At 37.6% G+C, this 40,634-nt stretch carries 53 protein-coding genes; 27 read left to right on the top strand and 26 right to left on the bottom strand.

The window, feature by feature from the left end; genetic code table 11:
• From G532_RS0105660 to yjfP, 3 genes are all read right to left on the bottom strand, one after another.
• A partial coding sequence (locus G532_RS0105660; protein WP_027963924.1) for a transposase occupies positions 1 to 217 on the bottom strand: 217 nt, incomplete at its 3' end.
• A 297-nt stretch (positions 218 to 514) separates the two neighbouring features.
• Positions 515 to 826 carry a metal-sulfur cluster assembly factor gene (locus G532_RS0105655; RefSeq protein ID WP_027963923.1) on the bottom strand — a complete coding sequence of 104 codons (312 nt, stop codon included), beginning with the start codon at positions 824 to 826 and terminating at the stop codon, positions 515 to 517.
• Positions 827 to 900: 74 nt separating this feature from the next.
• Positions 901 to 1,665 (bottom strand): esterase, encoded by a 765-nt coding sequence (yjfP, locus tag G532_RS0105650; RefSeq protein WP_035512603.1) that lies wholly within the window; start codon positions 1,663 to 1,665, stop codon positions 901 to 903.
• 193 nt (positions 1,666 to 1,858) lie between these two features.
• On the opposite strand from yjfP, the gene G532_RS0105645 reads away from it, so the two are divergent.
• The 7 genes from G532_RS0105645 (at position 1,859) to dat (ending at position 7,667) form a co-directional block, all read left to right on the top strand.
• Entirely contained in the window at positions 1,859 to 2,698 is an 840-nt protein-coding gene (locus G532_RS0105645; protein WP_027963921.1) for a Cof-type HAD-IIB family hydrolase, read from the top strand.
• A gap of 225 nt (positions 2,699 to 2,923) precedes the next feature.
• The gene (locus tag G532_RS0105635) at positions 2,924 to 3,109 is read left to right on the top strand and encodes a DUF3813 family protein (protein ID WP_027963920.1); all 186 of its coding nucleotides are present in this window, start codon (positions 2,924 to 2,926) and stop codon (positions 3,107 to 3,109) included.
• Between the two features lie 159 nt (positions 3,110 to 3,268).
• Positions 3,269 to 4,195 carry a phosphate/phosphite/phosphonate ABC transporter substrate-binding protein gene (locus G532_RS0105630; RefSeq protein WP_027963919.1) on the top strand — a complete coding sequence of 309 codons (927 nt, stop codon included), beginning with the start codon at positions 3,269 to 3,271 and terminating at the stop codon, positions 4,193 to 4,195.
• Between the two features lie 104 nt (positions 4,196 to 4,299).
• Complete coding sequence (phnC, locus tag G532_RS0105625; RefSeq protein ID WP_027963918.1) at positions 4,300 to 5,091, top strand: phosphonate ABC transporter ATP-binding protein; 792 nt, start codon at positions 4,300 to 4,302, stop codon at positions 5,089 to 5,091.
• Positions 5,072 to 5,893 (top strand): phosphonate ABC transporter, permease protein PhnE, encoded by an 822-nt coding sequence (gene phnE / locus G532_RS0105620; RefSeq protein WP_027963917.1) that lies wholly within the window; start codon positions 5,072 to 5,074, stop codon positions 5,891 to 5,893. Before phnC ends, phnE (G532_RS0105620) begins: the two co-directional genes overlap by 20 nt.
• The gene (phnE, locus tag G532_RS0105615; RefSeq protein WP_027963916.1) at positions 5,893 to 6,690 is read left to right on the top strand and encodes a phosphonate ABC transporter, permease protein PhnE; all 798 of its coding nucleotides are present in this window, start codon (positions 5,893 to 5,895) and stop codon (positions 6,688 to 6,690) included. Before phnE (G532_RS0105620) ends, phnE (G532_RS0105615) begins: the two co-directional genes overlap by 1 nt.
• A 122-nt stretch (positions 6,691 to 6,812) precedes the next feature.
• A complete protein-coding gene (gene dat, locus G532_RS0105610) occupies positions 6,813 to 7,667 on the top strand; it encodes a D-amino-acid transaminase (protein ID WP_027963915.1) in 855 nt (284 codons plus the stop codon).
• A 283-nt stretch (positions 7,668 to 7,950) separates the two neighbouring features.
• Here the strand turns inward: dat and G532_RS14840 are convergent, their stop codons facing one another.
• Positions 7,951 to 8,400 carry a hypothetical protein gene (locus tag G532_RS14840; RefSeq protein WP_051189072.1) on the bottom strand — a complete coding sequence of 150 codons (450 nt, stop codon included), beginning with the start codon at positions 8,398 to 8,400 and terminating at the stop codon, positions 7,951 to 7,953.
• A gap of 110 nt (positions 8,401 to 8,510) precedes the next feature.
• On the opposite strand from G532_RS14840, the gene G532_RS0105600 reads away from it, so the two are divergent.
• Positions 8,511 to 8,774 carry a NifU N-terminal domain-containing protein gene (locus G532_RS0105600; RefSeq protein ID WP_027963914.1) on the top strand — a complete coding sequence of 88 codons (264 nt, stop codon included), beginning with the start codon at positions 8,511 to 8,513 and terminating at the stop codon, positions 8,772 to 8,774.
• Between the two features lie 96 nt (positions 8,775 to 8,870).
• Here G532_RS0105600 and G532_RS0105595 read toward each other — a convergent pair whose 3' ends face one another.
• Both G532_RS0105595 and G532_RS0105590 read right to left on the bottom strand, forming a co-directional pair.
• The gene (locus tag G532_RS0105595) at positions 8,871 to 9,827 is read right to left on the bottom strand and encodes a BsuPI-related putative proteinase inhibitor (protein WP_027963913.1); all 957 of its coding nucleotides are present in this window, start codon (positions 9,825 to 9,827) and stop codon (positions 8,871 to 8,873) included.
• Between the two features lie 57 nt (positions 9,828 to 9,884).
• The gene (locus tag G532_RS0105590) at positions 9,885 to 10,739 is read right to left on the bottom strand and encodes a YitT family protein (RefSeq protein ID WP_027963912.1); all 855 of its coding nucleotides are present in this window, start codon (positions 10,737 to 10,739) and stop codon (positions 9,885 to 9,887) included.
• 93 nt (positions 10,740 to 10,832) lie between these two features.
• On the opposite strand from G532_RS0105590, the gene G532_RS0105585 reads away from it, so the two are divergent.
• A complete protein-coding gene (locus tag G532_RS0105585; RefSeq protein WP_027963911.1) occupies positions 10,833 to 11,693 on the top strand; it encodes a DegV family protein in 861 nt (286 codons plus the stop codon).
• 68 nt (positions 11,694 to 11,761) lie between these two features.
• Here G532_RS0105585 and G532_RS0105580 read toward each other — a convergent pair whose 3' ends face one another.
• Both G532_RS0105580 and G532_RS0105575 read right to left on the bottom strand, forming a co-directional pair.
• Entirely contained in the window at positions 11,762 to 13,132 is a 1,371-nt protein-coding gene (locus G532_RS0105580; protein ID WP_027963910.1) for an alpha-amylase family protein, read from the bottom strand.
• 80 nt (positions 13,133 to 13,212) lie between these two features.
• Positions 13,213 to 13,602, bottom strand: coding sequence for a YisL family protein (locus G532_RS0105575; RefSeq protein ID WP_051189071.1), 390 nt, complete (start codon positions 13,600 to 13,602; stop codon positions 13,213 to 13,215).
• A 165-nt stretch (positions 13,603 to 13,767) separates the two neighbouring features.
• Here G532_RS0105575 and G532_RS0105570 point away from each other — a divergent pair, with 165 nt between their 5' ends.
• The 3 genes from G532_RS0105570 (at position 13,768) to G532_RS0105560 (ending at position 16,635) form a co-directional block, all read left to right on the top strand.
• A complete protein-coding gene (locus G532_RS0105570; RefSeq protein WP_027963908.1) occupies positions 13,768 to 14,955 on the top strand; it encodes an ornithine--oxo-acid transaminase in 1,188 nt (395 codons plus the stop codon).
• Between the two features lie 175 nt (positions 14,956 to 15,130).
• A complete protein-coding gene (locus tag G532_RS0105565) occupies positions 15,131 to 16,114 on the top strand; it encodes a glutathione S-transferase family protein (RefSeq protein WP_027963907.1) in 984 nt (327 codons plus the stop codon).
• Between the two features lie 20 nt (positions 16,115 to 16,134).
• Positions 16,135 to 16,635: a GNAT family N-acetyltransferase gene (locus G532_RS0105560; RefSeq protein WP_027963906.1), complete on the top strand. Its 501-nt coding sequence runs from the start codon at positions 16,135 to 16,137 to the stop codon at positions 16,633 to 16,635.
• Positions 16,636 to 16,677: 42 nt separating this feature from the next.
• Here G532_RS0105560 and G532_RS0105555 read toward each other — a convergent pair whose 3' ends face one another.
• The 8 genes from G532_RS0105555 to G532_RS0105520 form a co-directional block, all read right to left on the bottom strand.
• Positions 16,678 to 17,394, bottom strand: coding sequence for a hypothetical protein (locus G532_RS0105555; RefSeq protein ID WP_156882545.1), 717 nt, complete (start codon positions 17,392 to 17,394; stop codon positions 16,678 to 16,680).
• Positions 17,394 to 18,263 carry an ATP-binding cassette domain-containing protein gene (locus G532_RS0105550; protein WP_027963904.1) on the bottom strand — a complete coding sequence of 290 codons (870 nt, stop codon included), beginning with the start codon at positions 18,261 to 18,263 and terminating at the stop codon, positions 17,394 to 17,396. The genes G532_RS0105555 and G532_RS0105550 overlap by 1 nt, the downstream gene beginning before the upstream one ends.
• Complete coding sequence (locus tag G532_RS0105545) at positions 18,256 to 18,627, bottom strand: GntR family transcriptional regulator (protein ID WP_027963903.1); 372 nt, start codon at positions 18,625 to 18,627, stop codon at positions 18,256 to 18,258. The genes G532_RS0105550 and G532_RS0105545 overlap by 8 nt, the downstream gene beginning before the upstream one ends.
• A 205-nt stretch (positions 18,628 to 18,832) precedes the next feature.
• Positions 18,833 to 19,078, bottom strand: coding sequence for a hypothetical protein (locus G532_RS0105540; RefSeq protein WP_027963902.1), 246 nt, complete (start codon positions 19,076 to 19,078; stop codon positions 18,833 to 18,835).
• Positions 19,079 to 19,117: 39 nt separating this feature from the next.
• Positions 19,118 to 19,381 (bottom strand): hypothetical protein, encoded by a 264-nt coding sequence (locus tag G532_RS0105535; RefSeq protein ID WP_027963901.1) that lies wholly within the window; start codon positions 19,379 to 19,381, stop codon positions 19,118 to 19,120.
• Positions 19,382 to 19,386: 5 nt separating this feature from the next.
• Positions 19,387 to 19,902, bottom strand: coding sequence for a GDYXXLXY domain-containing protein (locus G532_RS0105530; RefSeq protein ID WP_027963900.1), 516 nt, complete (start codon positions 19,900 to 19,902; stop codon positions 19,387 to 19,389).
• Positions 19,899 to 21,098, bottom strand: a complete 1,200-nt coding sequence (locus tag G532_RS0105525) for a DUF2157 domain-containing protein (RefSeq protein WP_027963899.1) — start codon at positions 21,096 to 21,098, stop codon at positions 19,899 to 19,901. Before G532_RS0105525 ends, G532_RS0105530 begins: the two co-directional genes overlap by 4 nt.
• A 4-nt stretch (positions 21,099 to 21,102) precedes the next feature.
• Positions 21,103 to 22,269 carry a DUF418 domain-containing protein gene (locus G532_RS0105520; RefSeq protein ID WP_027963898.1) on the bottom strand — a complete coding sequence of 389 codons (1,167 nt, stop codon included), beginning with the start codon at positions 22,267 to 22,269 and terminating at the stop codon, positions 21,103 to 21,105.
• 112 nt (positions 22,270 to 22,381) lie between these two features.
• On the opposite strand from G532_RS0105520, the gene G532_RS0105515 reads away from it, so the two are divergent.
• From G532_RS0105515 to G532_RS0105490, 6 genes are read left to right on the top strand one after another with little or no spacing between them, the layout of a single operon-like run.
• The gene (locus tag G532_RS0105515) at positions 22,382 to 22,603 is read left to right on the top strand and encodes a spore germination protein (protein WP_027963897.1); all 222 of its coding nucleotides are present in this window, start codon (positions 22,382 to 22,384) and stop codon (positions 22,601 to 22,603) included.
• On the top strand, positions 22,594 to 22,803 hold the full coding sequence (locus G532_RS0105510; protein ID WP_027963896.1) for a spore germination protein GerPB: 210 nt from the start codon (positions 22,594 to 22,596) through the stop codon (positions 22,801 to 22,803). The genes G532_RS0105515 and G532_RS0105510 overlap by 10 nt, the downstream gene beginning before the upstream one ends.
• Positions 22,804 to 22,823: 20 nt before the next feature.
• The gene (gene gerPC / locus G532_RS15605) at positions 22,824 to 23,402 is read left to right on the top strand and encodes a spore germination protein GerPC (protein ID WP_027963895.1); all 579 of its coding nucleotides are present in this window, start codon (positions 22,824 to 22,826) and stop codon (positions 23,400 to 23,402) included.
• A complete protein-coding gene (locus G532_RS0105500; RefSeq protein WP_027963894.1) occupies positions 23,383 to 23,565 on the top strand; it encodes a hypothetical protein in 183 nt (60 codons plus the stop codon). The genes gerPC and G532_RS0105500 overlap by 20 nt, the downstream gene beginning before the upstream one ends.
• A gap of 22 nt (positions 23,566 to 23,587) precedes the next feature.
• Complete coding sequence (locus G532_RS0105495; protein WP_027963893.1) at positions 23,588 to 23,953, top strand: spore germination protein GerPE; 366 nt, start codon at positions 23,588 to 23,590, stop codon at positions 23,951 to 23,953.
• A gap of 8 nt (positions 23,954 to 23,961) precedes the next feature.
• On the top strand, positions 23,962 to 24,180 hold the full coding sequence (locus tag G532_RS0105490; protein WP_027963892.1) for a spore germination protein: 219 nt from the start codon (positions 23,962 to 23,964) through the stop codon (positions 24,178 to 24,180).
• 49 nt (positions 24,181 to 24,229) lie between these two features.
• Here G532_RS0105490 and G532_RS14830 read toward each other — a convergent pair whose 3' ends face one another.
• From G532_RS14830 to G532_RS14825, 4 genes are all read right to left on the bottom strand, one after another.
• Positions 24,230 to 24,493, bottom strand: a complete 264-nt coding sequence (locus G532_RS14830) for a DUF4190 domain-containing protein (protein ID WP_051189070.1) — start codon at positions 24,491 to 24,493, stop codon at positions 24,230 to 24,232.
• Between the two features lie 402 nt (positions 24,494 to 24,895).
• Complete coding sequence (gene addA / locus G532_RS0105480) at positions 24,896 to 28,633, bottom strand: helicase-exonuclease AddAB subunit AddA (RefSeq protein WP_027963891.1); 3,738 nt, start codon at positions 28,631 to 28,633, stop codon at positions 24,896 to 24,898.
• Positions 28,634 to 32,131, bottom strand: coding sequence for a helicase-exonuclease AddAB subunit AddB (addB, locus tag G532_RS0105475; RefSeq protein WP_027963890.1), 3,498 nt, complete (start codon positions 32,129 to 32,131; stop codon positions 28,634 to 28,636).
• Between the two features lie 15 nt (positions 32,132 to 32,146).
• A complete protein-coding gene (locus G532_RS14825; RefSeq protein WP_035512601.1) occupies positions 32,147 to 32,794 on the bottom strand; it encodes a TVP38/TMEM64 family protein in 648 nt (215 codons plus the stop codon).
• Positions 32,795 to 32,953: 159 nt separating this feature from the next.
• On the opposite strand from G532_RS14825, the gene G532_RS0105465 reads away from it, so the two are divergent.
• The 3 genes from G532_RS0105465 to G532_RS0105455 are packed head-to-tail and all read left to right on the top strand — an operon-like array spanning position 32,954 to position 34,104.
• Positions 32,954 to 33,343 (top strand): YhjD family protein, encoded by a 390-nt coding sequence (locus G532_RS0105465; RefSeq protein WP_027963889.1) that lies wholly within the window; start codon positions 32,954 to 32,956, stop codon positions 33,341 to 33,343.
• A 22-nt stretch (positions 33,344 to 33,365) separates the two neighbouring features.
• Positions 33,366 to 33,713, top strand: coding sequence for a hypothetical protein (locus G532_RS0105460; protein WP_027963888.1), 348 nt, complete (start codon positions 33,366 to 33,368; stop codon positions 33,711 to 33,713).
• Position 33,714: 1 nt separating this feature from the next.
• Positions 33,715 to 34,104 carry a VOC family protein gene (locus G532_RS0105455; protein ID WP_027963887.1) on the top strand — a complete coding sequence of 130 codons (390 nt, stop codon included), beginning with the start codon at positions 33,715 to 33,717 and terminating at the stop codon, positions 34,102 to 34,104.
• Positions 34,105 to 34,189: 85 nt separating this feature from the next.
• Here the strand turns inward: G532_RS0105455 and G532_RS0105450 are convergent, their stop codons facing one another.
• Positions 34,190 to 34,369, bottom strand: coding sequence for a hypothetical protein (locus tag G532_RS0105450; protein WP_027963886.1), 180 nt, complete (start codon positions 34,367 to 34,369; stop codon positions 34,190 to 34,192).
• 286 nt (positions 34,370 to 34,655) lie between these two features.
• Between G532_RS0105450 and G532_RS0105445 the strand changes: the two genes are divergently transcribed.
• Genes G532_RS0105445 through G532_RS0105435 form a run of 3 tightly spaced genes read left to right on the top strand, consistent with a single transcriptional unit; the run spans position 34,656 to position 35,964 of the window.
• Positions 34,656 to 35,039 (top strand): hotdog family protein, encoded by a 384-nt coding sequence (locus G532_RS0105445; RefSeq protein ID WP_027963885.1) that lies wholly within the window; start codon positions 34,656 to 34,658, stop codon positions 35,037 to 35,039.
• 41 nt (positions 35,040 to 35,080) lie between these two features.
• Positions 35,081 to 35,329, top strand: coding sequence for a hypothetical protein (locus G532_RS0105440; protein ID WP_027963884.1), 249 nt, complete (start codon positions 35,081 to 35,083; stop codon positions 35,327 to 35,329).
• Between the two features lie 38 nt (positions 35,330 to 35,367).
• The gene (locus tag G532_RS0105435; RefSeq protein WP_027963883.1) at positions 35,368 to 35,964 is read left to right on the top strand and encodes a hypothetical protein; all 597 of its coding nucleotides are present in this window, start codon (positions 35,368 to 35,370) and stop codon (positions 35,962 to 35,964) included.
• A gap of 267 nt (positions 35,965 to 36,231) precedes the next feature.
• On the opposite strand, the gene G532_RS0105425 is transcribed toward G532_RS0105435, so the two are convergent.
• The 3 genes from G532_RS0105425 to G532_RS0105415 are packed head-to-tail and all read right to left on the bottom strand — an operon-like array spanning position 36,232 to position 38,870.
• Positions 36,232 to 36,573 (bottom strand): ASCH domain-containing protein, encoded by a 342-nt coding sequence (locus G532_RS0105425; RefSeq protein WP_027963881.1) that lies wholly within the window; start codon positions 36,571 to 36,573, stop codon positions 36,232 to 36,234.
• Positions 36,574 to 36,593: 20 nt separating this feature from the next.
• On the bottom strand, positions 36,594 to 38,012 hold the full coding sequence (locus G532_RS0105420; RefSeq protein ID WP_027963880.1) for a serine hydrolase domain-containing protein: 1,419 nt from the start codon (positions 38,010 to 38,012) through the stop codon (positions 36,594 to 36,596).
• Positions 38,013 to 38,036: 24 nt separating this feature from the next.
• Positions 38,037 to 38,870: a gamma-glutamylcyclotransferase family protein gene (locus G532_RS0105415; protein ID WP_035512600.1), complete on the bottom strand. Its 834-nt coding sequence runs from the start codon at positions 38,868 to 38,870 to the stop codon at positions 38,037 to 38,039.
• Positions 38,871 to 39,043: 173 nt separating this feature from the next.
• On the opposite strand from G532_RS0105415, the gene G532_RS0105410 reads away from it, so the two are divergent.
• Both G532_RS0105410 and G532_RS0105405 read left to right on the top strand, forming a co-directional pair.
• Positions 39,044 to 39,244, top strand: a complete 201-nt coding sequence (locus G532_RS0105410) for a hypothetical protein (RefSeq protein WP_027963878.1) — start codon at positions 39,044 to 39,046, stop codon at positions 39,242 to 39,244.
• Positions 39,245 to 39,267: 23 nt separating this feature from the next.
• Complete coding sequence (locus G532_RS0105405) at positions 39,268 to 39,561, top strand: hypothetical protein (protein ID WP_027963877.1); 294 nt, start codon at positions 39,268 to 39,270, stop codon at positions 39,559 to 39,561.
• A gap of 15 nt (positions 39,562 to 39,576) precedes the next feature.
• On the opposite strand, the gene G532_RS16015 is transcribed toward G532_RS0105405, so the two are convergent.
• Positions 39,577 to 39,735, bottom strand: a complete 159-nt coding sequence (locus G532_RS16015) for a hypothetical protein (protein ID WP_156882541.1) — start codon at positions 39,733 to 39,735, stop codon at positions 39,577 to 39,579.
• Positions 39,736 to 39,848: 113 nt separating this feature from the next.
• Here G532_RS16015 and G532_RS0105395 point away from each other — a divergent pair, with 113 nt between their 5' ends.
• Positions 39,849 to 40,106, top strand: a complete 258-nt coding sequence (locus G532_RS0105395) for a hypothetical protein (protein ID WP_027963876.1) — start codon at positions 39,849 to 39,851, stop codon at positions 40,104 to 40,106.
• Positions 40,107 to 40,172: 66 nt separating this feature from the next.
• Here G532_RS0105395 and G532_RS0105390 read toward each other — a convergent pair whose 3' ends face one another.
• Positions 40,173 to 40,547 carry a hypothetical protein gene (locus G532_RS0105390; RefSeq protein ID WP_027963875.1) on the bottom strand — a complete coding sequence of 125 codons (375 nt, stop codon included), beginning with the start codon at positions 40,545 to 40,547 and terminating at the stop codon, positions 40,173 to 40,175.
• Between the last annotated feature and the right edge of the window lie 87 nt (positions 40,548 to 40,634).

Raw genomic sequence — 40,634 nt, 5'->3', positions numbered from 1 at the left:
AACCTGTGACATAGTCCCGGGAATAGTAGCCATTGCGGTAATCTTGTCGGTCCATGTGTCGTTCATATTTCGTTGTTTGTACGTATTGATCTCGCTCCATCTCCATGTAAGCGTTCATCATAATGACGATATATGATTTCGATACGGCTCCGAGATTCGACTCCATCAGCTCTGCTTTCAATTCCTCGTAATCTACGTTAATATGAAGTTGGGTCATCATCAATTCCTCCTGTTATGTTTTTACGGTGAAAACATTGTAACATAAGGATTGATGAGACCCTTTTCTTTTTACACAATTATATGGACTTAATCGAAAAAAAGAAAGATTCGTGGATATCCAAGGATTTATACTGAGTTTCGTGGATAAATGATTGACTTTTCCGGATAAAAATAAATTCTCATGGATAAGGCACATGATTTATGGATATAGTGCAACATTTATGGATGTAAACCTGAAAGCACATAATAAAAATCCTACCCGGTAATATTAGCCGAGTAGGATTTTTTCGTTTATTTAGTCTGGAATACCAAGTGCAATTTTCGCATATCGTGACATGCGATCTTTTGTCCAAGGCGGATTCCATACAATATTTACTTCTACATCATCTACTTCAGGTAGTTCTGATAAAGCATCTTTTACATCTTGTTCAATAGTAGCGGCTAACGGGCAACCCATCGCAGTTAATGTCATAGTAACTGTTGCAACGCCTGCATCATCTAAATCTATGCCGTAAACTAAACCAAGGTTCACGATATCAATCCCTAGTTCCGGATCAATTACGTTCTCCATCGCACCCCAGAGATTTTCTTCTAATTCTTTATCCATTGATAGTTCCTCCTTCAAAGGTTCTCTCCCTTATTATAAACATGTTTTATAATAATTTTAAAGTATAAAAAGCTCTAAACATATGCAATCATCCAGTTACGTAACTGTAACATCGCATCCCTGCTAACTTTATGATCACGATTCGCTTCACGTACAAACGTAACTTGTTCCTTCGCTCCAGTTTCAGATAAGGATTGATATAGTTCTTCCGCATGAGCGTAAGGAACAACGGGATCACGGTCACCATGCCATATAAAGAGCGGACGGTCAGCTAATTTCTCTAATTGATTAGAAAAGTCGATCATCTTCAGTCCAGCCAATTGGGCATCAATATCCTGTTGAGAAAGGGGAATTTCAATCCCTTGCTCTTCCATTCCTTTTAGCAAATTCTTCGCCATGTCTTCCAGTTTAGCAGATCCCATCATAATTGCTGAAGCGTTAATCCAATCATATTGGGTTAGTGCAGCTGCGGTAGTAATGCCACCCATACTTGTACCTGCAACAGCTAAACGATTTTTCTCTAACAAAGCTGCTTCATTTAACCATTCGTACAGCTTTGGTAAGTCTTGTAAATTTTGATTTACGATTTTCCAGAAATCAAATTGTACTTGATTGTCAGAAACGTCTCCTCGTCTTTCTCCATGGTGAAGAGAGTCCGGTAAAACGACACGATACCCTTGTTCAGCTAATAAATAAGCGATCGAAAGATTTTGTTCTTTTGCACTAGTAAAACCATGAAAATATATCACCACTGGTAATGGAGCAGCTTGTTGTTCCTGGTCATGTATAACTAAAGCTGGTATATGTTCAATTATGTTTCTTTCAATAACAATTGACATTCATTTTGCCTCCTAAACACTTTATTACAATAATAAATTATCTTAAGCCAATTAGCAATTTACAAAATCCTAACAGTGTAGTCATGACAAAAAAATAAACTGGTGGTATAATTGTATAATATGATTTTTTTTAAAACAATAAATAATGCAAACATATACTATACAAATGAGACGTTAACAATGAGGTGAAAAGATGGAGAAACATTTAATTGCATTAGATTTAGACGGAACATTACTAAACGATGAGAAAATCGTATCAGAACGAACGCTTGAAACGATAAAAGCAGCAAGGGAAGCTGGTCATGTTGTTGCAATTGCAACTGGTAGACCATTTCGTGTTAGTAAACAATTTTATTATCAAATGGATTTGGATACACCAATCGTAAATATGAATGGTGCTTTGATCCATCACCCTCGTATCGGTGATTGGGATCATATGCATACTCCTTTACCACGTGATGTGGCACACGATATATTTGATACTTGTTATGATGTGGGAGTTCAAAATATTTTAGCAGAGATTATGGATGAAGTTTATATAGAATATGAAAACAATCATGCTATTACAGATTTCTTTAAAGTAGGACTAAATGCTCCACCTGTGATCGGAAATTTAAAGCAAAAAGTTGAGAAGGATCCTTCTTCTGTTTTAATTCACCCTTATGATGACCGAGTGAATCAAATTAGAGAAGTATTAACAGAGCGACACGCTTCTATTATCGATCACCGGAAATGGGGCGCACCGTTTCACGTAATTGAAGTAATCCGTTCAGATCTTCATAAAGCAATTGGTGTGCGTAAGATTGCCGAAGAATACGGCATTCCCAAAAACAGAATAATCGCTTTTGGTGACGAAGATAATGACTTTGAGATGATTGATTATGCCGGTATAGGTGTTGCTATGGGGAATGGTATTGATGAACTCAAAACGATGGCTAATCAAATCACCCTCTCCAATTATGAAGATGGAGTTGCACAATTCTTAGAAGAATACCTAAATTTAAAAACACCTATATTAACTCCAAAAAATTAAATAAGAAACATTTACCATTATAGAACGCTTATAATGTAACAAACTAACCTTGAACGTGCTTTGCATGTTCAGGGTTTTTATTTTGCTTTTAAGGAGGAAACGATCGATGAATCATAAGCAAACGAAACGTGATGATCAGAAGTCGAACAAAAAATCTCCCGCTTTTCGCGATGCTGAGCGAAAAAAGAAAGAGCAAGAAAAATATTCTAAAGGAGGATTTTAAACATGGAAAATAAATTCCTAAATCAAGCAAAACAAGCTATGCAGAGTCTACCCGGAATGAACCAGCAAGATAAAGAAAAAGAATTAGAAACGATTCACCAATGTATTCAATCTGCATATGAGCAATGTTCTCCAGAAGAACAACAAGAGCTTCAACAACTAGAACAAGAATTATCTGACCATCGCTAAATTTCCCCTCAAAGTGACACAATTCAGATTGTGTCACTTTATTTGTTAAGAATTCGTAAATATTCATCATATTTTTCAAAATTATGTTGTATAAAATCAAGATGTTAATTATAATTAAATTGTTCAAAAATTTTCTAAATTATTAAGGGGGCAACAATTTTGAAGAAGTTACTTTTGTTAACTGCTGCAGCTTTATTAATCCTTGTTTTAGCAGCATGCGGCGACTCCGATAATGGAGATGCTGATGGTGGAGATGAAGAAAGTATCAACCCAGATGAGTTAGTAATGGGCTTTGTACCGTCACAAGACTCAGATGAAATTGCAGACACAGTAGAACCTTTAGCTGATCGTCTTGGAGAAATCCTTGAACGCGACGTAGAACCACGTACAATGACTAACTACAATGCACTCGTAGAAGCAATGGGCTCAGGTCAAGTACATATCGGATTCATTCCTGCATTCGGTTATGTCATTGCAAACGACGACTATGATGTCGAAGTAATACTTAAATCCGTACGTCACGGCTCAGACACTTACCGTGCACAATATGTGGTTCGTTCTGATTCTGGTATTGAATCTTTAGAAGACTTAGAAGGAGCAACATGGGCGTATGCTGATGCAACTTCTACTTCAGGTTTCTTATTCCCAGCCTCTCAATTAATGGACCGTTTCGAAATTGATTCTCAAAGTGATCTTACTAGTAACTGGTTCGGTGATACCGTTCAAGTTGGTGGGCACGACACAGCTGCGATTGCTGTCTATGATGGGGATGCAGATGTTGCAACAACTTTTGAAGATGTTCGTGAAAACCTAGAAGAAGATTATCCAGACATCTTTGATGAGTTAGATGTAATTGACTATACTGATGACATTCCAAACGATACGATTTCTGTCATTGATGAATTAGATGACGAACTAGTTGATGAAATTCGTGAAGCATTCTTATCCTTTAACGAAGATGAAGAAATGATTCAAGTTATGAATGATGTTTACACATGGGATGAAATTACAGAAGCTGAGCATTCTGAATATGAGATTGTTGCTGAAACATACGAACGATTTAGCGACAGCGTTTCATTAGACTAATTTTAATTATTACAACTAAATAGTTAGGTATCAAAAGGGAGGAGTGTTCCTCCCTTTTGTCCTATCTATATGTACTTACATATTTTAGGCATGGGGTGGATAGTGTGATTGAATTTAAAGATTTGTCCTTGGTATATCCGAATGGGCATCAAGGTCTTAAGGATGTCAATATTCAAATCAAGGATGGGGAATTTGTAGTTATTGTAGGTTTATCTGGAGCTGGTAAATCGACCTTCATTAGAAGTATTAATCGACTCGTTACACCGACTGAAGGAGAACTTCATGTCGACGAAGAAAATATAATGAGCTTTAAAGGTCGCGGACTCCGTAAACTCCGCACAAAAGTTGGAATGATCTTTCAAAGTTATAATTTGGTTAAAAGAAATAGTGTTTATAAAAATGTGTTAGCTGGTCGATTAGGACATACAGGTACATTTCGTTCTGTATTCAACCTATTCAGCAAAGATGATAAAGCACTTGCATATGAAAGTCTAAATCGTGTAAACATTGGTGAAAAAATATATAGTCGTGCGGATGAATTAAGTGGAGGACAACAGCAACGTGTTAGTATAGCTCGAGTTCTTACCCAGAAACCAAAGTACATTTTAGCTGATGAGCCAGTCGCATCATTAGACCCTCCTACTTCTCATCAAGTAATGAAATACCTCAAGAAAATTAATCAAGAGGACGGTATAACAACGATTGTAAACTTACACTTCATTGATATGGCGATGGAATATGCTGATCGAATTATTGGTATGAGAGCTGGTGAAGTCGTTTTTGATGGTCCAGTCTCTGAAGTAACAGAAGAAACTTTTGAAGAAATTTATGGTCGATCCATCCGTGAAGATGATATACGCGGAGGTGTTGAAGACGATGACGAATCGAATGAATAAACCTTCTTTGCAAGACGATTCCTACACCCCAATGCTTTCTCCTTGGCGTGTTAAAGCTAAAATATCGATGATTTTTGTAATCATCATTGGGTTCTTGTTATTTAGTTCCAATCGAACGGGTGTTGATTTACAAACTTTATTTAATGGAATCGGAAACATGAATCAAATTTTTGAAAAAATGTTCCCGTTAAATTTTGATATATTAGGTCCTGCATTTAATCGCTTATTTGAAACGATTCATATGGCATTAATTGCCTCAACATTTTCAACATTAATTGTAATCCCCGTTAGTTTACTAGCTGCAAGTAATATCACAACCAACTGGTTTGTATACAATACCACGCGTTTCATCATGAACGTATTAAGAACAATTCCAGACGTTGTCCTAGCAGTTATTTTTGTAGGACTGTTCGGTATTGGTGTTTTTGGTGGTATTGTTGCATTGTTCGTGTTCTCGTTAGGAATATTAGCTAAATTAATAAGCGAAACAGTTGAATCAGCAGATATGCAACCAGTAGAAGCGATGCGTGCAAGTGGTGCGAATACGATTCAGGCAATTGCATATGGCGTAGTGCCGCAAGTATTGCCACAATTCACTTCTTTCTCGCTTTATGTTTTTGAAATTAATATCAGAGCATCCGTTGTCATTGGTTTAGTTGGTGCTGGTGGTATTGGTTCTTTACTTATGAGTCAATTTAGTTTTAATAATTATGGTGCCGTTATGACTATCATTCTAGTAATCTTCTTCGTAGTTATCCTAATCGAGTGGATTAGCGGCAAGATTAGGGAGGCGATTTTATAATGAGTCAGCAATTACCTCCGAAACGTAAACGTTCTATGAAATCAAAGATAAAAATTGTTTTTATTATTTTAGCTGTACTACTTTTATATATTTGGACTTTCGCATCCATTAGTATTGATTTTACACGAGTAGTTGAAAGGTTCTCTTCAAACTATGGACGAGTAGTACCTCAGCTGTTTAGTCCGAATTGGGACCGCGCTGGAGAAGTAATTGAAATGATGATTGAAACTATATTCATCGCATACGTTGGTTCACTAGCAGCAGCAATTATTGCTGTACCACTTGGTTTTATCGCTGCATTTAACATGTCTGGTAGTAAGATCATTGCTACTTTTGGTAAATGGGTACTAAGTGGCGTTCGTGCATTCCCGGAAATAATTTTAGCGATTCTTTTCGTAGTAGCAGTTGGGCCTACTCCTTTTGCAGGAATCTTAGCAATCGCAATCGGTTCTACCGGAATGCTAGGTAAGTTGTATGCGGAAGTACTTGAATCGATTGACATGAATGTCGTAGAAGCTATGGAAGCAAATGGTGCGAACAAAATTCAAATTATGTTCCACGGGATTATTCCACAAGTTATTCCTGAGTTTTTATCCTACGCAATCTACAGATTTGAAATCGACGTACGTGCCTCTACAATTTTAGGTTATGTTGGTGCTGGTGGAATTGGTACAATGATTTTCTTCGCTCAAAGTAATCGTAACTGGAGCGATATGGGAATGATTCTATTTGTAATTATTGTAGTCGTAACAATCATTGACTACGCAAGCACGTATATTAGGCGAAAAATTGTATAAGCTATACTCTAGGAATTATGAGGGCCTCTCTTCATAATTCCTTTCTTTTTTACCTTTACATGTACTTATGGACAAGCTACCATAATAGGATATACTAGTTAGAAAATAAGGAGATGACAATCATGATCGTGCTAAAAAATAATACATTTATTGAGCGCAAAGAAGCTACGATTGATATGGAAGACCGCGGATTTCAATTTGGAGATGGGGTTTATGAAGTAATTCGCGTTTACAACGGAGAATACTTCTTATTAGAAGATCATATTAAACGCTTGCAGTATAGTTTAAATGAAATTGGCATTACATATGATTTGGAGGAAAATGGATTAAGAGATGACTTAATTGAACTTTTAGAAGCCAATGAAGTCGAAGATGGTGGTATTTATCTTCAAGTTTCTCGCGGAATTGCCCCTCGAGCGCACCCATACCCAAGTGATGCACAACCTACTCTATTCGCCTATCCGATTCATGTTGTAAAACCTGTAGCAGAACAGGGAACTGGAGTACAGGTCATATTAGAAGAAGATTTTCGTTGGTTAAGATGTGACATTAAAAGCTTAAACCTTTTAGGAAATGTCATGACAAAACAGAAGGCAAAAGAAAATGGCGCATTCGAAGCAATCTTCTATCGTAATGAAGATCATGTAACAGAAGGCTCCTCAACGAATGTATTTGTTGTAAAAGACGGCACCCTATATACTCACCCAGCTGACAATTATATTTTAAACGGGATTACGAGACGTTATATCTTGCATGTAGCTGAAGAAACAAATGTACCAGTGGAAGAAACAGTTTTTAGCCTTGATTTCTTGCACGAGGCAGATGAAGTGTTTGTCGCTTCTACTACTGCTGAGATCGTTCCTGTTGTTCAAATTGAGAATGAGGTAATCGCTAATGGGAAACCTGGTGATGTAACAAAGCAGCTACTCCAGTCTTTCGCGAAGCACCAATCGTTAGAAACATTACCAGTAAATTAATTCGTGTCTGTACTATAATAAAACAAGGCTGGGGCAAAAATGTCTGTAGTCATGAATAACACGAACAAAGCTTATAAAAAGCGGATGAAATAGACGGAGACTCCTGCGGGAAATAGAGCTCAGGTGAGACCCCGGAATGCTTTGCATGAGGAGGCTCACCAGCTCCCCGCGGAAAGCGCAGTCTATTTCAGGAGCGAGTTAGTCGCACCGCATTTTATTGTTCAGATTTTCATGCTAGCTCAGTTGTCCCAGACTCTTTATTTACGATGTTTCTCCATTCCCTTTAATCAAAAAAGTATTTTTTCATCAGCCATTCACTTAGATAATACAGATTAAAAAAGAATATAACATGTCCTACAAACCAATCAAAAATTGCTACCGCATCTGTCACTGCAGGTGTAGTGGTGTTTGCAAGCATAGTAAGTGGAAAGTACGTCAAAAATGCAATGAATGTTAGAAGTCCAGCAATCTCCATTCTCCTCTGCCAAAACTCCTTCTTTCTTGTGATCCAATACAAATAAACCAACACAATTGAAATAGCAACAAATACATGTAAGGAATATTCGAATGCCATATACACTGCTCCGCCGTCACTTGGATCGTAAATGAAATCGATATTTAATAACAACGTAAAGAGTTGTTTTCCTGTCATCGCCTCAATAATATAAAAATAAAGGCTGATTGCCGTTGATGAAATAATTCCGACGATGATTGCTATGTATAAATGAGTCATACCATTCCCCTCCTTCCTTTTCTATCATACCATTTCCGTGTTTTAAATTCTTTTTAATCGTTCATTTTCATGCTATCATTAGAAGAGAGAATTTGAGGAGGGATTTAAGAATGCCTGTAATTGCAGAACCAACACCAAATCCAAATGCGATGAAGTTCACAGTAGACTCCGTGATTTTCCCTGGAGACGATAGTATTTCTGTTATGGATGGGGAAACAAGCGAATTTGATGTGTTAAATGAATTAATGCAAGTGGAAGGTGTAGATAATGTATTCGGTTATCACAACTTTATCACGGTAAACAAAACATTTGATGCGCAGTGGGAAGAATTGTCCACAAAAGTTGAAAACATTATCGAAAGCTATGGATATTAATTTTACTCTTAACCTCTCACAATTTATGTGAGAGGTTTTTTCTTTATACATCACAAAAAAACTGGTGCCCCTTGAACGGAACACCAGTTTTATACCTTATTGATTTAAACTTTCTAAAGTAACTGGATAATGGTCATCTTGTTCCCCAGTTTCTGAATTATACCAATACAATACCATACTAATTACTCCGAAGTTTGGTAGATCTTCTTCTGGAATATCCACCTCAATTTCGAAAGAATGATACCCTGGTCCACCTTCGATTTGCACTGTTTCTTCTTCTACAAGCATCATGTGCCCATCTTCGACTGTGTATTGAAAGGCGCCTTCAGGTACTTCTGCTTCTCCTGTAACAGTATAACTACCACTAGAACCTGTCACTTCTACATTTCTAAACATTCCTTCACCGCTTTGATCTTCTTCACCAGAAGACCCACTGTTATCAGATGATGAATTATCTTCGCTTGAATCCCCACTAGTTGAACCTGATTCATCTACGTCGTCTGCTTGTTCATTATTTTCTTCTGTAGCTGGTATGTCTATTGATCCTTCAGAAGAATATATACCTTCCTCAATCTCTTCACCATTGATTTCAGTAGCAACCAATTCTACCGTATAGTCATAGGTTCCCTCTTCTAACCGTTGACCATCAGATCCTCGATAATCCCATTGCTGTTCCAGTTCTAACGTATCTCCAGCTGCAAGATCTACATAATCTATTGCTTGGGTGAACATCATGTCATCGGAATAACGATAAACTTCCTCGCCCTCAGCGTCACTAATGACAATTTCATAACGCTGGGCAGAGTTAAATGTCAACTCCACCTCGTCTTCTGTATCATTCGTGAGGTTCATTTGAAATGTAACGTATTCTTCTTCTGTTTCTGTATCCACATTAAAAGTTAACATATCCATCATTCCCGTTTCATCGTCTTCTTCATTCTCTTCCTCTTCAACTTCCTCATTTTCTTCCTCTTCCGCCTCATCATCGTTATTATTACATGCTACTAACACTAATAATAATGCTGCAAAAAGTAGTAGGAGAATTTTCTTCACAAGTGTCACCCCTTCTTTTGTCGTCTTATTATATTAGTCGAATTAAAAACAAAAAAGTTACACTTTCTCATCTTCTTTTCGGAAAAAGCCAAAGATTCCAGCCGTTTGAACTATATTTGTAAACGCATTTGGATCTGCTTCTTGTACAATGTGCTCTAAATCGTATAGTTCATATCGTGTTATAACCATGACTAACATTTCACGCTCTTCATCTGTAAACGCACCTTTTGCAGGAACACGAGTGATTCCTCGTACCATATTTGCGTGGATTGCTTTACTAACTGCTGGTCCTTTCGAAGTTACAATCATTGCTGTTAACTTTTCATGTCGCGTATGCAATGCGTCGATTACACGTGTAGTAACGTATAAGGTTACAAGTGTATATAATGCTTTCTCAGGATCATATAACACGCCTGCTAATAAGATGATTAAACTGTTTAGCGATAAGAAGTAAATACCTATCGGGCGATCTTTCAGACGAGATAGGACCATTGCGACAATATCCATACCACCTGTTGACGCACCCAATTTCAATGTAATTCCAACCCCAGTTCCTGCTAGAATTCCACCGAATGCAGCGTTTAGTAAAATGTCCTCAGAAAAGGAAGTGAGGGGAATGGTCTCTAAGAATAGTGTGGTAAAAGCTACTGAAATAATACTATAAACAGTAAAGCCCCTTCCCACTTTCATCCACCCCAAAATAGCTACCGGGATATTTAATAAGGCAAGTAATATACCAGTACTAAGATCAATGTTAAGAAAGTCTTGAAAAATACTCGATGTCATTTGGGCTACACCAGTAAATCCACTAGCATAGACATTCGCTTGAATTAAAAAGAAATTCAGTGATAAGGCATTAAGAAAAGCCCCGATAATTACAATTACAAAACGTTTTGCTTCAAATATAAACATGTCTGCCTCCTTTACATGAACATTGACGTATGCGTTTAGTGCTATTAAACTAAAGTATAATAATAGATTAATAAAATATCTAGGAGGAAATACATGAACATGAAATTAATAGTAGATTCAGGCTCAGATTTACCGCAAGATATTTTAAATCAGTATGACATAGACATGGTATCACTCATTGTACACTTAGACGATAAAGATTACTATGACCGAGAAAACATTGAGTCCATCGCTGTTTATGAAGCAATGCGAAGTGGTTCCGTACCGAAAACGGCTCAAGCTACGCCAGAAACTTTTTATGAGTATTTCAAAAAATACGTAGAAGCCGATACCCCAATTATTTACTTAGCATTTTCATCTGAATTATCTGGAACGTACCAGTCAGCAACAATCGCAAAACAACAAATAGAAGAAGAATTCGACAACCCTGAAATTTATATCATAGACACTCTTGCTGCTTCTATGGGTCACGGATTAATTGCTTATCATACTGCTAAAGCTATCAAAAACGGCGGAGATATTCAAGATGTTTTAGATACAGCGAACTTCTATGTTAATCACATGGTTCATGTATTTACTGTAGACAACTTAGAATATTTACAACGTGGCGGTCGAGTAAGTAAAGCACAAGCATTTGTTGGTGGCCTTTTAAAAATTAAACCTTTACTTCATGTCGATGAGGGTAAACTTGTGCCACTTGAAAAAGTCAGAGGTGCGAAAAAGGTTCTTGGAAGAATGGTAGAGTTAACAAAGGAACGCGGTTCAAAAATCGAGGATCAAACCATTGCCATCACACATGGTGATGACGAATCAAACGCTGTGAAACTAGCTGAGATGTTACGAGAAGAATTGAATCCAAAAGATATTATCATTCATCCGATTGGTTCTGCAATCGGGGCCCACGCTGGACCTGGAACGATTGCTCTATTCTTTTTAGATAACGTAGAAATCTAAATAAAGAAGTAGAAAAACTCCGAACTACTTCCAAATTTGATTTGGAAATGTCCGGAGTTTTTTAATATTTAGTACATGTTTCTTCTATTTTTTACATACATCGTTACAGCAAACACTACAAAGATTCCCATTACGCCACCAAAGATTAATGTTAGTGCCCAGTTTATACCTTGATCAGCTTGAACTGCATAAACATTGGTCGACTCACGTTCTAAAGCAATTGCATATGTTCCATCTTCTTCTTCACGAATCAAATCATTCTCGATAAAACCTCGAAGTTCTAACCCTTCTTCTAGATGTTCCATATCATAGCGTTGCAGGGTAGGACTATTATTGATTGCAGTTATCACTCGTTCTTCCCCTAAAACGTGTTCAAAAACTAACATATTGTTCTCATTGTATAATATGGTTGTCTCACCACGCTCCACTGCTTCAAATGATTCTTCCACACTCGCAAGTTTTTCTATATGTCGCTCAATTTGATCATCACCACTTAAAAAGTTCATTGTTTGATGATGACTAAGATCCTCTTGTACACCGTCCATAGGTATTTCATCCCCTTGATAAAGCCAAGGTTCATTTGGGGACATGTACAAATACGTTAAAGCGATTTTCCATCTAGTAATTGGATGTAACCCTGATTCTTCCATCGCACGGGTAAATCTATCTGTATCATAATGATCCATATAGTGAACCACTTCTCGGTTATACGTTAAATCATCTAATAAAGGTGTAACATCGGTTTCAATATCATAAAAAATCGATTGTGCATCTTCATGAAAATTAGGGTGTAACACGCGGTCGAATCCCACTTCAAGCATGTTCTCTACATTCGCTTCCTCATCACTTAGAGAACCTATCATAAACGAATCTAATTCCTGAGATAAGGTTTCCCAGAATGAATCAGATAAACTGTTTATATCCTCAAAATAAAAGCCAGTAACCCCAATTTCCTCGGATAAATAACGTAACCGCTCTATTAAATACTCCTGATTTTCTTGGGTACTCCAATCTACCTGTTCTGCCATCTTCCCAAGAGGGATTTGAAGTACTGCGTTCATATCGCTATCATTCAACTGAGTTACCACTTCTTGAAGATCTGTTTCATCTCCATACGTTGGTTGAATCTCGTCGAGACTTTGAACTCTCTCACCTGTGTACGATTCACTATCAAAAATTGGAGAAAGAATAACGTGACTAATCCCTAAATTGTCGATATGATCTATCCGTTCTGCAATACCTAGAAAGTCCCCGCCATGAAAACCTTCTGCATCATCACGATCAATTCCTTCTTCACTAACTTCATTAGAATTCTGAAACCGGTCGACTAATATATAATAGTAACTATTTCGCTCATTATTTTCCTCAGCATGTACATAAGTTGAAGTTGCTAAGATAATAATGACAAGACTAGTAATCGTTTTGTAGACATTTTTCATAACAGATTCCTTCTTTCCTTAACACATACTTCTTACATATTCGGTTTAAAAAAAGCCCCGACATGCGAGGCTTCCTTTTCTTAAGGTAAAAATCCATATGGTAAACGAGCAAACCCTAGTATTAATACTAAAATCATCGCAACCGCAAATTGAATCCAACCTATAAATACTTTCTTTCCTTTTTTCTTCATTGCTAAAGTCATTTCCATTGCACCGATTACCCATACGCCAGTAATGATTTTAATAATCGATTCTGCAAAATAACCACCCTGAACTCCGAAGTACAGCTGGAAAAATAGATCTGCACCGGTTGCAATAATTAAAACGAAAAATACACGTAAAATCATTTGTATAATTTTAATTGGTTTTGCAGCCTTGCCTTTTGTAATCATTACATACGCAACAATAAATAATATAAGTGCAGTACCCCACGAAAAGATATGTAGGAGTGCCATTGATTGATGATCCATGAAACATTCCTCCTTTTTATTCTATCCTACCATGATTTACAAGTAGCTGCTATGAATTTGTTGACAACTTTGAAACAATCTAATGAAACGGGTATAATAACAAGTGATGCAAGCATTTTAAAGTGAAAACGCTTGCCTACGGAACGAGATTTTAGGAGGGATTCGATGACAAATAGTCATGAAATTATCGAACAAACGAATCAATACGGCGCAAAAAATTACACCCCTTTACCAATTGTAATCTCACAAGCAGACGGCATCTGGGTAAAAGATCCAGAGGGTAATCGTTACTTAGATATGTTGAGTGCATATTCTGCAGTAAATCAAGGTCACCGTCACCCAAAAATCATTGGCGCATTAAAAGAACAAGCGGACCGAGTGACGTTAACTTCCCGTGCATTCCACAACGATCAACTTGGGCCATGGTATGAAAAAATTTGTAAGTTAACCAACAAAAATATGGCACTACCAATGAATACAGGTGCTGAAGCAGTCGAAACAGCGATTAAAGCAACAAGACGTTGGGCATACGATGTAAAAGGAGTTCAAGAGAACCAAGCAGAAATCATCGCATGCGTTGGAAACTTCCATGGTCGTACGATGTCAGCTGTTTCCTTATCTTCTGAAGAAGAATATCAAAGAGGATTCGGGCCATTATTACCTGGAATTAAGTTAATTCCATATGGTGACGTAGATGCATTAAAAGAAGCAATTACAGAAAATACAGCAGGCTTCTTATTAGAGCCAATCCAAGGAGAAGCAGGTATTGTTATGCCTCCTGAAGGTTTCTTAAAAGAAGCACATGATGTATGTAAAGATAATAATGTGTTGTTTATTGCTGATGAAATTCAGGCAGGACTTGCTCGAACAGGGAAAATGTTTGCATGTGACTGGGAAAATGTTGAACCAGATGTATTAATTCTTGGAAAAGCACTCGGTGGTGGAGTTTTTCCTATCTCTTGTGTTGTAGCGGATAAAGAGATTTTAGGTGTCTTCAATCCTGGTTCCCACGGATCTACCTTTGGTGGTAATCCATTAGGTTGTGCTGTATCTCTTGCTTCTTTAGAAGTATTAGAAGATGAAAATCTTGCAGCTCGCTCACTTGAACTCGGAACTTACATGATGGACCGCTTAAAAGAAATCGATAATCCCGTAATCAAAGAAGTTCGTGGAAAAGGGTTATTCATTGGAGTTGAATTAACCGTACCAGCGCGCAAATACTGTGAGCAACTGAAAGAAAAAGGGTTATTATGTAAAGAAACGCACGAAAATGTCATCCGATTTGCCCCTCCACTTGTTATTGAAAAAGAGGATTTAGATTGGGCAATTGATAAAATTACAGAAGTACTTTAATGAGCCAGAACCAAACCGACTGAATACATTCAGTCGGTTTTTTTTGTTATACATTATTACTCTGAAATTTAATCCATGCGAAATACCCTTTTCTTGACTTTGATATTTTTAAACAGGTATAGTTAACTTCAAATACCTTACTGAATTTTCGTTCATTTCCAATTTGAAAGGATGTATGATGTTGACTAATAAACCAAAAGAAATTAGTAAAGACGGTTCATTCAAACGTCAGAAAAATAGATTCACTACACCGTTTGGTAACAAGCAAGAAGAGTTGGTAGTGGAACCTGGTAAATATCGTTTACTTTGGTCCCCTGCTTGCCCGTGGGCGCACAGAGCAGTGATTGTCCGCAAGCTATTAGGATTAGATCAAGTAATTAGTTTAGGTACAGCAAGTCCAATGCGTCCTAATATCGGTCGGGTAGATTGGGCATTTACATTAGATGAAAATAATCAGGACCCAGAGTTAAGTATTGAATATGTAAGTGAAGTTTATTTTAATGCTGATTCAAATTATGAAGGTCGTCCTACCGTTCCAGTAATGGTAGATTTACAAACAAAGCAAGCAGTCAATAATGATTATTTTAACCTCACTAATTACTTTGAAACCGTATGGGCACCTCATCATAAAGAAAATGCTCCAAATTTGTACCCAGAACATTTACAAGATAAAATCGATCAGATGAACGAATCTAACTTCCATACAATTAATAATGGAGTCTATAAATGTGGCTTTGCCCACTCCCAAGAAGCTTATGAGGAAGCATTTGACCAATTATTTGCTCGTTTAGATGAACTGGAAGCGCATTTAGCAGAAAATCGTTTCTTAATGGGTGATTATATAACTGACGCAGATGTCCGATTATATACTACTCTCGCTCGCTTTGATGCAGCCTATTATAATGGGTTTAATACAAATAGAAACCTCATTCGAGAATATACTAATTTATGGAGCTATGCTCGTGATTTATATCAAACACCAGGATTTGGAGATACAACTGATTTTGAATCTATCAAAAAACATTATCATGTGTCCGTCACTATTAATCCGGATAAAACTGCTACAAGCATTTTACCAAAAGGTCCTGATTTAGAAGTCTGGGACCAGCCCCACGGAAGAGAAAAATTAAGTGATCAGCAGGATAAATTTTTACGATAATAAAACTGGAGGGATAAAATATGGAGATTCGCCAAGCTAAACCAGAAGAAATCGAAAACGTGCGATATCAACGAGTGAAGGCATATGAAGAACATGCAGATGCACTCTCAAAAGAACACTGGCAAGCACTTAAAGAAGCAATTATGCAAGAAGGCGATCAAGGACCAGATGTAAATTTACTTGTTGCAATTAAAGATGATGAAATTGTAGGAAGTGTCGCTTTATTCCCTGCTAAAACGGATGCTTATGAGGGATATGTGGATGAACTGGACTATCCAGAAATCCGTATGCTAGCAATAGAACCAAAAGTACGTGGTAAAGGTGTTGCTTCTGCATTAATTGATGAATGTGTTCGCATCACAAAAGAAAAAGGTTACAGCCATATTGGCTTACACACGGGAGAATTCATGAAAGGCGCTATTACCTTATATGAACGTTACGGTTTCCAGCGCATGCCTAAATATGACTTCGAACCTGCGGATGATGGTATTGTCGTTAAAGCATATGCCCTTAGAATATAAAAAAAGAGAGTTCCCTTATTTTTTTACGGGAACTCTCTTTTCTTATTCATATTTAGTTTTAGCACGCAATCGACTATTTTTTAAGATAGGATAGGTAATCATTAACGCAAGAAGACTAACTAGAATAACGATTGCGAAGACAACATAGTCGTTTAAATTGTGATTTATTAGCCATTCAAAACTATCAAGACCAATTAATCCGATATAGTATAAAGTTGTACCTAGAATGAATAGTCCCATTAGGATAATAATACTTACACGAAAACCTAATCGAAAGTAGATCGCAAAGAATAAAAAAGAAATACAGAACAAAAATATCCCAAACATCAAATCTACTAATACATAGGAGAAAAAGTTGTACTCCATATTAAAGAAAACTGCTGGATGTAAGATGGTATTCGGTAAGTCCATCAGACGATAACTTTCTTTTAATATTAACTGCAACACATTTAAAATAACTACAACAACTGTAACTGCAAACAAACTTATAACATAAAAGGATTTGAGAAAATCCTTACGTGTGCCCCCAAGTCCTACTGCAACTGGAATCATCGTTTTGTATCCAGCTATCGCAAACATTGGAAAGAAAAAATAGGCAGGACCAGAGATCGCAATAACGACATCTTCACTCATATTTCCTAAGAAGTAGCCAATCAAAATCCACATAACCATTAGCGGAATCGTTACATAAAGGAACAAAATTTTTCCTAAAGTAAACGTTGCATCTTCCAAAATCATTCGATTCATTCCACGTGACATCATGGCATTACACCTTCCTCTGTTTTATAAAGTAAATAATCCTGGATATCACAAGAAGCAATAGAAACTCGATGTTGCTCAGCTGTATTTCTCCAATCACTGTTGAATGGAGCATCCACCAACACCTTCAATTGATTTCCCATATATTCTTTTGTCAATACCGTTTCATTTGCTACTAAACCTTCCACTTTTTCTATCTCTCCTGTTAACCAGAAGCCTAACTCTCTTACTTCATCCATCTCCTCTTGAAGAGCTATTTGTTGATTTTGTATAACAATTAGCCGTTCACAAATCGATTGTATCTCATCAATATGATGGGTGGATAATAAGATTAAGCGTGGGTGAGCTTCATAACTTTCTAATAAAACACGGTACATTTTCTTTCGCATTGCAGCATCCAAACCATTCGTTGGTTCATCTAAGATCGTAACTTCAGCATGACTGGAGATCCCAATGATGAATTGAAGTGCAGAACGCATACCTTTTGATAACTTTTTTATATTCTTTTTAAGATCTAATTGAAAAGTTTCTACTAATTCATAAGCTAACGTGTCATCCCAATTCTTATTAAAATAGCTCCCAAACCTTAATGCATCTTGGACGTTCCAAATGATACTAAAGGGGTGCTCCTCTTCCATAAAGCAAATTTTTTCACCAAGTCTTGTGTTGTTGAAGGGCTGTTCACCTAGCACAGAAATAATGCCTTCATTTGGCTTGAAATGCCCTGCCAACAACTTCATCATCGTAGTTTTTCCTGCTCCATTACGTCCCCACAAAGCGGTAATTGTCGGTTCATTTTCTACTAATGAAAAATCAGATAAAACCGTTTGATTACCGTACTTGTATGTGATCCTTTCACATTTAATCATCTTCAGACTCCCCTTCTATCAAGTTAAATAAATCATTTTTGCTTATTTCCAATCGTTTTGCTTCCGCTAATAGTGGTGCTAGGTAATTCTCTCTAAATTGGTGCTGTCGATCCTTTAATAACTTCATATAAGCTCCTTCTTTTACAAACATCCCGATTCCGCGTTGCTTATAAACAAGTTCCTCATCAACAAGCATCTGCAACCCCTTCCTTACTGTTGCCCGATTTATATTGTAGAACTTAGAGAGTTCATGTTCAGAAGGAATACGATCTCCTTCACTCAACTCTCCGGAAACTATTTCATCCGCAATCATTTGAGCAATTTGCTGAAATAACGGCTGTGATTCATCTAATACTGGTCTCACTTACTTCACTCCCAACTCACCTAGGTTGTTTGGTTGGTTACCTGTGCATACAAGTATACATATGTAGTTTATGAAAGTAAACAAAAAAGAGAAATTTTCATTTAAGAAAATTTCTCTTTTTACTCTTATTTAGTTATCCATTCAAATAAAAACAAATCACGGTACTTAGACTTAAATCTCATTAAAAACCCACACCTTTAAGAATTTACCTCGTGAAAATTTCCATCATACCAGATAATAGTACTATTGCTGCTAAGAAAAAGAAGATCGATCCTAAAACCTTTCTCTCATCGATCATACGTCTGATTCCCATGCAACCAAGCATGACACTACCTGTAAATAAAGCTATTGTAATCAAATACGGCATTTCAAAAATAAAGTTACCTAATATCAATAATAAAGTAATAAATGAAAAGATTACTTCAACTTTCAAGATTTCGTTTTTCCCCATCGTCTTGCCCCTCTCTCTTTCTAACGTGCCATTATAGTTTTACACAAAAATCACATAAGCAAAGAATATAACCATCAGGCTATTTGCTATGGAATAGATGATTAATGCTATAGATATTTGGTCGATCATATTTCTTAGCCAAATAGAAAAATACGCAGCAAATGCTAAAATGGCAACGACAATAGCGTAACGTGCAATTACATGGAAGTATAATACTTCTAGGTATTCTCCTATTTGATTAAATCCATAAATAATTGAAATCGTTACTAACACAACAAAAACTCTCGACATCATTTCTTTCATTTCACTTACTCCCCACTAACTGTTTCGACCCTTTCAATCCGCTTCTGACCCCAAGGTGAGAACGTGATTGTCACAAGCAATCGATCTTTATAATTCGTCAAGGCAGAAACGTCATCTTTCTCTAATGTATGATTGGATATACCAATATTCAAATGATGTAGGTCTTGCTCATCTTGATACTGATAACGTGCCTTAACCATCACGTCCTCTGCCTCTTCTTCCAGTTTTTGATTTGAAACAGCTTTTACCACATGTATCCCTCGTTCATTCGGAGTTAATAATACATATAATGATTCATTAAAGGACACTTCATCAGAAACAAACCAGTTTTCCGGACGAACTGTTTCTGCTTCATATTCAAGATATAGTTCATTTTCCCACATACGTTCGTAATGCTCACTCGAAACGGTTTGTAATGTAACCTCTGTACCAAATCGATCAAGGAAATAAGGTGAACACGCTAACAGCAATAATAAAACAATTTGTACACAAACTGCAACTATAAATAGATTTCTTTTCATGATTCGTCCACTCCCTGTTGCCACTTATGCTTTTGTCGATTCAAGACAAAACCAATCACAAAAAGGATGATTCCACCAATCAAGAAAAATAAGGAACGATCGAAAAACTCCCATGCTACTTGAAAATAGATGATTAGTATAGTCAGTAGAAATGTAAATGTACCAATATTTATTTGTCGTTGATCATTTCGGACAAAACCTTCTATTAAAATTAATAAAGAAAAGCTAAGTAACATGCTACAAGCTAATAAAGTTGACCACTCTGGAACGATAAACACCGGTAAAAAGATAATCAAACGTGCCATCTCCCATTTATGGTTCTCTCTCAATAATAAATAGATAGCACCCACGATTCCTATTCCAAGTAAAACAAAATACACCCAACTCACTGAAGCGTCGTCTGGAACTGGTAAAGACTCATAAATTGTCGCATGAAAGATCGTTAGGATAAAGACTGTAATAATCGCCACTACACGAAATGCTTGAGAAATCCCATTCCTTTTTATAAAGAAGGAGAAAATATAAACAACTAATGCGAAAACCGTTAGCCAATAATAAGCTTCCAACTCTAATGCATAAGCAAAAAGCTGTGACATTAACCCAGCAACAAAAATCCAGCTATCGATTGGCTTTCTTAAGTAAAATAAGGACGTCCCAAACCCTATAATATAAATTCCGAGTAAAATCCAATTAAACTCTTGTAAACTGAAGCTTGCATTTAGTTGACCTACTATCACTACTAAAACACCAACAAGCCAGAGCGTGTAGCTCGGTCTACTTAGGTAAATCAAGTACGAGGCAATGGCCCAGGCAATAAAACCATAAGGCGCATGGAAGGGAAATCCGTACATATCAAATGCCAAGAAGATTCCTGCACCGAATATTCCAAGTGCTACCACATAACAAAACAGTCCATATTGTTTGAAGCCCCTTCCATCCAACCAGTAACCTAAGCTATTAAAAACGATTAGAAAGAATATAATGATTCCCATTCGCACCATTTCTGTTAGATCAGTCCAATTTGTTGCAATCACTGATAAGACTGCCAATCCGATTAATATCGCTGCAAAAAAGAACAATAAAGATATGTTGGACCGCCCCTGGTACCGCGCTAAAATTTCTTCACGCTGTTGTGTATTAATAATTCCATCGTCGATCCACTGTTTCGATTCTTGTTCCAACCATCGCTTTTTCATTTGCTCACCTCTTCCACTTCTGTACCTTACCGTAAGTCAAACTACGATAAATCCATTCAGCAGGACCGTAATAAAAACGCTTCGCATACCACGAACTCACCATCACTTGTAAAAGGAATACGGTCACTACAACCATCACTAAAACAATTAATGTTAATTGCCCATAAAGCGCAACACCTACACCATAAAACAGAACATAACCTACTACCGATTGCGATAAATAGTTCGTCAGCGACATTTTCCCAACTGGGCTTAGTTTATGTTTCAACCAATTTAATTTGCCCGTTTCAAAAATAATCATTGCACCTAAGAAGTAAAACAAACTAGAAGCTGACCCACCAAGTGTGTCTTGTAAAAGATCTAACCATGCAGGCATTCCAATTGCATAAGGTCCAATCTTAAACACTAGAAAGATTAATCCTGAGGCGTATAATGCCTTTTTCATCGAAGATAAATGGGCTTCTGTATTGGTTAACCAACCCGACTTCATCAAGGCAATTCCAAATAAAAACATCGGCAGAATAGTCGGTATAATAACTAGCCATTGAAATGGGCCCACCATAACAAGCCAGTCATTTAAATTTTGTGAGAAGATTTGAGAGAAACCACCTTGATAATTCTCAAAAGATGCCTGAATAGATTGTTGGTCGCGGTAACTTTCTAAGTAATCTTTTATTCCGTAGTACATGAGCGAAAATAATGTTGCCACAATGACAAGCATACTAACAGCAGTTTTCACAAGTGTCTTCACTTTCATATTCAAAAATAAAATACTAATTAATCCTATAACACTATATGTAAGTAAAATATCTCCATACCAAATAAAAACCCCATGAATCAATCCAATGAACCCTAATACGATCATACGACGAATTAAAATTTTCTTCGATTGTTCAGGTGCTTTTGCTTGTAAACGAATATACATCATATAAATCCCAATACCGAATAATAGTGAGAACAAAGGATAGAAGCTCGCTTGGAAAAACCAATCAATTATCGTTAATATGGTTTGATCTCCGGAAGAAGTATGAAACTCATCCATCCCACCATACATAAAATGCGGGGAATGAAAACTTAGATAATTGACCATGAGTATGCCAAACAGCGCAAACCCTCGAATAGCGTCTATCGAATGGTTACGATTTTGAGTAGGTTGTTGTAGTGGTTGCATCGAATATTCCTCCTTAGTTACTACATTTTCTATATTTTAACACAAAGCTCTGACGTCAAAGTGACGTTTTTTGATTCTATACATATAGTAAAAGGGAAAGGAGCGCATACAGATGCCTGGTTTTGTTGGTGCTATGCAAGTAATTAGTGTGAGTTCTTCAAGTATTGTTCAAGTTGGGGACACTTATATGGCAACTCCATACAGTGCGGCAAAAACATTTGCAGGAGGCGGCTCCTTTAATACTGGTGATCAAATTACTGTAGAAGCTTCCCATTCATATATGGCAGTAAATGATAGTGATTTTATAGATCAGGGTGAAAGCGCATGGATATAACCATTCATCAACAAATACGTGTGAACTTTCTTAAAGTCGGTTCCATCAACAATGCTTCGGTACTACAAATCGGTAGTTCAGGGCTTATTCAAACCGTATCGAATGCATATAATACAGGAGGTTATACGGAGCCTGCGGAAGAAGCAGAAATACAAAGACTTCCAATAGTCCCGTTACCTCACTTGCCGCTTCAAATCTAAAAATTCTGGGAGGGGACGACATGTATGTACACCCATACCTACTCGAAAAATTAGCTTCACTCGAACAACAACTGCATGTCCAAAACCAATTGGTAACGGAACTCTCCGAGAAAATAGATCATCTACAAAAGAAGCAGTTGGAACATCCTCCTCCTGCTCCTATAGAATATAATTTTGAACAATTAAAGATCGAAACATTGGAAGGCACATTAAATATTGGCGTTCCATCTACCCAAACCCTTCCTTTTGATCAGATAGATTTACCAGATCAAGAACAAGCGAATTATTATGAGAAGTTACTATTGGATCAATTGCAACCACATATACACCAGCAAGTACCGCAAGAAATTAGAAAGCAAGCTCACTCACAGGAAATAGTTTTAACAGACGAACAGATGCAGTTGGTTTTACAAGACTTAAGACGTCAATTACCTGAACGAGTGAACCATTATATTAATAATATGGATCAGCGAAATGGCGCAATTGAATTAGAGGCACTCCAAAAACTCGTCGTTCATATAAAAAAAGAGATTAACCAAGGCGTTGCGCATCACATTTCGCATATAAAGGAGCATTATAATGAAGATAACGAATCATAATCATCATTTGGAAGTCGGAAGTATTGATGTAACAGGGGTATCATCTTCTTCGCTATTATTAATTGGCGATAGCGAACATCTCCAATTTGCTTCCACTTTTGACTCCCCACCTGAATCATATGTAATCGAAAACGTCATACCTTTCGCGAATGTATCCGGTTAGACGAATGGGACGGGTAGCAAAAGTGAATCATGTCAACGTGTATTCCATCGAATTTTCTTCACGAGTACAAATAGGGGATCTTACACAATTTGATCCAACATTAGTAGCCATTGCCGTTCAGCAAGAAGGGGCGGTCTTTACGAAGGAATTTATAAATCAATATCGTTTTGAAGATGAACCATTTTTTTATGAACCCGATCCACTTCAATTAGAAAAAGTGCCTATTGATTTTATCAACAACTCGCACAGTCCTGTAAAGGTAGGAAAGGTGAATATCACTGGGTTAACAGGTTCTTCCGGTGTTCAAATCGGAACTTTAAAACATGCAGATGCTTCAACGAAAGTAAAACACACACGCATCTTGCGCGACACGTCGAACGAAGAGTAGGTGAAAATATGCCATCGATTGTCGGACCACTTAAACTCAATAGCGTTAGTGGCGGAACAGTGAATTTTGGAGATGCCTTTTACATTGCACCGAAAAGTTCATCCAAATCAAACACAGGTGCTGGCTCGAATAATACCGGACAATTCATCCAAACCAATAGCATGCTAAGCTCCTCCAACCCATTCGATCCAGACTTTAAAGATCAGCCAATTACTGCGAATAAATAAAAAAAGCGGATGCTCTAAAATTAGCATCCGCTTTTAATTTATATAGGAATTAAAACACTAGCATAATAGCAACCGGAATAGAAAGAGCAACGACACTAAAAATAACTCCCGTCCAAGCTATTCCTCTACCTTGTAATCGATGCGTCTTCACTCGGTATAGTGCAATAAATCCAAGAATTAATCCCACAATACCTAAAACCAATGAGAGTAAAGCGGTTTGTAGCACGGTGAATAAAGCAATTGACCCAATTACAAACGAAGCAATGGCTAAAGAACTAATTCCATTTTGTTGCGTTACTGCTGTATCTGTCATTACGATTCGTCCTCCCTTGTGCATACAGTATCTACCTAGGTTATAGGTGTCAATTTATGGTGTTGATTGCTGATATAGTGTGTTCACCACCGATCAATTTCGATGTAGAGTTTTGCCGCTGATATACCCTGTTAACGGCTGATATCTCTTCATGACCGTTGATATATTCTGTTAACGGCTGATATCTCTTCACGACCGCTGATATCTCCTGTTAACGGCTGATATCTCTTCATGACCGTTGATATATTCTGTTAACGGCTGATATCTCTTCATGACCGCTGATATAATCTGTTAACAGCTGATATCTCTTCACGACCGCTGATATTTCCTGTTAACAGCTGATATCTCTTCACGACCGCTGATATATTTTGTTAGCAGTTGATATATTCTCTGTAACCCACATCAGTCGATCTCCACAATCCAACCGCGATCAAAGAAATATAAAAATACTCCCTCTAATTCGATTCGCCTTATGGATTCTACTGCATGTTTGTAGTTTTCAACCTGTACGCGGTATCGTTCTTGTAGCTCTTGTCGTTTTGTTGCTTCATTAGCGCCATCTACAATCGTATCTGTTTTGTAATCAATTACGTACCATTTACCATCAACTTCTACTAAACAGTCGATTACACCCTGTATTAACACTGCTTCATCTACTTCTTGTGTCCATTGTGGATAGATGTCTGAAGCGTTCAATTGCATCGTAAATGGAACTTCTCGCTCTAATTGATCCGTCTTTCTCAATAATTGACCTAAAGAACTATCTAAAAAGGCTAGAATTTTTTCATAGTCTACGGCTTCCGCTTCTTGATCAGTAATCATCTCTTTTTCCTCAAGCCCTGCTAAAAATTCTCCTAGCTTTTCTTTGGTCCATTCGACTTGAAAATCAATATGCTGCATCACGGTATGCATGGCACTTCCGATTTCGGCACGTGTTAGTTCTTTTACATCTTGTTGCATAAAGCGTGGCCGACTTAACGAACTACCCTTTTGTTTCCAAACGAAGTCGGTTGCGCTGTATTCATCTTCTACTTGTCTCATCCGTTTAAGTTCTGTAACAGTTTGCTTCGCCCGACTCACCGTACTTACTTGATAAGGATAAGAAAATGTTAACCTTTCATCTACAAGTGGATATTGATCCCCTTCTTCCTCAAGTGGTTCAGGTGTCCAGTTTGTAATTGCTTCATATAGATCATCATTTCGTTTTTGCGTAATATAATTTGGTTCTTGATAATTTTCTGCATGTTCAATTATTACTTTCCAAGAAGATTCGTCACCTTGAATCGACTGAGGAACGCCACCCGAAACCTGACCAAGGTGAAATACTTCAGCATGCTGGTGCCGCATGAGGGACATGCCGATCCAGTTCATATAATTCGCTTGTTGTGTTCTTGCATGGGCAGGTAAGACCCAGCTTGGATGGTCAATGACCGCACGCCACTTCTCCATCCGTTTCTCCACATCATTTACTGTTCCAACTATACATAATTTTTCTTCTGCTCGAGTTAATGCAACATATAATACGCGCATTTCTTCTGCAAGCATCTCTCGCTTCATTTTCACAGTTAACGCTTCGAATGGGAAAGTTTGATACATCAATCGTTTTTCTATATCCATATATTTCGCAGCAAACCCTAAATCTTTATGCAATAAGTATCGTTTTTTATAATCCATCTCATTAAACTGTTTATCTGCTGCTCCTAAAATAACAATTGGAAACTCTAAACCTTTACTAGAGTGAATAGTCATCATACGGACGACATCCTCTTGTTCTCCTAATGCTCTTGCGGCTGCCAAGTCATCCCCACGTTCTTCCATCTTTTCAATAAATCTCAGAAACCGGAATAAGCCACGATAGGCCATCTTCTCATAACTTCTCGCACGATCATATAGTGCACGCAAGTTTGCTTGGCGTTGTTTACCTCCTGTAATGCCACCGACAAATTCAAAATAACCTGTTTCTCGGTATATTTGCCAGATCAGTCCGGATAATGCCCCGTACTTCGCCTGTTCACGCCACTGGTCAAACTGATCGAAGAAGCGGCGTAAGGTTTCCACTAACTGCTCATCATCGCCTTCACGGATAAAATTCATCACGGCTTGATGAAAGGACTCATTTTTTCCATATAATCGAATACGCGCCATTTGATCTTCTTTCAAACCAACAATCGGAGAACGAAGCACACTCGCAAGTGGTATGTCTTGTTTTGGATTATCAATTGCTTTTAAGACATTAAGCATCACTTGAATTTCAATTGCTTCTAAATATCCTTCTGATAGATCTGCATAAATCGGAATACCATGTTGTTTCAACTCTTCCATGACCGTTCCAAACCATGCTTTTGAACGCATTAAAATCACAATATCAGAATATTTCACAGGACGTGCTTGATCTAAGTCTTTATCAAATATATACATCGGTTCTTCATTTTCGGTTCCTACCCACGACTGGATCTTTTTCACATAGGCCCTTGCTTCGATCTGAGCTTTCTCTACGTATTTCCACTCCTCAGATAAGGTCTGTGGTCCATGTACTTCAGATTCTTCGTCACGAGCTAACAGGTGGATTTCTGTGTCTACATCTTCACTCGTTAGCTGTTCATAAACAGTGTTGCTATAAATCAACTCTGCCGCTTCTTCATACTCCATCTCCCCCACTTGCTCATCAAGCAACTGACGGAATAAATAGTTGGTACTACTCAACACTTCTTTTCGGCTTCTGAAGTTACGTGCTAAATCAATTCGCAAACTCGGCTCATCTGCTTCTTGAAAACGGCTGTATTTCTCCATAAATAAGCTTGGTTCTGCATGTCTGAAACCGTAAATGCTTTGCTTCACATCTCCAACCATAAACAGGTCGCCTGCTTTACTACCTTCTGTTAACAGTCGTAAGATCGTTTCTTGCACATTGTTTGTATCTTGATATTCATCAATCAATACTTCTCGAAATTGCCGCTGGTATTGCTTTGCAACATCAGACGGAACAATTCGCTCCGGTGTTGCAGCCTCATCTAATAAAAGCTCTAAGCAATAATGTTCCAAATCAGAAAAATCAACTACAGCTTGTGCACGTTTCTCCTGTTCAAGCTTGTGATGATACACTTTCACCACTTCGACGAGTTGATCGACCTGTGGCTTTAAATGGCGTAAATCATTAAGAAGATTTTCTTCCTTTCGACTGAACCAACGATCGACAAGCTTTTTATAGCTTTCTTTATATTGGTTACGAATCGTTTTCACGCGTTCTTTTAAATCTTCATCACATTCAAATTTTTTCCCAGATAACTTTTCAAATTTCGTCATCGTTTGAGCAATTGTATGCAAGTCTGCCCAAGGACTACCAAGTGCTGCATCGACTTCTTGCATTTGTTTCAAGTCCTGTTCAATTGCCGGGACATAGTGAGCAGGGCCGTCTACTTCCATAGCTAGTTCAAGCGCACGTTTCACGTCAAAAATAACCGCTTCTATTCCTTCTTGAAGATCAAGTCTTGCATAAGGCATCCAAGAAACATCGTCGAGTGTTGCCACATCACTCACTTCATAATCCTCAGCAAGCTGATCCAGCCAAGCGAACGGCCATGGGTTTTGTAAGGCAAACTCATGCACACTCAAAACTAATTCCTCTACTTGAGCATCATTACGATCATTGGAAAAACGGTCGACGAATTGAAAGAAACGTTCCTGTTCTGTTTCTTCTAGTCCATAATAATCCTCGAAAACTGATTCAATCACATCTCGCTTTAGCATATCTGACTCGACATTATCAAGAATCCGAAATCCTGGGTCAAGATCCAGTTGGTAGCTATATTTCCTTACGACATTCATACAAAAAGCATGTAACGTAGAAATACTTGCACGTTGCAATAAGGCAATTTGCTTTTTCAAATGAGAGGAGTCAGGGTTTTCTGCCAGTGCACGCTCTAATGCTTGTCCAACACGAGTCCGCATTTCTTGAGCCGCGGCATTTGTAAATGTAGCCACCAATAGCTCATCAATCTCAAACGGTTGCTCGTCTTGTAACATTTTTTGAATAATCCGCTCGACTAATACAGCTGTCTTCCCCGAACCAGCCGCCGCTGCTACTAAAATGTCCTTATCCGCTTCATAAATTGCCGCTTCTTGTTCCGGTGTCCACTTCATCTATTGATCCTCCTTTCCTGCAAGCATTCGTTGTAAAATCACTTCATCTTTTTCATCTTTTAAGCGTTTGAATTCATTTTCATCTAACGTTGGATCAAACTGACAAACTGACCGATACGGGCAAAAGGTACAAGCAACATGCTCCTTTTTCTGAATCGGATTTAGCTTCACTTCCCCGCTAACTATCTCTCCCCCGGCACGTTGCATAACACCACGCACATACTGATTCATCCGTTTAAATAAATCCGCATCCACCGTTTTAGAATGGGCATTAAAGCTCCCATCTTTCTTTACTCCAAACGGGACAATTTGAGATGAGCCTTGATCAACGGATTGATCCATTGCTTGAGCAACTTGCTGATCTTCCAGTAACAAACCATTCATCTTGTAAGACTTAAACAACGCCTCTTCTATCGCATCATCTTCAAAACCTTTGACATCATTAGCGCTCAACGTTGGATTATGCACGTGGAAATAGAGGACACCAGCTGGGTCTGCTTGCTGCCCTAACCAGTTTTGAGAATTAGCTAATACTACATCTAAATACGTCAACATTTGCAAGGCTAACCCATAATAAACATCTACTAAACTCAAATCTTTCTTACTAGATTTATAATCAATAATCCGTAAAAATAATTGTTCATTAATCTCCGCCTGATCCACACGATCGACACGCCCACTCAATTCCAATTTGTATCCGTTTGGTAAATCGAGAGCTAGTGGAGGCAACTTCTCTTTATTACCGAATCCAATTTCAATCCCTGCAGGTGCAAATTGAGATGATTTTGATTGTTTTGCAAGGACTGAAGTTGCTCGTGTAATTACTTGTTCTAGTTTTCTCAAGATATATTTATAACGGTTGGAACTAAATAAAATCCGGTGCTGTAATAGTGGAGCAAGTTGTTCCACTGCACGTCTTGCATAACCTACAATTTCTTCTTCTGTCAGTTCGAAAAATGCTTTTCCTTCTTCGTACACCCACTCCGTTATATAACGCAACGACTCGTGGAATAGTTGCCCGATATCTGGCGCTTCTAATTGATATTGCTGGCGTTCTTTTAAGCCTAACGTATACTTCGCGAAGTAATGATACGCACATTGATGGTACGTTTCTAAACGCGACACACTTGACTTCACTGTTTTTTCAAATAACTGACTTGCTGTATCCTCTTGTAGCGATTCTGGTTCATTTTTATAAAATAAACTTCTCAAAATATGTTGCGTGGTGCCACCTGTTTGTTCATGGTTCATATACCACCGAAGTGTATCCCAGTATACCGGTGCTACAGGATACCCTCTTAAGTACCGGGATAATTCTGCAGTTAAAATTGCTCGGGATTTCTCCGGGTTTGTGATGAATCGAAGTGGATGATACGCATCTTCATCATCCAATAATAATTGTTTTTCTATAGCTGGGAAAATTGCCTGTAGCTGCTTTGTCATTGCTGCAGGCATTTTCTTTTTCCCTTCCTCGTCACTAAGTGGATAACTAACCCACATTTGCTCACTCGCTAATGTAAACGCCAAGTACATGTAAAAACGATCGTCTAACAGAACGCGGTCTGCCTGATCAGCCAATTGCATCCCGTTTTCCTCTAATAACGTTCGTTCCTCATCTGTTACTAAGCCGTCACTTGGTGGTTTCATTGGATAAACGCCATCATTTACGCCAAGTAAAAAGCTAACTCGCACATTGGAAACTCGCGACCTTTCTACATTTCCTACGATGACGTGATCAATAGTTGGAGGTACATGAGAAAACTCTAGCGTATCAAACCCAGCTTCGATCACCTTTCGAAACAATTCAAAGGAAAATGCTTCTTCGCCTAGCAAATCCACCATCTCATCAAATAATTGCATAACCGACTGCCAAACCTGATCTTGCTCTCGAGCCGTTTCCACCCGACCTTTTTCATCAAACTGATCCCGCATTGCTTCTAAAGTCTCTGGAACCACTAGTGACTCGAGCCACGTATAAATCGCTTGTGTCCGTTCTTTCACTGTTTTTGCTTCTCTGATCGCTGCGTCAAAATCGGCTAAAGCAGCCACCACTTGCTTTCGATACGCATTCATTTGCCGTTCAATTTCTAGCTCTTCATCTGTTTGACTACGAAATTCCAACCCAAAGAAGCGTTGGTAACTAAAACCACGCTCACTGATCCATTGTTTCTTCGTTCGAATTCCATATTCCAACACATAATTCTCTAATGTATCAATCGCATCTGTGGTTAATGGGTACTCAGAATCTGTCGGTTGAATGAAGCCAGTTTTCAACAATCTGAAAATCGAATCATACCGCCAGTTCGTTGTCACCGCTTCTAGTCCCGTTCGGATTAATTCCACAAAAGGATGATTAAGCATGGTTTTCTTTTCATCAATAAATACTGGGATATGATAATCCGCGAATATGGTTTCCAATAAATCGTGGTATGTAGTTTCTTCTCGAATTAAAATCGCTAAGTCACGGTAGCGATAACCTTCTTCCCGGACCAACCGGATAATTTCCTGAGCTACCCCTTCGACCTCTGCACGGGGGTGAACAGCTTCCACTAACTTCAGTGGTACATGATCTTCTTCATATGAGAGAACTGGTTTTTGATCAAAATGTTTTTCCAAATGACGAAATGCTGGATTCTTTGAAAATCGTCGCTCATCTGGATATAACTTTACAGCTGTTTTTACTTTTACGTCACGCGCCTTTGCGATCTCGGTTAACGCCTCACATGTAGTCGCTGTTTGGTGAAATAAATCCAATTCTGCTGCTTGGTCGACCTGAGGATCGTGAATCAGTGCAAGCTTTACTTCAGCTGCTTCTACCATAAATGCCTCAAGCACGTACAATTCTTGAGGGGTGAAACGATAAAAACCGTCAATGTAGATGGTCGCGCCTTTAAGTACCCCCGTCTTCGTCACCTGTTCCACTAATAGCTCTAATTGGTCTTCCTGGTCGATAAAATGACCACTTAACTCCTCATCCAACTTTTCATAAATCGAAAGTAAATCTTCAAGCTTTTTCTTTAGTGCATACTCACTTGGAGAAAGATGCTCAAACTGGCTAATTTCAAATAAGACACTTTTAAGTGCCTCAGGTGTCACTCGGTAACGTTTTAACTCGGTTATCATTGCCTCTAACTGATCAATGAACCCCTGCTTATCAACCGCCTTCTGAAAGGCATCAAGTGATTCTTGTTGTTCTTCAGCAATTTTCCGGAGTAACATCTGAATACCTGTTGAAGAGATCATCGGCTTCGTTCCTCCACCCACTTGTTGAAAAATATACCAAGCAAGACGAGAAAAGCTAAGCACCTGTGCGCGCATCGATCCTTTCAAATCTCTTTTTTGAAGTAAGTCATATTCCTGCTGAAATGCCATCTGGTCCGGTACAATATAATAAATAGGGTGCCCAGCTGGATCATCCGTTAAACGTTCAGCAATTTCTTCTAAGCAATACTCGCTGACATCTGACCCTGCACGCCCTAAAATAAATTGTAAGCTCATATAATCCCCTCCCACTTAAGCTTTTGGTTCTTCCTCACGATTAAAATTAGTTTTTATTCTTTTTTCAATCACTTTTCCAACCGCCCAAAAAACCGCTACTAATACACCGACAATGATTGTCCGAACCGGGTTCTCTGTAAACGCGGTAATACTTTCTCCTACATAGGCAACGGCAAACACCATAATTGCTTTACCTAGTGACAATGCTAAAAAGAATTGTATTAACGTCATCCTAGTAAAGGCTGCAACTATATTAATTAAGGCAGATGGCGCAAATGGAAACGCTAATATTAAAAATAAAGGTCCAAATCCACGACGATCAAAGAAATTCGTCACTTTTTGGATTTGCTTTTGGTATTTAATTTTTCGAACCCACCGGAAACGTTCCATTTTTCGAACCAGTAGAAACACTACCGTCGCCCCTGCTGTAATTCCAATCCATGAATAAATAAACCCGAAAAATAATCCATAGACCATCGTGTTAGCAATAATAAACACGAGAATGGGAAGCATCGGGAAAAAAGCTTCAATAAAGGTAAGTCCAATCCCTGGTAAAGGACCGTAGCTACCATAAATTTCAAGCACGTTAATTATCGAATCACCGATCACGTTGTCGGATATGAGTTCTTCTAGTTCCTCTAAATTGGAATCCTCTTGTGCCATCCTCTAATCTCCTATCTCTCTACTTATCCTTTCATTTTATAAGAAAATTTGCGGTTTGCCTAATTTTTTCCCACTTTTATGATTTTTAATTCTGATTTGCTATTTTTTTAAGTTTATCATATAATAGAACAAACGTTCGATAATCGTGGAGGGATGCACATGCAGTACTTAACAGATGAGGAAGGACAGACAGCCTCCCGCTTTTTATTTCTATCGATGGCCATTGTCGTTTTGGAAAAAGACATTCAACAAATCGAATCTGGACCATTCAAAATAAAAGAACCTTACCTCGAGCTCTTAAGAAGAATGATTCACCAAGCACGTACAGAAAGGCGGCATTTACGAAAGCGAATGGACAATCAAAAGATGGACGTCGTTTTCACCCAGAAAAATGAAACCTTTTCGACTTACATTTTCATTGCCCGTGGATATGAGGAAGAAAGACGTTACTTCAATCCCGCCATTCGAAAAAAGGTCGAGCATATTTTAACCGAATTAATGTTTCATACCATAGATCAAAAAGAACAAGCGACAAAAGATCACGCATAACACTAAAAAAGGAGCGATTTATATGAATTTTTTCGAACACTATTTATTACAAGAAGAACGCGACATTGTAGAGGAATTAGAAGCGGCATTTCAAGAAGCAACCACGGTAGAAGAAGCTGAAACCTTGCATAGTAGGTATGAAAAAATGATGATGCGCGCTCGCAACCGTTATTACGATTTAACCTACGGGGAAACGACCCCATCTATGATAGAAGAAGTCCTAACGACAGTAGAACACGCTCAGATTAAAGAATTGCAACGTGGGATGGACCGCGCTTGGACCAATAAAGGCGTGGATAAATACTATACGCAAATCATGGAAATTATCGATCACGCTAAATCTCGTTACCAACAAGAAGTGAGCATTTAACATGATCCATCATATCGAAATATATGTTTCAAACCTTGAGAAATCGATTGCATTTTGGGGATGGCTACTAGATGAACTCGGTTACTCCACCTATCAATCATGGGAAGATGGTCGTAGCTTTAAAATGGATCAAACGTATTTAGTGTTTGTCCAAGCTGAGGAAAAGTATTTGGATGTACCTTATCACCGAAAAAGAGTCGGCTTAAATCACCTCGCCTTTCAAGCGACCTCCACGAAACATGTTGATCAGTTAACAGAAGAGATAAAAAGAAGAAAGCATCCTATTTTATATGAAACACAACATCCGTATGCAGGTGGACCAGAACATTATGCAGTTTATTGTGAAGATCCCGATAGAATGAAAGTCGAAATCGTTGCCCCCTCCAAATAATTATAAAAAAAGAGTAGTTCAGCATGGGCAACGCAAAATAAATTTGCAACCCACACTGAACTACTTCACTTATGTAAAACTATTCTCAACCGACAAACGTCATACTTTGAAAAATCGCAATTCCTAAAATAAATGCTCCGAGCATCATCGTAAATAAAACAAAGAAATCCTTCGCCTCATCCATCAATCTATATGCAAGATACGATAGCCCCACTAACAGCAAAATGATCCCTATAGTCGCCAAACTCGCATAAACAAAAAACAATAGCATCCTCCTTTTTTAAAAATTTATTATGTATGATAATTAGACGAACCTGAACAAAAATTGTTTCAGTTTTTCGCGAGATAATGAATAATCTCTCTTCCATTCTAACAAAATTTTGTAAATGAAACGATCTATGCAGGAATTTCGTCAAAAATATAGAAAGTATTTTAAGTGAGTAAGAAATCACCGAATACTACCTTAGTACAGCAGCCAGATCCTTAACTTTTGGTTTACCTTTAGTCTATTTAATTTCTAAATCATATAAAGAACAAAGGAGGATGAATAAATGGATATTAAAATGAATCAAATATTTACGGTAGAAAAAACATTTACAAATGATGAAGTGATTCAATTTGGGGAAATTTCCGGGGATCAAGGGGTTCATCATGTAGAACCTGATGAACACGGACGTTTGATGGTACAAGGACTGCTTACAGCGACGCTTGCTACTAAAATCGGTGGAGAGATGAATTATATTGCACGAAAAATGACCAACGAATTCATTAGACCTGTATACACAGGCGATACGATTACCTGCGAAGTAACCATCGTAGATATTTCGGAAGAAGAAAAATTCCAACGCATTGAGTTAATTTCTAGTTTCAAAAATCAAAAAAATAAAGAAGTACTGATAGGAAATAGTTATGGCATAATTAGAAAAAGTGAATAATTAATAATTCAGTTTCTTATTTATTTGAAACGAGGTTTTTCATGATTAAAAAAATAACACGGCTTACAGCATTTGCTTGTGTAGCAATTGGGATTGCGCTTTGGCTCCCGAATTTCATCTATAATTTTGGCTACGGATACTCGCTATGGACTTTTGTCATCAATCCAATTGGCGCGCTTCTTGGATATGTCGGCAAATCCAAAACTGACATCATTCTGAATATTATCATGACATTTAGCTTTTTTATTTTGATGGCTGTTGGCTATTCCATTCAAGGGTTACTAAATTAATTCAACAGATTATAAATTTGTAGGAAAGGTTGTTGAGCGTGTCTTATCGTCGTGTACTAATTTTAATAATATTTTCTATAGTGTGGTTAGGAGGTTGTAACCAAGAGTCCAATCAAAATACGCTGACACCCATTGAATTATCTGATCGCGAAGAAACTATAAGTAATGCAGCACTCGATAACTTATATGGATACGAATACATAGTAGATGAAGAGAAATTTTCATCAGCCAATTTATGGGTTGAAACGTACGAAGGGGCTGATTTTCAAAAAGAAGAAACCTTTCTTAGGGGAAAAATAGAGGAAGATGGCTTGGTGTTATTTGGGTACAAAAAATCATTTGATACGAACATTCCATCTTTCGTATTATCTACGGGGGGAGCCTCTCTAACCACTTACGATCAACAGCCAGAAACTGAACAATATGATTGGTCTAATGCTGCGCAAACGATGACCTCTAACGGACATATGGACATTACACCTGGCGAAGAACAAGTTATTGTCGTAATAGGATATACTTTCGAATCAAATAGTATTAGTGGTGTTTCCTCCGAATTTCTAGAGGACATGGACTCCAACTTGGATGAAGCTGAACAATATGATCTCATGCATGTGGTGAAAGTTTTATTTGAATAGCTTAATTAATCTTTAATTTTCCATATAAGAGGAGAATAATTGATCGAAACCTATTTTTTTTATTCATCGGAATGATTTTTCTATGCTTTTTAGTCGTTACACTTATTGATTTAAAAAACAAAAAAGAAATTAAGTTAGAAGAAATAAAATTAGAACGCGATAAAATTGCGCTAGAACATGAAAAGATTCACCTCCAAAAATTAGGCGGTGAATAGTCAAAAGTCGTCTATTAGGTAAGTGAACCTCAATAGACGACTTTACTTTCATTTAAACAAGCTTTACTTCAATCGCAAGCACACCCCAGCGGCCTTCTTGTTCAGGCGTGTAAATCTTGTACGTGTTTTCAACCATTTCTCCAACTTCCATTCCCTCGCAATCTAAAGAATAAGCAGGAAGACTTTCGTACAAATCTTTAAACGTATCAAAAGGCAAAACGCCAATCACTTCTACTTTAAGTTTCTCTTTCTCTTCAGGTAATTTAAGAAAATCTATCGTATCGCCCACTTCGACAAGTCTTCTCTTTTCATCATTTAAGCGCACTTCATAAAATTTTCTACCTGTTTTCATAGACTCATAAGGTTTTTCATTCAATCTCATTGTATGATTCAAATGTATCTCTCCGTTCCTTCTTATTTAACTTTCCTTACAACCCTATATCCGTTGGTTAAAGCATACACTTGGCCATCCTGATTACGGAGTATTTCTACTGTTGCTTCCGTCTCATTTTGTTTCACTTTTAAATAGTCCCGATCAACTGCTCGAATTGGTGCTTCCTTATCACCATTAGTAAAAGAAAGGTTTCCTTCTTTAACAGAAATTTCAATATCAGCACCTTCACCAGACTGGTATACGCCAATATACTCCTCTATTTCTTGATCCGTGAGTTCATAATCTTCGTGTTCTATTAATGGAAGATTAGACGGTAAACCAATTAAATGATTCAATGCCCCAAACATAAATAACTCTGCGGGTAATCCAGACATATTCGTTAATGTAATTCCCGACACTTTCTCTTCAGGTAAAATGACAAGTTTAGAAGAGATCGCCTTTAGGCTTCCACCGTGTTCAACCAATTTATGACCATGATAATCAGGAATGATGACTAATCCGTAACCATAATACATTCCTCGGTCACGCCTAATATGTGTGTCCATCATTGTATTCATACTACTTTCTTCCAAAATTCTATTCTCTTCAGCCATTCCGCCATGACAATAAACTTGGGAGTACTGCAGCATGTCATCCACCGTTGACTTCAAAAATCCTGCTCCCAACATTGCCGGAGCATCCCACCAAGTAGGGGAAGCAAATACACGTTGATCATCCCCATCATCTTCACTTGCATAGGACATCGCTAATGAATGTTCGTTTAATAGCTCCGTATGAAAACTGGTATTCTTCATGCCAATCGGCTTAAATATATGTTCCGTCATATATGTATTTATATCTTGCCCACTCACACGTTCAACAATAGCACCAAGTAATCCAAATCCTTCATTCGAATAACTGAATACTTCTCCAGGAGCCCCTAGTACTTGATCATCGGTGTTCGCAATTGCATCCATTAATTCTTCATACGTATTAATCTCACTTACTTCTTCAGGGTCTACTTGCAGATTTTCATAGACTTGAGCTGCGTATGGGTCTTTATTAAAGCTACTTTTCATCGAGCTATATAAATGTATCATTGGAGGTAAGCCTGATGAATTAGTTAATAAATGATGCAAGGTCACCTTTGATGCATCTTCCCCTTTCGGCATTCGAAAATTTGATAAATAGTTTACTACAGGGTCTTCGACTTTTAGCTTACCTTGTTCCTGTAATTGCAAGATCGCCATGGCAACAAAAGATTTAGTAATCGAAGCCAAACCAAAGATGGTATCAGAGGTAACTTCTACATCTTTCTCCGCATTCTTATACCCAAACTCTTTTTGATAAATCACTTCTCGATTTTTCATTAATCCCATTCCAAGCCCTGGGACTTGATACGTTTCTAAACGTGGTTTTATAAATTCCTCAAATGATTCGATCCATTTCTCTTTCTTCATTAGCTTCACCCCTTATAAAAACATTTACTTTCTAGCTTTCCTCAAAACATCCTCTAAGTACTCTTCAGAAACATGTGACTGTCCACCACGAACTATTTCATTTATATAATGATCAGGAGGAGAAATAGACGGTTCCTTATTAATTACAATAAACGTAAGCACATTAAATGTAGTACCATCAATTTCAACGTCTACATATGCAGGACGATATTTCCCCGCGTCCACCCCTTCTCGTTGGTATAAATAAGATAATGATCGTTCATTAATTTCATAGACAACTCCTTGAACATGAGAGTCACTCTTTTCCGTGATATCTGCCCGTCCGCCATCTATTAAACGGGTAGTGAAGTCCATGTCATATCCAGACAAAATTCCTAGTCCAACTGTATGAAATTCATTGAGCATACCCGCCAATTCTATTCTTTCATGATCCATACAAGATCCGTAGGCAAAATATAAGGGTATGCCCTGTTTTAATCGTTGATCAACTTTCCAATCAGTTGTATTTAATAACTCATACCCATGCTCAGGCTCTTCAATAGAATGAACATATGCTTGAAAGGTTCCAAAATCTGTACGGACATCTTCTACAAAGCGGTCATATAAGAAGTTCGAACGCCCCTCAATGTTTCCCTCCAATTGATCAATCCTTGTTAGAATTTCTTCGTCCACTTCATACAATTCACCATAAACAATGGTCTCTTCATCATTTATTAAACCAGGAAAATCTTTTCCGGTAGCAATTAACTTTCCGTTTGTCCATGCTTGCTCTGCAACCATATTCGCACCTTCCAGCCAATGATGGTTACGCTCATGACGTTGAAGCGTGCCATATACAAATAAGTACTTTGTTTCCATCGTATCTAACACTCCCTATCAATCTCTGGTCCATAAATCTTTATCTCTCTCCCTATTTCGATATACTATCAGATAATACCTTCCTTTCACCTTCACAATTTGTCATTATATGTTAAGGTGTATTTATTATATTACATTGTAGCATAAGAGGAATCTTATAAGGAGTGACACAAATGGAAGAGCGTATGAATTCACAGTCAAAAAAAAACATGAGCCTAATCATTTCTCAAATCATCATCGTAAGCTTCTTATTGTTAAATCTCTACGTTTTCCTTACTCAAGAATCAACTTTCGCAAGAGTGCTTGTCATGTTATCTACTATAGGATTTTTGTTTTTACTTATTGGGTCGATGAAATTAAAAAGAAAGAACTAATTTTATAAGTGGGAGGTTTTAATGTGCGGACAATATTGGAATTACTACGAATACTAGTTATTATAGGAGTCCTTGGTTTTATTGGTTGGTCTATCATAAATTCAATTTATACAAGGAACGAAGGATCTGGATCCTATTCATGGCTTGGTGCACTAGCACTACTAGGTTTTCTATTTGTTTTATATAGAAATAAGTTACAGTTCTCTGGTTGGTATAAAGGGAAGAACAGAGAAAAATTACCGAAACAAGTTTCAGTAATTATAATCATGTCTTCAGCTATTCTTCTCCTCTCACCATTCGTATTGGCTGCGGTCTAATCAAGTACATAAATTTTAAGACTTTCTAAATACAAAACTTTTTAAAATAATTAACACAAGACCAATGACAGCTAGCATGATCCCAAAAGGTAAAAATGCGTCATCTAAGTTTATAAACGAAAATAAAGCCATTAAAATTCCGGCCACTGCTAATAAAAATCCTAAAAATGTCATGTAATCACCTCTCTTTATGAAAAGGAACTGTTTACATAACCCTTCCCGAAGATTGCATTTATCTAACCACTTTCCGCAAACAGGTAGGGTACATATAAAAAAGGAGAAATACCATGAGAAAACAATATATAGCTGTTACCTACGATATCTGTGAAGTAGAAGATTTATTTATGGACATGCATGAGTATGTTTTTAGCACTGACCAAGAATTAGAATTGCTTGTAAAGAAATTTGCGGACATTGATATCGCACCACTTGTGAGGGTGTATACTACAACCAAAGAAGATTCTTCTGACCCCACCTTCTATAAAGATTTTCATTTTGAAGAATATGATTGTGGTTGTGAAAAATTAGATACTAATCAGAGGTAAAACCAAGCATGAGGTACATTCTTCTTAAAAAAATAACTAACCCAGAAAAGGCTAGTTATCATTCAGCTATTCTATTTGATTTAATAAATAAACTGCCACTTCATCCACATTGTCAGATTGGAACACGACATCCTCATTATTAACGACTAAGTACATAGGAGTGGAATCTAGTTTCAATATATTAATAACATTATCTTCAAACTCGTCTAGATCAGGCACTGATACTTGATTAATAATCGTTGCAATTTCCGGGTGATCTAATAATTCAGCTGCCCGTTCATTAGGTTGTTTTAGATCTTCTGTTTCCACCTCGTCCCAAATAACAACAACATTAAACATGTCTTCCTGACTTGAAGTGAATAGATCAACGACTTCTTCATAATCATTGCATGCTGCTAAAAGTAATACCATAAGCATAAGCGACCCAAGTATTTTCTTCACCACATCACCCACTTTAGGAGAGTTTTACATACCTAATAGCATTATTCTACATCTAAAAATTTTTTCCTTCTTATAATAATAAATTTA

The sequence above is a fragment of the Halalkalibacillus halophilus DSM 18494 genome, from assembly GCF_000423105.1.
Classification (GTDB): Bacteria; Bacillota; Bacilli; order Bacillales; family Alkalibacillaceae; genus Halalkalibacillus; species Halalkalibacillus halophilus.
Note: the sequence above shows the minus strand (reverse complement) of the source record. Positions and strands in the feature narration are given on the sequence as shown.

Bases quoted from the DNA above. Each gene is read 5' to 3' on its own strand.
- G532_RS0105655 (WP_027963923.1), bottom strand. From the start codon at position 826: ATGGATAAAGAATTAGAAGAAAATCTCTGGGGTGCGATGGAGAACGTA.
- yjfP (WP_035512603.1), bottom strand. From the start codon at position 1,665: ATGTCAATTGTTATTGAAAGAAACATAATTGAACATATACCAGCTTTA.
- G532_RS0105645 (WP_027963921.1), top strand. From the start codon at position 1,859: ATGGAGAAACATTTAATTGCATTAGATTTAGACGGAACATTACTAAAC.
- G532_RS0105635 (WP_027963920.1), top strand. From the start codon at position 2,924: ATGGAAAATAAATTCCTAAATCAAGCAAAACAAGCTATGCAGAGTCTA.
- phnE (WP_027963917.1), top strand. From the start codon at position 5,072: ATGACGAATCGAATGAATAAACCTTCTTTGCAAGACGATTCCTACACC.
- phnE (WP_027963916.1), top strand. From the start codon at position 5,893: ATGAGTCAGCAATTACCTCCGAAACGTAAACGTTCTATGAAATCAAAG.
- dat (WP_027963915.1), top strand. From the start codon at position 6,813: ATGATCGTGCTAAAAAATAATACATTTATTGAGCGCAAAGAAGCTACG.
- G532_RS14840 (WP_051189072.1), bottom strand. From the start codon at position 8,400: ATGACTCATTTATACATAGCAATCATCGTCGGAATTATTTCATCAACG.
- G532_RS0105600 (WP_027963914.1), top strand. From the start codon at position 8,511: ATGCCTGTAATTGCAGAACCAACACCAAATCCAAATGCGATGAAGTTC.
- G532_RS0105590 (WP_027963912.1), bottom strand. From the start codon at position 10,739: ATGTTTATATTTGAAGCAAAACGTTTTGTAATTGTAATTATCGGGGCT.
- G532_RS0105585 (WP_027963911.1), top strand. From the start codon at position 10,833: ATGAACATGAAATTAATAGTAGATTCAGGCTCAGATTTACCGCAAGAT.
- G532_RS0105580 (WP_027963910.1), bottom strand. From the start codon at position 13,132: ATGAAAAATGTCTACAAAACGATTACTAGTCTTGTCATTATTATCTTA.
- G532_RS0105575 (WP_051189071.1), bottom strand. From the start codon at position 13,602: ATGGATCATCAATCAATGGCACTCCTACATATCTTTTCGTGGGGTACT.
- G532_RS0105570 (WP_027963908.1), top strand. From the start codon at position 13,768: ATGACAAATAGTCATGAAATTATCGAACAAACGAATCAATACGGCGCA.
- G532_RS0105565 (WP_027963907.1), top strand. From the start codon at position 15,131: ATGATGTTGACTAATAAACCAAAAGAAATTAGTAAAGACGGTTCATTC.
- G532_RS0105560 (WP_027963906.1), top strand. From the start codon at position 16,135: ATGGAGATTCGCCAAGCTAAACCAGAAGAAATCGAAAACGTGCGATAT.
- G532_RS0105555 (WP_156882545.1), bottom strand. From the start codon at position 17,394: ATGTCACGTGGAATGAATCGAATGATTTTGGAAGATGCAACGTTTACT.
- G532_RS0105550 (WP_027963904.1), bottom strand. From the start codon at position 18,263: ATGATTAAATGTGAAAGGATCACATACAAGTACGGTAATCAAACGGTT.
- G532_RS0105540 (WP_027963902.1), bottom strand. From the start codon at position 19,078: ATGGGGAAAAACGAAATCTTGAAAGTTGAAGTAATCTTTTCATTTATT.
- G532_RS0105535 (WP_027963901.1), bottom strand. From the start codon at position 19,381: ATGAAAGAAATGATGTCGAGAGTTTTTGTTGTGTTAGTAACGATTTCA.
- G532_RS0105530 (WP_027963900.1), bottom strand. From the start codon at position 19,902: ATGAAAAGAAATCTATTTATAGTTGCAGTTTGTGTACAAATTGTTTTA.
- G532_RS0105525 (WP_027963899.1), bottom strand. From the start codon at position 21,098: ATGAAAAAGCGATGGTTGGAACAAGAATCGAAACAGTGGATCGACGAT.
- G532_RS0105520 (WP_027963898.1), bottom strand. From the start codon at position 22,269: ATGCAACCACTACAACAACCTACTCAAAATCGTAACCATTCGATAGAC.
- G532_RS0105515 (WP_027963897.1), top strand. From the start codon at position 22,382: ATGCCTGGTTTTGTTGGTGCTATGCAAGTAATTAGTGTGAGTTCTTCA.
- G532_RS0105510 (WP_027963896.1), top strand. From the start codon at position 22,594: ATGGATATAACCATTCATCAACAAATACGTGTGAACTTTCTTAAAGTC.
- gerPC (WP_027963895.1), top strand. From the start codon at position 22,824: ATGTATGTACACCCATACCTACTCGAAAAATTAGCTTCACTCGAACAA.
- G532_RS0105500 (WP_027963894.1), top strand. From the start codon at position 23,383: ATGAAGATAACGAATCATAATCATCATTTGGAAGTCGGAAGTATTGAT.
- G532_RS0105490 (WP_027963892.1), top strand. From the start codon at position 23,962: ATGCCATCGATTGTCGGACCACTTAAACTCAATAGCGTTAGTGGCGGA.
- G532_RS14830 (WP_051189070.1), bottom strand. From the start codon at position 24,493: ATGACAGATACAGCAGTAACGCAACAAAATGGAATTAGTTCTTTAGCC.
- addA (WP_027963891.1), bottom strand. From the start codon at position 28,633: ATGAAGTGGACACCGGAACAAGAAGCGGCAATTTATGAAGCGGATAAG.
- addB (WP_027963890.1), bottom strand. From the start codon at position 32,131: ATGAGCTTACAATTTATTTTAGGGCGTGCAGGGTCAGATGTCAGCGAG.
- G532_RS14825 (WP_035512601.1), bottom strand. From the start codon at position 32,794: ATGGCACAAGAGGATTCCAATTTAGAGGAACTAGAAGAACTCATATCC.
- G532_RS0105465 (WP_027963889.1), top strand. From the start codon at position 32,954: ATGCAGTACTTAACAGATGAGGAAGGACAGACAGCCTCCCGCTTTTTA.
- G532_RS0105460 (WP_027963888.1), top strand. From the start codon at position 33,366: ATGAATTTTTTCGAACACTATTTATTACAAGAAGAACGCGACATTGTA.
- G532_RS0105455 (WP_027963887.1), top strand. From the start codon at position 33,715: ATGATCCATCATATCGAAATATATGTTTCAAACCTTGAGAAATCGATT.
- G532_RS0105445 (WP_027963885.1), top strand. From the start codon at position 34,656: ATGGATATTAAAATGAATCAAATATTTACGGTAGAAAAAACATTTACA.
- G532_RS0105440 (WP_027963884.1), top strand. From the start codon at position 35,081: ATGATTAAAAAAATAACACGGCTTACAGCATTTGCTTGTGTAGCAATT.
- G532_RS0105420 (WP_027963880.1), bottom strand. From the start codon at position 38,012: ATGAAGAAAGAGAAATGGATCGAATCATTTGAGGAATTTATAAAACCA.
- G532_RS0105415 (WP_035512600.1), bottom strand. From the start codon at position 38,870: ATGGAAACAAAGTACTTATTTGTATATGGCACGCTTCAACGTCATGAG.
- G532_RS0105410 (WP_027963878.1), top strand. From the start codon at position 39,044: ATGGAAGAGCGTATGAATTCACAGTCAAAAAAAAACATGAGCCTAATC.
- G532_RS16015 (WP_156882541.1), bottom strand. From the start codon at position 39,735: ATGACATTTTTAGGATTTTTATTAGCAGTGGCCGGAATTTTAATGGCT.
- G532_RS0105395 (WP_027963876.1), top strand. From the start codon at position 39,849: ATGAGAAAACAATATATAGCTGTTACCTACGATATCTGTGAAGTAGAA.